The 57,671-nt window shown below is 36.1% G+C and carries 38 protein-coding genes; 37 read left to right on the top strand and 1 reads right to left on the bottom strand.

From position 1 onward, the window contains the following. Positions 1 to 27: 27 nt before the first annotated feature. From NK356_RS08715 to NK356_RS08640, 16 genes are all read left to right on the top strand, one after another. Positions 28 to 1,746, top strand: coding sequence for a phage tail sheath C-terminal domain-containing protein (locus NK356_RS08715; protein WP_253316742.1), 1,719 nt, complete (start codon positions 28 to 30; stop codon positions 1,744 to 1,746). A gap of 86 nt (positions 1,747 to 1,832) precedes the next feature. Further along, positions 1,833 to 3,554 (top strand): phage tail sheath C-terminal domain-containing protein, encoded by a 1,722-nt coding sequence (locus NK356_RS08710; protein ID WP_253316741.1) that lies wholly within the window; start codon positions 1,833 to 1,835, stop codon positions 3,552 to 3,554. 36 nt (positions 3,555 to 3,590) lie between these two features. After that, entirely contained in the window at positions 3,591 to 4,022 is a 432-nt protein-coding gene (locus tag NK356_RS08705; RefSeq protein ID WP_034699490.1) for a phage tail protein, read from the top strand. A gap of 23 nt (positions 4,023 to 4,045) precedes the next feature. Then, positions 4,046 to 5,419, top strand: a complete 1,374-nt coding sequence (locus NK356_RS08700) for a phage tail sheath C-terminal domain-containing protein (protein ID WP_253316740.1) — start codon at positions 4,046 to 4,048, stop codon at positions 5,417 to 5,419. A 34-nt stretch (positions 5,420 to 5,453) separates the two neighbouring features. After that, complete coding sequence (locus tag NK356_RS08695) at positions 5,454 to 5,885, top strand: phage tail protein (RefSeq protein ID WP_034699490.1); 432 nt, start codon at positions 5,454 to 5,456, stop codon at positions 5,883 to 5,885. 2 nt (positions 5,886 to 5,887) lie between these two features. Then, positions 5,888 to 6,355 (top strand): phage tail protein, encoded by a 468-nt coding sequence (locus NK356_RS08690; RefSeq protein WP_047388278.1) that lies wholly within the window; start codon positions 5,888 to 5,890, stop codon positions 6,353 to 6,355. Between the two features lie 203 nt (positions 6,356 to 6,558). Next, positions 6,559 to 6,720 (top strand): DUF5908 family protein, encoded by a 162-nt coding sequence (locus NK356_RS08685; protein ID WP_185103756.1) that lies wholly within the window; start codon positions 6,559 to 6,561, stop codon positions 6,718 to 6,720. Continuing rightward, the gene (locus NK356_RS08680; protein WP_034699495.1) at positions 6,720 to 7,454 is read left to right on the top strand and encodes a hypothetical protein; all 735 of its coding nucleotides are present in this window, start codon (positions 6,720 to 6,722) and stop codon (positions 7,452 to 7,454) included. The genes NK356_RS08685 and NK356_RS08680 overlap by 1 nt, the downstream gene beginning before the upstream one ends. 1 nt (position 7,455) lies before the next feature. Then, the gene (gene vgrG, locus NK356_RS08675; RefSeq protein ID WP_253316739.1) at positions 7,456 to 9,201 is read left to right on the top strand and encodes a type VI secretion system tip protein VgrG; all 1,746 of its coding nucleotides are present in this window, start codon (positions 7,456 to 7,458) and stop codon (positions 9,199 to 9,201) included. A gap of 5 nt (positions 9,202 to 9,206) precedes the next feature. Beyond that, the gene (locus NK356_RS08670; RefSeq protein WP_034699500.1) at positions 9,207 to 9,497 is read left to right on the top strand and encodes a PAAR domain-containing protein; all 291 of its coding nucleotides are present in this window, start codon (positions 9,207 to 9,209) and stop codon (positions 9,495 to 9,497) included. Between the two features lie 154 nt (positions 9,498 to 9,651). Then, positions 9,652 to 10,062, top strand: a complete 411-nt coding sequence (locus NK356_RS08665) for a GPW/gp25 family protein (RefSeq protein WP_047378134.1) — start codon at positions 9,652 to 9,654, stop codon at positions 10,060 to 10,062. A gap of 89 nt (positions 10,063 to 10,151) precedes the next feature. Continuing rightward, positions 10,152 to 13,202, top strand: coding sequence for a baseplate J/gp47 family protein (locus NK356_RS08660; protein ID WP_253316738.1), 3,051 nt, complete (start codon positions 10,152 to 10,154; stop codon positions 13,200 to 13,202). A 24-nt stretch (positions 13,203 to 13,226) separates the two neighbouring features. Next, complete coding sequence (locus NK356_RS08655) at positions 13,227 to 16,088, top strand: hypothetical protein (protein WP_253316737.1); 2,862 nt, start codon at positions 13,227 to 13,229, stop codon at positions 16,086 to 16,088. Beyond that, positions 16,078 to 19,080 (top strand): PKD domain-containing protein, encoded by a 3,003-nt coding sequence (locus tag NK356_RS08650; RefSeq protein ID WP_253316736.1) that lies wholly within the window; start codon positions 16,078 to 16,080, stop codon positions 19,078 to 19,080. The genes NK356_RS08655 and NK356_RS08650 overlap by 11 nt, the downstream gene beginning before the upstream one ends. A gap of 85 nt (positions 19,081 to 19,165) precedes the next feature. Continuing rightward, on the top strand, positions 19,166 to 22,693 hold the full coding sequence (locus tag NK356_RS08645) for a hypothetical protein (protein WP_253316735.1): 3,528 nt from the start codon (positions 19,166 to 19,168) through the stop codon (positions 22,691 to 22,693). 116 nt (positions 22,694 to 22,809) lie between these two features. Next, on the top strand, positions 22,810 to 23,715 hold the full coding sequence (locus NK356_RS08640) for a hypothetical protein (RefSeq protein ID WP_034699510.1): 906 nt from the start codon (positions 22,810 to 22,812) through the stop codon (positions 23,713 to 23,715). A gap of 76 nt (positions 23,716 to 23,791) precedes the next feature. Here NK356_RS08640 and NK356_RS08635 read toward each other — a convergent pair whose 3' ends face one another. Then, positions 23,792 to 24,451 carry a S24 family peptidase gene (locus tag NK356_RS08635; RefSeq protein ID WP_034699512.1) on the bottom strand — a complete coding sequence of 220 codons (660 nt, stop codon included), beginning with the start codon at positions 24,449 to 24,451 and terminating at the stop codon, positions 23,792 to 23,794. 767 nt (positions 24,452 to 25,218) lie between these two features. On the opposite strand from NK356_RS08635, the gene NK356_RS08630 reads away from it, so the two are divergent. From NK356_RS08630 to NK356_RS08530, 21 genes are all read left to right on the top strand, one after another. Further along, positions 25,219 to 25,377 carry a hypothetical protein gene (locus NK356_RS08630; protein ID WP_156106583.1) on the top strand — a complete coding sequence of 53 codons (159 nt, stop codon included), beginning with the start codon at positions 25,219 to 25,221 and terminating at the stop codon, positions 25,375 to 25,377. 379 nt (positions 25,378 to 25,756) lie between these two features. Beyond that, positions 25,757 to 25,924, top strand: coding sequence for a hypothetical protein (locus tag NK356_RS08625; RefSeq protein ID WP_156106585.1), 168 nt, complete (start codon positions 25,757 to 25,759; stop codon positions 25,922 to 25,924). Positions 25,925 to 25,991: 67 nt separating this feature from the next. Then, positions 25,992 to 26,363, top strand: coding sequence for a hypothetical protein (locus tag NK356_RS08620; protein WP_156106587.1), 372 nt, complete (start codon positions 25,992 to 25,994; stop codon positions 26,361 to 26,363). Between the two features lie 307 nt (positions 26,364 to 26,670). Beyond that, a complete protein-coding gene (locus NK356_RS08615) occupies positions 26,671 to 30,990 on the top strand; it encodes a hypothetical protein (RefSeq protein WP_253316734.1) in 4,320 nt (1,439 codons plus the stop codon). Positions 30,991 to 31,008: 18 nt separating this feature from the next. After that, positions 31,009 to 31,470, top strand: a complete 462-nt coding sequence (locus NK356_RS08610) for a hypothetical protein (protein WP_034699517.1) — start codon at positions 31,009 to 31,011, stop codon at positions 31,468 to 31,470. 202 nt (positions 31,471 to 31,672) lie between these two features. Beyond that, positions 31,673 to 32,080, top strand: a complete 408-nt coding sequence (locus NK356_RS08605; RefSeq protein ID WP_253316733.1) for a 5-fold beta-flower protein — start codon at positions 31,673 to 31,675, stop codon at positions 32,078 to 32,080. Between the two features lie 352 nt (positions 32,081 to 32,432). Beyond that, on the top strand, positions 32,433 to 33,290 hold the full coding sequence (locus tag NK356_RS08600) for a hypothetical protein (RefSeq protein ID WP_253316732.1): 858 nt from the start codon (positions 32,433 to 32,435) through the stop codon (positions 33,288 to 33,290). Positions 33,291 to 33,367: 77 nt separating this feature from the next. Then, the gene (locus tag NK356_RS08595; RefSeq protein ID WP_253316731.1) at positions 33,368 to 35,650 is read left to right on the top strand and encodes an SGNH/GDSL hydrolase family protein; all 2,283 of its coding nucleotides are present in this window, start codon (positions 33,368 to 33,370) and stop codon (positions 35,648 to 35,650) included. Between the two features lie 249 nt (positions 35,651 to 35,899). Continuing rightward, a complete protein-coding gene (locus tag NK356_RS08590) occupies positions 35,900 to 36,754 on the top strand; it encodes a hypothetical protein (RefSeq protein ID WP_253316730.1) in 855 nt (284 codons plus the stop codon). A gap of 551 nt (positions 36,755 to 37,305) precedes the next feature. Next, on the top strand, positions 37,306 to 38,622 hold the full coding sequence (locus NK356_RS08585) for an ATP-binding protein (RefSeq protein ID WP_034699528.1): 1,317 nt from the start codon (positions 37,306 to 37,308) through the stop codon (positions 38,620 to 38,622). Positions 38,623 to 38,698: 76 nt separating this feature from the next. Next, positions 38,699 to 39,268, top strand: a complete 570-nt coding sequence (locus tag NK356_RS08580; RefSeq protein ID WP_034699530.1) for a hypothetical protein — start codon at positions 38,699 to 38,701, stop codon at positions 39,266 to 39,268. Continuing rightward, positions 39,265 to 39,705, top strand: coding sequence for a lysozyme (locus tag NK356_RS08575; RefSeq protein WP_034699532.1), 441 nt, complete (start codon positions 39,265 to 39,267; stop codon positions 39,703 to 39,705). Before NK356_RS08580 ends, NK356_RS08575 begins: the two co-directional genes overlap by 4 nt. A 326-nt stretch (positions 39,706 to 40,031) precedes the next feature. Continuing rightward, on the top strand, positions 40,032 to 40,874 hold the full coding sequence (locus NK356_RS08570; RefSeq protein WP_034699535.1) for a hypothetical protein: 843 nt from the start codon (positions 40,032 to 40,034) through the stop codon (positions 40,872 to 40,874). A gap of 14 nt (positions 40,875 to 40,888) precedes the next feature. After that, the gene (locus NK356_RS08565; protein WP_034699536.1) at positions 40,889 to 41,908 is read left to right on the top strand and encodes a hypothetical protein; all 1,020 of its coding nucleotides are present in this window, start codon (positions 40,889 to 40,891) and stop codon (positions 41,906 to 41,908) included. After that, entirely contained in the window at positions 41,908 to 46,401 is a 4,494-nt protein-coding gene (locus tag NK356_RS08560; protein ID WP_253316729.1) for a hypothetical protein, read from the top strand. Before NK356_RS08565 ends, NK356_RS08560 begins: the two co-directional genes overlap by 1 nt. A 570-nt stretch (positions 46,402 to 46,971) precedes the next feature. Continuing rightward, a complete protein-coding gene (locus NK356_RS08555) occupies positions 46,972 to 48,573 on the top strand; it encodes a T9SS type A sorting domain-containing protein (protein WP_253316728.1) in 1,602 nt (533 codons plus the stop codon). Between the two features lie 15 nt (positions 48,574 to 48,588). Then, positions 48,589 to 52,056, top strand: a complete 3,468-nt coding sequence (locus NK356_RS08550) for a hypothetical protein (protein WP_253316727.1) — start codon at positions 48,589 to 48,591, stop codon at positions 52,054 to 52,056. Positions 52,057 to 52,061: 5 nt separating this feature from the next. Beyond that, positions 52,062 to 55,553 carry a DUF6443 domain-containing protein gene (locus NK356_RS08545; RefSeq protein ID WP_253316726.1) on the top strand — a complete coding sequence of 1,164 codons (3,492 nt, stop codon included), beginning with the start codon at positions 52,062 to 52,064 and terminating at the stop codon, positions 55,551 to 55,553. Further along, positions 55,550 to 55,972, top strand: a complete 423-nt coding sequence (locus NK356_RS08540; protein ID WP_034699544.1) for a hypothetical protein — start codon at positions 55,550 to 55,552, stop codon at positions 55,970 to 55,972. The genes NK356_RS08545 and NK356_RS08540 overlap by 4 nt, the downstream gene beginning before the upstream one ends. Positions 55,973 to 56,404: 432 nt before the next feature. Continuing rightward, complete coding sequence (locus tag NK356_RS08535; protein WP_034699547.1) at positions 56,405 to 56,815, top strand: hypothetical protein; 411 nt, start codon at positions 56,405 to 56,407, stop codon at positions 56,813 to 56,815. A gap of 166 nt (positions 56,816 to 56,981) precedes the next feature. Beyond that, the gene (locus NK356_RS08530; protein ID WP_253316725.1) at positions 56,982 to 57,524 is read left to right on the top strand and encodes a peptidoglycan-binding protein LysM; all 543 of its coding nucleotides are present in this window, start codon (positions 56,982 to 56,984) and stop codon (positions 57,522 to 57,524) included. Positions 57,525 to 57,671: the final 147 nt, after the last annotated feature.

The following is a 57,671-nucleotide window of genomic DNA, read 5'->3' as shown; positions in this document are numbered from 1 at the left end:
AACTAATAACCCTTTAAACTTTTGAACATGTTAAATCCAGCAACACCAGGTGTTTCTGTTGAAGAAATTACGAAACTTCCATACTCAGTTGCCTACATAGAAACGGCTATGCCAGCATTTATCGGGTATACCGAATTACTCCCTGTTGGGTATAATGAGCCCTTTATCATCCGTTCTCTTTTAGAATATGAGCAATATTTTGGAAAAGCAAAAGAAGAAAATATCCAATTACAGGATGTAGAAGGCAAAGGAGCAACTATTGTAGCACCTCAGGTACAATTTTTAATGTATTATTCACTGCAAATGTATTTTGCCAATGGTGGTGGACCGTGTTATATCATTTCTGTAGGGGATTATACATCAGCACAAGTACAATTATCCCCATTGGAAGCGGGGCTGGCTAAAATCGATCATAAAAAAATTAAAGAACCGATTCTTATTATTTTCCCTGATGCTATTTCGCTTACCAATGAATCTGAGTTTTATAGTATTTACAATCAGGCTATTGATAAAGCTAAAGATGAGACTAAAAACAGGTTTGTTATACTGGATACCTATTACGGAAATTCTGTTATCCAATCAAACAATTTTACCACGATTGAATCTTTTAGAAGTGAAGTAAAATCAACTAATCATGCGGCAGCTTACTTTCCTCATTTAAAAACCATTTTGAATTATACTTTTGATGAGACTAAAACACCTATAGTACATGCCGGTTTACAAAAAACAGGACAAGGAAGTGCTCTTTTTTATGCTGGAGAGACTGCTGCTTTAGATGAATTAAAAAGTTTGGCGAGTGCCGAAATCTCAACCGGATCTGCGGATGCTTACGTCCTTGCCGATTTATTAGGTCAGGCTATTGCGATAGCAGAAGAAGTGAATGAAAATGCTGATGCAGGTGATAAAAAAAATGCTTTAACCGTAGCAATTTCTGAGGCACAGATTGTATTAGAAGCCATTTATGACGGAACAATAGATGATTTTATGATCCCTGATGGCTCAGATGAAAATGCACCTGATTTCACTGGAGAGTTTACTGATTTAAAAACGGCAATTCTCGGGGTAAAAGACGAAAAAGGAGATGCAGACGGGATCACCCTTAAAAATCTGGAATCATCCAATTCTGCATTATACAACCAAGTGAAAAAAGAAATACAGTCGTTAAAAGTTGTTTTACCACCATCATCAGCTATAGCAGGTGCATACGGCAGAATAGACAGTACAAGAGGAGTATGGAAAGCTCCGGCAAATATCAATATCAGCCATGTCATTATCCCGACAGAAAAAATTTCAGATCAGGAACAGGCTGCTTTAAATATAGATGCTTTAGGGAAATCAATCAATGCGATCAGAACTTTTACAGGAAAAGGTACCTTAATCTGGGGAGCCAGAACCCTTGAAGGAAAAGATAAAAACGATGAAGGGAAAGATAACGAATGGAAGTATGTACATGTACGCCGCTATTATAATATGATCAGACAATCGGTCAACAATGCCCTCAACAAGTTTATGAATGAGCCTAATATCCCTCATACATGGTTACGGGCAAAAACAATGCTGGAAAATTTTCTTAACCAGCAATGGATGGAGGGTGCATTGGCAGGAAGTACTCCGAAAGAAGCTTATGAAGTAACCGTAAAAGGAGTAGAAGGAACTACTATAATGAATGTAGACCTTAAAATAGCATTAGTGCGCCCGGCAGAGTTTATTGTACTCAACTTCTCGCACAAATTGCAACAGTTCTAGAAAGATAAAATCAATAAATCAATCACGAATAAATACCCGAAGTTCTACTTCGAGGAATAATTAATATTAACGTAAAATTTTTTAAAATGAATTACAAAACCCCTGGAGTTTACGTGGAGGAACAAGGAAAATTCCCCCCTTCCGTAGCGCAAGTTGAAACGGCTATCCCTGCTTTTATTGGGTATACAGCGGATGGACCGAAAAATAAACCAACAAGAATTGCTTCGATGTTGGAGTATGAAGAAATTTTTGGAAAAGCAAACCCGGAAACTTTCGCTGTAGCTTTCAAAGATGGTGTTGCAACAGCAATACGAACTAAAGTAAACGATTTTAAGATGTACTATGCCATGCAGATGTATTTTGCCAATGGTGGTGGTCATTGTTATATTGTTTCTGTTGGAGATTATAAAAGTCCAGAGGCTGTAGGTGCTCCTACACCGGCAGAAGCTTTTTTATCCGGTCTTGAATTACTAAAAAAAGAAGATGAGCCTACTCTGATCGTTTTCCCGGATCTTCAAGATTTAGTTCCTTCCGCTGCTGATGTTGCTGCTGCTTCTGCCGCCGTTACGATGGCACTAAATAATAAAAATCCGCTTTTAGTGTCTAGAGATATTGCAAGGAATGTTTCAGAAGCTGCTACAGGTTCTACTGTAGAGGCTGTTGTTGCGGCTACAGTTGCTAAGGTTGCTGAGCTTACTATTCCTAATGCTACCGGTTTACAGCTTGTTGCTGTTCAGGCTGCCCAGGCTGTCTTGGCGGCTGTTCAGACTGCAGCGGCTGTTGTAGGTGCTACGGTTGCTACTGTTAAAGCTGCAGCCCAGAAGATTGCTACTGCTTATGAAACAGACGCTACCACGGCTATCACTATTGAGGAAAAAGCTCTTGAGGTCAGCAGGACAATTGGAACCAGAGCTGGAAATATGACAGCTATTGGGGAAATCTACTCTTTATATGGCAAAGCTTTAGATCAGGCAGAATCATTAAAAGACAGATTCGTCATTATGGATGTTCTTGGTAATGTTGATGCTTTTAGAGATAAAGTATCATCTAAAGGTCTGAAATATGGTGCGGCTTATTATCCAAAACTGAAGACTGTTTTAAGCTATGATTTCAAAGATGCTGATGTTTCAGTTACCGGAGCATCTGGTATCACAACTTTAGCGGAATTGAAGAGTGCTAATTCTGAAATGTATAATCAGGCTAAACAAGCAATTCAGTCTGCGTCAGTAGTATTGGCTCCATCATCTGCAATTGCCGGAGTTTATGCTAAAGTAGACAGTACTTCCGGAGTATGGAAATCACCAGCTAATTTAGGGCTTAGTCTGGTAGATGTACCGGTAGTAAAAATTTCCAACAAAGAACAGGAGCTGCTTAATGTAGATGCTACCTCAGGAAAATCAATCAACGTGATCAGAACTTTTGCAGGAAAAGGAACCTTAGTCTGGGGCGCAAGAACATTAGACGGAAACAGCAACGAATGGAGATATGTATCTGTACGTAGATTCTTCAACATGGTAGAAGAGTCTGTGAAGAAAGCGACAGAACGTTTCGTCTTTGAACCGAATACTGCCAATACTTGGACTCGTGTACAGGCTATGATCGAGAATTTCCTTGATCAGCAGTGGAGAGACGGTGCATTAGCCGGAAGCAAGCCTGAAGAAGCTTATTACGTAAGTGTTGGTCTGCACAAAACAATGTCTGCTCAGGATATTTTAGAAGGAAGAATGAACATCGAGATCGGTATGGCTGCAGTTCGTCCTGCTGAATTTATCGTACTAAATTTTTCACACAAATTACAGGAAGCATAAAATCAATTAAATAACAATTAAAATTAAAAATAAATTATGAGTACATATCCATTAGTAAAGTTTGCCTTTGAAGTAGATTGGGGCGGAACAAAAGTAGGTTTTCAGGAAGTCAGCGGTTTAAATGTTGAAGCAGCTTTAATTGAATACAGACATGGCGCAAGTCCTGATTTCAGTAAGATTAAAATGCCAGGAATGAAAACTTTCAGTAACATCACCTTAAAAAGAGGAACTTTCAAAACTGATAACGAATATTTCGATTGGTTCCAAAGCATTCAGCTAAGTACAGTAGAGCGCAGATCTATCACAATCTCCCTTTTAGATGAAACAGGAGCTCCTGCAGTAACCTGGAAAGTGAAAAATGCATTCCCGCTTAAATTACAATCAACAGACCTGAAAGCTGAAGGTAACGAGGTGGCTATTGAAACACTGGAAATTGCCCACGAAGGATTAACTATTGAAAATAACTAATATTAACTTTAAATTTTTAACAAATGAATTACAAAACACCTGGAGTTTACGTAGAAGAAATTGCGAAATTCCCACCCTCTGTAGCACAAGTAGAAACGGCTATCCCTGCTTTTATCGGACATACAGATAAAGGACCAAGAAATGAACCGACAAGAATCTCTTCTATGTTGGAATATGAAACCATTTTTGGAGGAGCAAAAAATGAAAAAACAGCAATCTCTATTTCGATTGAAGATACTGTGGTAACAGCAAAAGTAGACAACGCCAAACTAAGTCCTTATAAAATGCATTATGCGATGCAAATGTACTTTGCCAATGGTGGAGGTCCATGTTATGTTGTTTCAGTGGCAGATTATGATAAAACTCCTGCCTTAGGAACAGAAACTGTTGCTGGCGGTTTATGGTTTGGATTAAAATCCTTAGAAAAAGAAGACGAACCAACACTTATCGTTTTCCCGGATGCTGAAGGTCTAGGAGCAGACGCTTATAAGCTATACAATAAAGCTTTGGATCAGGCAGAAGACTTGAAAGACAGATTCGTTATTATGGATGTTTTTGAAGATGCTGCTGCTTTTAGAGCCGGAGTAAATGCTACGGGATTAAAATATGGAGCTGCATATTATCCAAAATTAGAAACAGTATTAAGCTATAGCTTTGATGATAAAGACGTTAAAATTGATAGCTATAAAGAAATCAATGCTGCAGGAGCACTTGTAGACGTTACAATGCCTCAGAATGAAAATAATTTAGCATGGTTGAAATCAAAAAGTTCAGCATTGTACAATCAGGCTCAGGTAGTCATTGCCTCTAAAAGAGTGGTATTGGCTCCATCTTCATCAATGGCTGGAATTTATGCTAAAGTAGACAGTACTTCCGGAGTATGGAAAGCGCCTGCCAACTTAGCAATCAGCAATGTACTGGCACCTGTAGCGAAAATTTCTCATGAAGAGCAAGAAGGATTGAACGTAGATGCAGTAGCAGGAAAATCAATCAACGCAATCAGAACTTTTACAGGAAAAGGAACATTAGTGTGGGGAGCAAGAACATTAGACGGAAACAGTAATGAGTGGAAATATGTGCCTGTACGTAGATTCTTCAACATGGTAGAAGAGTCTGTAAAGAAAGCTACAGAACGTTTCGTTTTTGAACCGAATACTGCCAATACATGGGTTCGTGTACAGGCTATGATTGAGAATTTCCTTGATCAGCAGTGGAGAGACGGTGCATTAGCAGGAAGCAAGCCGGAAGAAGCGTATTATGTAAGCGTTGGTCTGCACAAAACAATGTCTGCTCAGGATATTTTAGAAGGAAGAATGAACATCGAAATCGGTATGGCTGCAGTTCGTCCTGCTGAATTTATCGTGTTACGTTTTTCACACAAATTACAGGAAGCATAAAATCAATTAAATAACAATTAAATATAAAAATATTATGAGTACATATCCATTAGTAAAGTTTGCCTTTGAAGTAGATTGGGGAGGAACAAAAGTAGGATTTCAGGAAGTCAGCGGTTTAAATGTTGAAGCAGCTTTAATTGAATACAGACATGGCGCAAGTCCTGACTTTAGTAAGATTAAAATGCCTGGAATGAAAACTTTCAGTAACATTACCTTAAAAAGAGGAACTTTCAAAACTGATAATGAATATTTCGATTGGTTCCAAAGCATTCAGCTAAGTACAGTAGAACGCAGATCTATCACGATCTCCCTTCTGGATGAAACAGGAGCTCCTGCAGTAACGTGGAAAGTGAAAAATGCATTCCCGCTTAAATTGCAATCAACAGACCTGAAAGCTGAAGGTAATGAGGTGGCTATCGAAACCTTAGAAATTGCACACGAAGGATTAACTATTGAAAATAACTAATCATGGCAGTTTTATATCCTCCAACCAGTTTCTCTTTTATTGTTAATGGGATTTCAACAACAGAGGGTATTGACTCCAGATTTCAATCTATATCTGGTTTATCAACAGAAATTGGAACTGAAGAATATGCCGAAGGAGGCGAAAACAGGTTTACACACCAACTTCCTTTGAGACCCAAATATCCTAATTTAGTTCTTAAGCGTGGGTTAATCGTAAGTTCCGGATTGATAAGCTGGTGTAGAAATGCGATGGAAAACTTCCAGTTTGAACCCAGAGACCTGATCATTACTCTTTCAGGCGGGATTCAGTCTACAGCACCTCTAATGGTTTGGAATGTAGTGGGAGCATACCCCGTAAGATGGGAAGTATCCGAATTCAACGCAGAAGAAAGCAAACTTGCTATTGAAACAATAGAACTGAAATATAGATATTTCACAATACCCTCATCGTTAGCAAGCTTAGGCTTGTAATTTCTAAATCAAATCTAAGCACTTGAGCGTGTGTTAGTTTAAAGATAAATTTTACCCAAATCTTTTTTTCATAAAAAAACAACAGATTGGTCTATAACAGAGACTGAACACAGCCTTTATGTGCTTGGATTTTTTCAAATAAACATGTTAAATCATTGGTTATTAGTGTTTTGAATATTAATGATCATTAAAAAACAAACGAAATGCCAATAGAAATAAAAGAGCTTCACATTAAAATAAATGTGGACGAAAAAGCAGAAGCAACTACAACCGCAACATCGGTAGATGAAGCACAGCTCATGCGCGCCATCAACGAAAGTGTAGAACAGGCAGCAAAGATAGAACACCGTAAAAAAGAAAGATAATGAGAGGCGAAATAAAAAAAATAAAGATAGGAACGTACGAAGATTCTACATATGGGAGAATGATTAGTAGTACTGCTTTTGTGGCTCTTATTAATCCGACAGGTTTCTCTTTTACACGTAAAAATGAATATAATACGACACAGGAACCTGGAACCAGTGCTACAGATCCAAAATACATCAATGCAGCTCCTCAATCCTTACAACTGGAATTTTTATTTGACGGTACAGGCGTAACAGAAGCCAATTCTGGTAATAAGCTTATCAATAAAATAAAGGAAGGCTTAGGAAAAAGAAATCCTTTCAGTAAAAAAGCGGTAGAAGATCAATTAGCTGAGTTTTATGTAGCTACCGGAAATTATAATGGTTCGATTCATAAACCGTACAATGTTATAATTATCTGGGGAGAATTTGAATTTAAAGGGGTTTTGACTGAATTTACAATAGATTATAAATTATTTAATAATGATGGAACTCCTCTGAGAGCTGTAGGAAAAGCAACATTTGCAGGAGCAGTGAGTAAGGAACTTGCAGCAAGAACTGTAAAAACTTCTTCTCCGGATCTTACCCATAAAAGAACAGTACAAGCTGGCGATACATTGCCCTTAATGACCGAAAGAATTTACGGAGATTCCAAATACTATCTGGAGGTAGCTAAAGTAAATAATCTTGTCAATTTCAGACAGCTAAAACCAGGGCAGGAATTATTCTTTCCGCCATTAGAAAAAGTTTCATAACATGAATAATAGCGGATACATACAAACAGCAAAAAATCCAGATTTAGTTACCTATAAGGTGATGTCTGGAGGCACAGAGCTGCCGGGGAAGTACGGAGTGAAAAACATTATCGTGGAAAAAGAATTCAACAGAATTCCTTATGCCCGCATTGTTATTTTAGACGGAAGTGTACCGGAGCAGGATTTCAAGCTCAGTAATGAAGATCTGTTAATTCCCGGAAAAGAAATTGAGATCACCGCTGGATACCATTCTGAAGAGGAAACCATTTTTAAAGGAGTTGTTGTAAAGCACAATATCAAAATCAGAAATGGCTCTTCTTACCTGATTGTAGAATGCAGAGATAAGGCTGTAAAAATGACCTTAGGAAGAAAAAGCAAATATTTCTACGAAAGCACAGACAGTGATGTTATTGAAGAATTGGTTGGTAATAACGGACTTACTGCCGATGTTGAAACAACTTCAAATTCGCACAAGGAATTGGTTCAGTATCAGGCTTCTGATTGGGATTTTATGCTCACCAGAGCGCAGGCCAACGGTAAACTTTGTTCGGTGGAAGATGGAACCATCAAAATCGCTAAACCTGATTTTAGTGGTGAAGCCGTAGAAACAGTAGTTTACGGGTCATCTGTACATGAATTTGACGGAGAAATTGACGCCAGAGACCAGTTCAACAAAATTACAGCCAAAACATGGAGCTATACCGATCAGGAACTGACTGAAGTAGAAGCTCAGGATCCTGCCATCAACCTCAACGGAAATCTTTCATCAGGTGATTTAGCAGATGTTTTCGGAATCGAAGACCTGCAGCTTAAACATGGTGGAAACCTCACTCAGGGTGAGCTTCAGGAATGGGGCGATGCCAAAGCAACCTTCCAGCAATTAGCCAAAACAAGAGGAAGAGTAAAATTCCAGGGAATTCCATCTGTGAAACCGGGAGTTTCATTAACCCTTCAAGGCGTTGGAAACCGATTCAACGGGAAAATATACGTAACCGGTGTCCGCCATGAAATTGCTGAAGGAAATTGGCTGGTAGACGCTCAGTTCGGACTTTCTCCAACATGGTTCTCAGAAACCTATGATGTAAGTGAAATGCCAGGTTCAGGAATTATTCCTGCCATAAGCGGATTACATGTAGGAGTAGTGTCTCAGTTGGAATCAGATCCGGACGGAGAAGATAGAATTTTAGTGCAGATTCCTATCATCAATAACGAAGAAGAAGGGATTTGGGCAAGAATAGCCACCCTTGATGCCGGAGAAAACAGAGGATCATTCTTCAGGCCGGAAATCGGAGACGAAGTCATTATCGGATTTATTAATGACGATCCCAATGATGCCGTGGTACTTGGAATGCTGAACAGCAGTGCAAAACCGGCTCCCATTGTAGCTTCTGATGATAACCACGAAAAAGGATTTGTGACCCGAAGCGAAATGAAAATGATCTTTAATGATGATAAAATTTCCTATACGCTTGAAACCCCAAAAGGCAAAAAAGTGATCGTAGATGAAGATGCGGATGTTATTAAAATCGAAGATGAACATTCTAATATTCTTACCCTTAACAAAGATGGTATTAGTATGGAAAGCGGGAAAGACATCAAGATCAAAGCAAAGGGCGATATCAATATGGAAGGAAAGAATATCAATGTAAAAGCAAGCGCTCAGTTCAAAGCAGAAGGAAGTTCAGGTTCAGAGCTTAAATCTGGAGCAGTAACCGTAGTAAAAGGATCTCAAGTTAAAATTAATTAATAATTATGAAACCGGCAGCAAGAATTACAGATATGCATACCTGTCCTATGGTAACAGGAACAGTTCCCCATGTAGGAGGTCCTATCATACCCGCAGGAGAACCCACAGTACTTATTGGCGGAATGCCCGCAGCAAGACAAGGAGATAAAGCAGTATGTACAGGGCCACCGGACACCATTGCGTCAGGATCTTCAAGCGTTTTGATAGGCGGGAAACCCGCCGCAAGAATGGGAGATTCTACCGCTCATGGAGGGGTAATAACCGCAGGTGATGCTACTGTTTTAATAGGCGGATAATAGGGAAGGCAGCTTTGAATACCATCATAAGCTCCATATACATAGAATCTGACTCAGCATAAAAATGTAAAACATCAATAATAAAACGGTTAGAATAACCAAAAACTCTATGCTACAGATGCAAGATGTGAACATTCAATATAACAAATAACGTATGAAAATAAATACAGATTTTTTAGGAACAGGCTGGAGTTTTCCGCCTGAGTTTAATGAGACTGAAGGAAAACTGGCCATGACCACAGATGTGGAAGACATCAACAACAGCCTTAAGATTTTACTGTCAACACGCCCTGGCGAACGTGTCATGTTCCCAAACTACGGGTGTGACTTGCAGGAAATGCTCTTTAAACCTCTGGACTTAACGCTGATTACCCAAATGAAAGGAATCGTGGAGCGTGCTATTTTATATCATGAGCCCAGAATCAATATTCTAAGTATTGAAATTGATACCCAGGAAGAACTTCAGGGCGAAGTTTTAATACAAGTAGACTACGAAGTAAGAAATACTAATACAAGAAGCAATATGGTTTTCCCTTTTTACAAAGGAGAAGCTACCGAAATATAATGAATTACGGGATGTCTGTAGCCATTTTGAATACTACCAAACACTACAATAAGTATTGCATCTGACCATAGAAAGATAAATATAAACAAATGAAAAAAACAGATACATTTTCACATTATCGTGAAGGAAAATCACAAATGCAGCGCTTTTTAGCAGAACTAGATCCTGGGAATCTTGAGTTACACGATTTCGATTTGTTTGACTGGCTATTATTCGCAAACAATTTTGCTCAACGTGTAAACTATTTTGACAAAGATGATAATACAAAACCAAAAGGAAAGTGGGGAAACTTCTTCCTGGGTGATGATGCCGACGCTATCCCACGTAGAGAAAGCGTTGAGTATAAAAGTATGAAAAAACAGGTTACAGATCTTATGTCCCAGTTTGAACAGGATAGCAGCCTGACACCTCACCTGACATTATTTGTTTGCTTTTTAAAATTATTGGATTTCTCAAAAAAAGCCTTCAATAATCTGACGAAAAGGCACCTGGATTTCTATTATAACGAAATTCTTCAAATTGAGAAAAATGATGCCAAATCAGACAAAGTTTATGTGATTTTTGAACTCGCTAAAAAAGCGATTCAGGAAAGAATTCCAGCCGGAACATTGCTGGATGGGAATAAAGATGCTAATGGCAAAAAACGAATCTACAAAACAGGTGATGAACTTGTAGCCAATCAGGCAAAAGTAGTTGAGATTAAAAGTTTCTTAAATGACGTCGAAAACAGAGAACTGAAAATGGCTCCCGTAGCCAACTCTGCTGACGGATTGGGTGATAAATTGCCGGAAAACAACAACTATTGGTGGCCGTTTGGATATAATTCTGATGAAACCGTTTCCAATAAATCGATTTATAAGGAACTTCCAAAAGCCAAACTGGGCTTTTCCATAGCATCCTCATTACTTGATTTAAAAGAAGGTGAGCGTACCATTACTCTTAAGATCGATTTTAATAAGAACTCAACCCAGAAATTACAGAGCCTTTCAAAAACAGAGATTAAAAATAATATCAAAGTGCTTTGCAGCGGGGAGGAAGAATGGTTATCAGGTGCTGATTTAACATGTATTAAAAACGAAGAAGAAAGATTAGAACTTTCTATTACATTACAAAAAGAGTTCCCGGCTGTTGTAAAATACAATAAAGAAGTGTTGGCAGAAACATTTCAAACCAGCTTTCCTGTAGTAAGATTGATGATTGAAGGAGAAAAATACTATGATCTGTATGAAGCTCTTTCAGAAAAATCAATAAAGAATATAGAAATAGCGGTTGATGTAAAAGGAGTAAAATCTATTCAGCTGGAAAATGACAACGGGGCATTAAATTCAGAAAAGCCTTATTATCCTTTCACCGCACAACCTGTTAAAGGATCTAATTTCTATATCAAATGTCCTGAACTGTTTTCCAAAAAATGGCAGAATGCAGACATCACGATCAATTGGAAAAATGCTCCGGATTCTATAAAAGATTTATACAGCGGATATGTTATCCAACCAAATCAAAACATCAGTTTAACCGATTTTGAGGCCTTAAAAAGCTCATCAATCGTAGGTTCTGATGGTTATTTCAAAGCAGATGTTGCTTTGCTGGATAAGGAAATCTGGTATGAAAAGGCTAATGATATTGATGTATTCACGAAAGTAAAAGACGCTTATAAAATCCAGTTTTCCGTAAATAATGCAAGTAATAAAGCAGGAACAAGTGAGACGATCAGAGTAACACTGAACCAGTCGTCATTACAGGATGTATATCCTAAACTGTATACATTGGCATTATCAAGTAATCCGACCTTTAAAAAACTTATTCCCAACGAGCCATACATTCCTTTTGCGGAAGATATAGAGTTGAATTACAGTGCGAAAGAAAATGTGTATTCGTACCTGGAAAAAGAATCTGCCGGAGAAGCTTCAAAAAATAAAGAAGTACAGCTGTATCACGAAGACGTGTTCGGTCAATACGAAAAAGAAGTCGAAACCAACAGCATTGTACCGGTACACCAAAACGGAGGTGAATTGTACATCGGTCTGGAAGCAATGCCTCAGACTACCGTTTCACTATTAATTCAAATGCTGGAAGGAAGTGAAAATCCTTTAGTGGATACTTTTCTGGAAAAAGAATTTATAGAATGGAATATTCTTTCAAACAATACATGGACAAGTTTGTCGGATTATATGCTGCAAAACGAGACCAGAAAGTTTCTGGAATCAGGGATTGTAAAGTTTAAAGTACCTAAAGATATCGATAAAAGCCATACAAGATTTACCGACGGATTAGTCTGGATCAGAGCCAGATCACAAAGAAGTTATGATGCCGTATGCAAAATCCAGGGAATCTATACTCAGGCTGTTTTAGCAACATTCCAGAATCAGGATAATGACCTGTCTCACCTCAATAACGGACTGGAAGCGAAGACCATTACTAAGCTTATCACCAGAGTTCCTCAGGTAAAATCTGTCAGCCAGCCTTATAACTCGTTTGATGGTAAGTACAAAGAAACAGATACAGAGTTTTACAGACGGGTAAGTGAACGATTAAGACATAAGCACAGAGCTATTACCCAATGGGATTACGAACATTTGGTATTACAGGAATTCCCGGAAGTCTTTAAAGTAAAATGTTTAAATCATACTTCCGAAAATTCATATATGGCACCAGGCCATGTAACCCTGATGGTGGTTCCGAATATTAAAAATAAAAATGCTTTTGATGTCTATCAGCCGAGAGTAAGCCGTGCTTCATTGAATAAAATTCAAAATTATGTAAATGAATTAAATACAATGCACGTGAAAGCTCAGGTCATTAATCCCAATTATAAAGAAGCAAAAGTAGAAACAAAGGTCAGGTTCTTTGAGCAGTATGACGAAACATTTTACCTCAAGCAGCTGGACGAAGATATTAAAAAATATATATCGCCATGGGCTTTTACAGACTCTGAAAATATTGATTTTAATGTGGAACTGAATATTAATCAGTTGGTTAATTATCTGGAGCAGTTGTATTATGTGGATTACATTGATGAGATTAAAATATTTGTGAATAATGTCCTGCAAAGACAATCTTTAATTGAAGTAGATCCAAAATCAATTCTGGTATCTGCCAAGCAGCATAATGTCACTATTACAGAACAGGTATGTATTTAATAATAAACAAGAAGAAACATAATCATGTCAGAAAATAAACATATTAGTATATCAAAAAATATAGAAACCGGGGATCAGACAGATTTTCATTTTCTACGCAAAACAGGAATTGAATACATAGAAAAGTTAGGAGGAAAACTCTGGACCGATTATAACTCTCATGATCCTGGTATCACCACTCTGGAAGTTTTAAGCTATGCCATAACGGATCTTGGGATGAGGATGAACCTGAACATGGAAGATATCCTGGCATCCGATGATGCCAATAAAGACATTCATACCCAGTTTTTAAAGGCTGCAGAAATTTTACCTTCAAGACCTTTAAACGAACTGGACTACAGAAAGTTGTTTATCGATATCAACACGGCTGGAAGCTTTAAAAGACCTATCCGTAACTGTTGGCTGGTTCCAAAAAATGAAAAATTATATGTCGACTGTAAAACCGGGGATTTAGACTTTAAACCCATCGGAGAAAAGACAAAAAGTTTTAACGTAAAAGGATTGTACGACCTTTATGTAGATTATGCTGAAGATATTGATGCGGATGGTATCGGATGTGAAAAATCTAATGTCAATATCAAAATATTAGATAGTTATCATGCTAATAGAGGACTTTGTGAAGACCTGGCAGAAATTAAAGAAGTTGAAATCCAGAAAGTTGCAGTGTGTGCCCGTATCGGACTTGTCAGCAAAGCAGATGAAGAACTGGTGCATGCTAAAGTCATCAGAACAATCAATAATTATCTGTCTCCGGAGGTTCATTTTTATTCACTGAAACAAATGCTGGACAAAGGTCTGACTACAGATCAGATTTTTGAAGGTCCGCTTCTTGAGAATGGTTTTATCGATACGGAAGAACTTAAAAACAGCCAGTTAAGAACAGAAGTTCGTCTTTCCGATATCATCAGAGAAATCATGAAAATTGATGGGGTTAAAGAAATTCATGATGTGTCTATTGCAGGTTGCGACAGTGTGATCAAACAAAATAATGATTGGCTGATCTGTATTGAAAAAGGCAGAAAACCGGAACTGTGCGAGCTGAGTTCATTCAGTTACAGTAAAGGCTCTCTTCCATTAAATATCAATGATAAAAAAGTTCAGGATTACTTAGAAACTCTTAAAAGAGAAGAAGAAGTACTGAGAGAAGATGCAAGACAGAATAAAGAATTGGTATTGCCACAAGGAACTTCATATGATATCGCCAACTATGCTACTATTCTGAATGAATTTCCGGACACCTATGGAGTAGGAGAATCTGGAATTATTGGAAATCCATCCCCGGAGAGAGAAGCACTGGCCAAGCAAATGAAAGGGTATTTGTTATTTTTTGATCAGATCCTTGCCGGCTATTTCAAACATCTTGAAAAAGTAAAAGAAGTATTAAGCATTAATGGTAAGTTAAAAAGAACCTTTTTTACCCAGGCTCTTAAGAATATTAAAGGCTTTGATGAACTGGTTTCTGACTATGATACTGAAAGTGATGATCAACTTACAGATTCGTTATATGAAGAGCTTGATAACAGCGTGGAACGCCGAAACGAAGTTTTGGATCATCTGATCTCCCGTTTTGCTGAAACATTCAGCGACTATACCTTCTTAATGAAATCATTGTATGGGAAATCCACCGATGAAATTGTCTTAAAAAACAAAGAAAATTTCTTACAAGAATATTCATCATTAAGTAAAGACAGAGGGTTGGGGTATAATTATACCTTAATTGGAGATTCAGATCTTTGGACTACCAGTAATATTTCCGGTGTTCAGAAAAGAATCGCCCGCCTGCTGGGAATTAAGGATTATACCCAGAGAAACTTATCTCAAACGCCGGTATCCATTATTGAAACAACCGATAATACCGGTAAAAATACTTATACCTGGAAAATAAAAGATGCTGGTAGCAATATTATCTTATCGTCTGTAAACAGCTATACGACTGAGCATATTGCTATAAAAAACCTGAATGATGCCATTTATCAAACCATTCAGATTGATGAGGAAGATCTTCAGAATGCATTAGACACCTTAGATGAGAAAAACCCTGAAGTTACATTAGAAAAACTAAAAACATGTGAAAAGGGATATTGTTTCATTGGAAATATAAAAATCCGTGTTTCATCGGGAGGTAACTACTATTTTGAAATTGTAGATGATACGGATGAACAAAATGTAATTGCTGTTCACAAAAAAACCAATCCTTATTCAGGTTTGAAAGAATTGAAAGACGGAATTAAGGCAACGGTGAAGTATTTCAAATATGAATTTACAGAAGAAGGTATTTTCCTTGTTGAACATCTATTATTAAAGCCAACCACTAAGGATTATAAGCTCATGGGAGGTATTGGCTGTATGTCTATCGGAGGTTCTTTCAGAATCATGTATGACCTGGAGGATGAAAATCCTACAACAGATCCGATAGAATATTCGGAAGCCTTTATGTCTTCTTGTGAAGGTTGTGAAACAGATGTGGAGGTGTTTGATCCTTATTCTTACAGGGTAAGTGTTGTCCTTCCCGGGTTTGCTTACCGTTTCCAGGATCCGGATTTCAGACGTTATGCGGAAACCGTGATCAGACAGGAAATTCCTGCTCATGTTTTAGCAAAAATTTGTTGGGTGGGAGACCGTTTGAGTGAAAAACAAACCGCTCAGAACGATTTGGCTGAATTTGAAGTAGCATTTAAAAAATACCTCTCAGATAAATCGAGGAATAATATTTTGAATCTTGGAAACAGCATTACAGATTTACTGACTGCTCTCAGCCATTTAAATAATATCTATCGACCAGGAAGGCTTTTAGACTGCGATGCTAATGACAACGACACGCTGGACGGAAAAATCATATTAGGACAATCGAACTTATCAAAAAAAATGAAAAATAATGAACACTAAATTAGACAATGTAACAACCCAATATAGAAAGTTCAACGACAATCAGGCGTTAACAGAAGGGCAATTAAACGAATTTATAGACTATTTTGAAGATCAGGACAGATTATCAAGAACCCGTCTGAGTGGCGTAGGAGTGGTGTGCGGTTTTAAATCGGAATACGTAGAGCTTGAAATCTCACCTTCTCTGACAGAAAAAATGTCCAGACCCGGAGATATAGATATTGAGATTCCTCTTGATACTATTATGATTACACAGGGAGCCGGAGTTACTACTGATGGAGACTTGATAACGCTGCGTCAGGCAGCAGGCAAAAAATCAGAGGCTGTTATAGACTTCGATGCTAAAAATTACAGATACTATAGAAATTATGTTGATGTTCTGGGATATGAGCATTTTCGTATCGGAGGACAGCAAATTCCTCTTTTAGAATTGTTTACAACACAAGAGTATACACAGTTAGTGAACGAAGGAGCTAATGCTGCAGATTTTAAACAGGTAAGAGAGATTTATAATTCATTAAATGATAAAATTGTAATTCTGTATCTGGAAAGTTATTCTAATGATGAAACCCCATGTCAGGATGCAGATTGTGACAACAACGGAGCAGAGCAGGTTGCTAATCTTAAAGTGCTTCTGGCAGATTCTGCATCTGTTTCAGAGCTTATCACGAAAGGTGACGCAAAAGACGCAATCTATAAGCAGCACAATACTTATGAAAAGCTTTTTGACAGTTTACCTCATATAGAGGCGAAAAGAGTTATTCTGGATGCTCTTGTAAAAACAGCGCCGCAGTTAAAAACAAAATTTCACGGTGCTATCAGTACTGTTGCAGAATTAAGTGATGGCTTTACCTCTATTGCAGGAGCTTTTAATGTAAATATGAATCTGGGTGGGCAGACGCTTTTTGATAAACTGAACCCTTTGCTGACAAGCACTTCTCCAAACTTAGAAGATTATCAATACCGATATGATTTATTAAAGGATCTGATTGATACCTACAATGAAATAAAAGGGCTGATCCTGCATCTGAATGCTGAATGCTGTCCGGATATTGCTTCATTCCCTAAGCACCTTATGTTAGGCCCAGTTGGAGCAAAGCAGGAATTAGGAAAATATATCCCTTTACGTCACAGTTTTTATAATTCACCCATTACTACCAATGATGACGAGAATTATGAAAGAGTCGTAATGCTTGCCAATCGTTTTGTACAGAAAGTCAATGGATTTCAAACCTATATCGGGCGAATTAAAATTACACCTTCAAATATGAATGTAAGATTGGGTAATAAGGCCATACCGTATTACTATAATGTAGACAAATCCTTGTTAGCCCAATGGAACTTTGAAAAAACAAAAACCGATAGGGCAGCTTACAATTTAAGCTATCATACAGCCAATTTAGCAGGAGAAGATTTTATTCAGAATCCACTGAATTATAACATTGACAATAATGATTTTTATAGAATTGAAGGTCACCTGGGAATGCCTTATAAAACAGCATTGCAAAACATCAATGATCTTAAAACACAATACGGATTAGCTTTTGATGTCATTGCATTGGTTTTGGAAAAAGGAGGAAAGCCTGGCAGCGAGCCGCCAATCCGGGAAAAAACAGTCTCTATTGATGAACTCAGAAAGCAGCTGACATCCATTTCCAGCGATGTCAGCAACAGAACACTTAATTCACAGAATACTTTACTGAACATTTCTAAACTGGATGAACAGCTGAGATTGCTGAACCAGGCTGAATTCTCAAAAGAAGGATCTTCAGATGGCGTTACAGTAGTAAAACAGGATCCTAAAAAAGACGATGTTGTAAGTGAGCTTCTAAGCGAATTTTTAGAAAGGAAATCAGGTCTGGAACATAGGGCAGGAGTAGAGCCGGGCGGAACTTTCGCATTGATTTATTACTCAGAAGATGAAAATCAGGTTCTTGCGGATTTTTCACTGCCTTATCTGTGTTGTTCTAAAAAGGATCCTGCATTCCTGTCGTTACCTGCAAACAAACTATGTCAGAAAGATGCTCCGGTGTTGATGACCATTGTTCCGTTAGACGGACAAGTAAAAGCATTTGTGAATGGTGCTCCGATTCCTGCAGTTACACAATCCGGAGGTCAAAGTTTCTTCGATCCAAGTCTGGTTAACGCAGCTTATTTTGGACAAACGATTACGTTTACCGTTAATGATGATCCAGTAGAAGCACAGATGGTAGTGTATGCACAACCCAACGTATCTGTTACTACAGGTACTGTGAGTTATGATGCTCCTACAATGGACGAAAATGCAAACAATCCGGATGCTACGGTTGAATTTAATGTTACCGGAGATTTTACAGGGGTTACATTTACCTGGAATTTTGATGATGGTACTCCAATCGTGCATAATGAGGCTCCAACTAATAAAAAAGTTCATGTGTACAAGCTGGTTGCAGGACAGGAAAAAACTTTCAATCCAACACTTACAGTAACCAATGCTAACGGCTGTAGTACGGTCTATAAATTAGCTCCGCTAAAATTAAAAGGTCAATCCACTATTGCATGTTTAAGTGGGATGAGAGTGGTTATTCAGTATAGAGATGATGTAGACCAAGGTCACGTTTGTAATGATGCTACCTTCAACTTAAAAGGAAATGGTATTGTGATAGGTGGAAACAATCCTTACCCTGGTTTTGTTGGAAACGTCCATTTAAGTAATACAGGAGGCAACCAGGATAGAGGTAACCATAAACCTGGTACACCTGCATTGAGCAGATATAATGAAATTACGATCACTCAGGCTGAAGCTAAGCAAATGGCATCACAATCATCAGATGGTTTTGTAGAGTTTTCTCTTGAATGTGCATTACCTCCTAGTAACAGACCGCCAACTGGTTGTCACCAGGATGTTGCCTATACAGAAATCTTCTTAGCAAGCGCTACAGTTCCTATTTATAAAGGATATCCAAATGGTAATTTCCTAAGAATAAACCCTTGTACAGGAGTCACAAAATAATAGTCAGATAATAACTTCATAGGCAGTATCAATTGTCTATGAAGTTTATTAAAAGACCTTAATAAATCATTAAAAATGAACAATAATGAAGAATCAATTAAGTAATATAGCAGTCCAATACCGTAAATTCAGTAAAGGGCAGTATATAGAAGATCCTGATCAGTTCAATGAGTTCCTGGATTTTTTCGAAGATCAGGACCGTTTGTCCAGAGTATTGCTGCAGGGAGTAGGTATTGTATGCGGTCTCAAACCAAAACTTATTTATAAAAACAGGCTGCTCAGCAGTATACAGCTTTCTCAGGGAGCAGCACTTACCACCGACGGCGATTTATTAACCCTGAACAATACGAGTAAGAAGAGTGAAGATCTGTACATGGGTGATCTGAAGACGGTTGATCTTGAAAATAAAGACTTCATCCATTTTAAAGCATATGATAATTTTAAAATAAAATACCCGTCGTTTTACGAGGGAAGCGAGCAGATTGAACTATGGGAATTGGCAACGGCTCAGGAAGCAATATCAGATTTTCAACTTATTAATAATCTTACCAATTTAGAGGATAAATACCTGTTGCTGTATTTGGAAGATTATGAAAAAGAAATTAAACCTTGTAGAGGAGTTGACTGTGATAATCATGGAATACAACAAATCAGAAACCTTAAAGTATTAGTTACTACTGCAAGTGGGATCAATCATATTCTTGGAGAAGATGGTTTTACTCTGCCTGACCCTATAACAGGTGAGGTTCAATTGAAAAGAAAAGATCGTCTTCAGCCTCATCCTTTGTTTATCGAAGATATCATGGAGCCTGTGAAACAGAACAGGGTTATTTTAGAACAGTTTGTTTCAGAAAAAAAATTGAGTGCTTCTGATTTAAAGAATATATATATCAAAGCTCTGGATAAAACGAATTTTGGGAAGATTGTTTTTGAAAGAATGGAAGCAATCGGTAAAATAGTAGGGATTTCAACAGCCAACCATGATACATTTAAAGCGTCATTTACAAGAATTTTTAATCAGGAATCAGGTTTTCAGTATGCTTATGATGTGGTAAAGGATTTAATGGATACTTACTCGGAAATTATAGAATTGCTTCCTAGAGCATTCACCAAATGTCTTCCGGATTTTGTTTCTTTTCCTAAACACATCATGCTTGGGAAATTACAATCAGATATCCAATTGGATTTCTCAAGACATAGGTTTTATAATTCGCCTGCTTTGGATGATGATAAAGCAACCCAAAAAGTTAAAACCCTGATTAGTCGCTTTAATCAACAAGTAGGATATTTTAATCCTGATAATATTGTTAAAAATAAGGAAAGAGTTAAAATTACTCCGTCACAAAAATTAAATCCTCTGAGTAATAAAGCAATTCCTTTTTATTACACGGTTACAGAAGATTTCTTAAAGGCGTGGAATTTTGATAAAACAAGCAACAGGTCTTCTGACAACAATCTAACATTTGATACGGATTGGGTGTTAATAGGAAAATCCGAACAGGAAAGTCCTTTAAACCTCAATATAGATAACTATCCGTTTTATAATATAGAAGGTCATCAGGGAATGGATTACCAGGTTGCTTTTGAACAGATAAAAGAAATCAAGGATAAGCAGCAGCTGGGATTTGATATTATGCTCTTGTCTTTGGAAGAATTAAAAGGGAATAAAGACCTGACAAAAGCCTATTTCAATGAATATGTAGAAAAGAATTCGGGATTGGAACATAAGCGGGGAGTAAAACGTGGAGGTACTTTTATCCTGGTTTATGATTCTATAAAAAATCCAAAAGTTATTGCAGACTTTTCACTTCCATACATCTGCTGTACTCCAAAAGCGATTGTCAAATTAAGTTTGCCAACTTCTGTTATCTGTGCTGAATCTAATCCTATACCTTTTACAGTATCCCCAATGAATGGAGTTGTGAAAGCAAATATTGGTAATGGCGTGAAACTTATCAATGGACAATATGTCTTTGATCCGAAGGCTGTGGAAGAACAGTTCTATGGTCAGGAAATTACCTTTACTGTCAATGGGAAACCTACTGATTGCAGTATTAAAGTGATTTCGGAACCGGATATCAAAGTAGAAGTTGTTCCACCTGTTATTTATCCTGGAGGAGATTCAACAGCAACAATAGTAAACTTTAAAGTCTCCGGAGCAAACTTTGCAGACTATACGTACAGCTGGGATTTCCTGGGTACTGACGTTTGGGCCCCTTTCAATCCTGATGAAAATGGATTTGTAAGTTATAAGTATTACAATCTGGATCCATCAAGGATTCCAACTGTAAGAGTGAAGGTGATTGGTAATGGCTGTACTCAGACTGTAGCTGTAAATTTACCACTGACCAAAGAGTGTCCGGTGATTTCAAATATTAAATATTCCGTTGTTGATAATGGTGATGGTACCCAGACACTCACATTTGATTGGGATTTACCTAAAGACCTCACGGGAATAACAGGCTTGAATATTTATGATTCAAATGACCCTGGAAACGGATGGCATTATGAATCCGGATCATACAATCCGCGAAGATCTGTCAAATTGCCTTTAGGTAAATACGATATTAGATTCGGATTGGTGGGTTCATGTAGAGAAACAGCAAATACTGTGGATCTTCCGGGATTTGATGATATTGGAATTGAAAAAGACCAGAATAATCACCCACCTACTGCATTGATCAGATGGAAGGATAATTCAGGAGTTGAGGACAGGTTATGCAGACAGTCGGTTTGTAGTTTTACCATTGACGTTTATGCAACGGATCAGGATGAAGATATTGCAACTATTCAGATTTTTAAAAGTACTGATAATGGAGCTACATGGAGTTTGTTTATTGGTAATCTTACTGGGGCTTCATTTACCGATACTATAAACAGAGCTGGAACACAGCTATATAAAGCAATTGTTACAGATAGAAAAAACAATACAACAACTTCAAATATTCTGTCTTATAAAAAAGAAAATAACCCACCTGTTGTATCAATCAAATGGAATGATACATCCGGAATTGAGGATAGAGTGTGTACACAGTCTGCTTGTAGTTACACAGTTGGTGTCTATGCCAGCGATCCTGATGGTGATATTACCAACGTTCAGATTCATAAAAGTACCAATAACGGTGCTACATGGAATGTGTTTATTAGCAATCTTACGGGGACTACATTTACAGATTCTATAAACGGAGTGGGTACAAATCTATATAAAGCGGTTGTAGTAGATGGAGAAAATAATACCGTGACTTCAAACATTCTTTCCTATAAAAATGAATATCGTCCAACGGTTGTGATCAATAGCATTAGCTTTCCTAATAAAAATTGCTGTACTGTTGAACTGCGCACTATTTTAGCTGGTGCCGGTGGTAGTCAGAACATTCTTTTATCTAATTTACGTTTTAGGCAATTGGGATTAAAAGGATGGGGAAGTGGAGCAGATGTGCTTCTGTATTTCTGGAGCAAATTAGAAGGTCCGGATGTAATCCTTGAGAATGTTAACGAACCGACTCTTACCATCAAAGATTTACAGGTTGGAAAATACAAATTCCAGCTTTTAGTCAAGGATGCCAATAGTGATGCATTTGAAATTGATGTAGCAGAGATAAGAGTGGATTAAGGAACATATTCTTTGTGCTATATCTGATATAAAGGGGTGTTTTTTTATTTTTTTGGAATAATTACAACATCCCTTACATACTAGAAAAAATAAATAACAACAATAAACATAATACAATGGAAAAATGTGATGTTTCATTTAAAATACAATATCAATCTTCCGAGACAATAACAGATGCTACTGTGAAATACACTTATCCACCGGGATCCACAAATGTAGAAACCGTTGATATAAGGAATGCAGTGCTTCAGGATAGTAATTCAATAAAACTGCCTGGTATTCAGGAGATGGGTACTTACAATCTGGACGTTGAACTGGGAGTAAATGGGGTTGTGGCTACAAGCAATGCTACATTGAACGTTGGAGGGTGCGGCTCTTCCTGTGAAACTCCGAGAGTTCTTGATGTAAAAGTACTGGAGGATGGGCAGATCGTAATGAACTATGTGGTTTTTAATACCAGCAATCTTGCGGCATTGGAATACCAGATAGCGAAAGATCCTGCTTTTAAAGATGAAGATATTATTTACTCAAAGGTGGGCTTTAGTGATGTAAATTATACCCAATTTGAAAATATTGACATGAGAAATGGAAATATTCCGGATAAAACTCCTTTATACATAAGAATAAGAAAATATTGCAGACCCAATGGGATTTCGGAATGGTCGGATTTCGTGAAATTTGACTCAGGAATATGGGGAGTAGAAGCTTACTGCTTGTCCGGTGTAGATGATCGTAACAAGGATTCTCTTTGTTTCGGAACATCTCCTGCCTGGAAAATGAAAGTAACTTTAAGTCCCTTTAGGCCAGGTATAGGAAGCTTGATCTGCCTGACTAATGGTATGCCTGCAATACCGGATAATATAAGAGAGTTTGAGCAAAATGCGCCTGAGAATTTCAAAAAAAGCGGAATAAGATGGATACGATTCCTAAGGTCTGATTCAGAATTTAACCCAGGTTTAATTTATTGGGTAGATCCGCAATCAGCTGAAATACAGAGAATCGATGAAGAACAGTGTTATTAGAATATCTTACACTATAATGATCTGAGATGCCCCAATAAAATCCTCAAGAAATTGAGGATTTTATTCACTAAGGCAGTTATCTTCTGTTGTTTTTACGTCTTGTACTTATAATATTGAAAAGTTTCGCAACATCCTTCAAATGGATCTCGAAATCTTCATAATACTCATTCAGAGAATGAAGGGTAATAATCCCTCTCTCCACATCATGGTTAATGATTCGCTTTACCAAAATTCCTTTCTCTTTGTGAACGATTACAAAATCCCACTTATCATAATGGAGTTTACTCATCCAGTAATCCTGTCTGATGTTTCTGCATAAGATAATATCACCTTCCAGATAGCTTTCGTATGATCCGTTATCCATACTGTCTCCTTTTACTTCAAAACACATGTATTCACCTCTGTGCTCTACATCGTCCGTAAAAGGAATTGTGGGTAAGCTTTCTATATACTCTTCATCAGCAAAATTACTCAGATAGCCAGCTTGTGCGTATTGATTTGCTAATGGAACGTGCATGATCTTTAAATCTGAAAAAACAACCGGAGACGCACTGTCATCATTGAGTTCCTGTTGTTTTAACAGATTGGTGACAAAGTAAGCCGTCGTTTCAGGTATTTTTCGTTCGCCTTTTTCCCAATATTGCACGGCTCTGGTGCCTACTCCTATAGATTTTGCTATATCAGCCTGCTTCATGTTTAGTTTCTTTCTGATTTCTTTGAATTCTAAATAGTTCATTTTGATATGTTTATAGTTATTTGTAAAAAAAAACGAATAATTTGTTCGTTTTTATTTTGAAAAACGAACAATGTTCGTATATTTGTTTCGTCGTTAAGATGGAACAGTACAAATGTACAAAATTATATTTAAAATTTAATATTTTTTTAATATTTTAAAATGTTACTTTTTGTTTATAATTAAATGTAATTAAGCAAGTTGTGAGTTTATTTCGTGAGTAATCTATTTAAAATATAGAGAGTTTCTTTTTTTGTTTTATCCAGAGCTAGTAGGGATAGGGAAAATTTTAAATACTCTTTAAGATGTAAAAAGTGCGTTTTATTGTATTGTTTTATTTGTGTTTTGTTCGTTTTTTAATTGTTCCGCTAATGACAAAAATGCGTTTATTTTTGATAAATATCTGAATAAAGCAATCATTTTGCTCTTTGTTTTTTCCTGAAAATAAAAAAACAAGTCCAACATGTAGAATAACATTACTGCTCAACATATAAAATATCGATTAATTATAGTTGTCAGTAAAGTTGCTAATACATCCTGAGAGGGCAAATGAAATTTAAAATAAAGAAGTCAGGGTAAGATTTTTATTGATAAATACCTGGTACCGGCTTCTAAAAAAACAAAATTAATTGAATTAGACATCTTTTTAGAAGGCGGAATATTCGTCTTTAGGGATTCTTATGACTTTATCAAACAGTCAACAGGTAAGATGAGAAAACCTGTCTGATTCAAAAAAAAATTTTAACCAAAAAAACTTTTAACCATAGAATATGAAACGTAGTAAAGAATTAGTCGAAAAAAGAAAAGATTTTGTCATTGATTATGTAAAACGTAATCAGGATAAACAGATGAAAGTGATTGTCAACGAGCTGATGGAAATGTTGTTTTTGTCTGAAAGAACAATATATAACATCATTCTTCAGCCATAGTATAGGTCACGGAAGAAAGCTCAATCCTTACCATTTAATATTGTAATGTGAATATCAGTAAGATAATGTTTGTAGATAGTGTGTATTCATAATTCATTTCTTGAAATTATTCATTCTAAAAAGATAAAAAAGGATTCAAAGCTATTGCTAAATCCTCAACAGCCTCATACATAAGATTAAAAGGCTGCTCTGATATCTTTCTCAAATTTAAATTATAGGTAAAATATTAAGGTGAAAAACGGTTTTTGCTTTGTCGTTCTGTTTTTTTAATTGAAACATGAATTGTAAAAGTAAACCGTTTGGCCTTAGTGTATTGGAAGAGAAATCAATTTAAAAAAACTAAAAAAGCAATTATTCATTTAACAAAATTCTAGTAACCATGAAAAAAAAAGAAAAGAAAAAAAAGAAAAAAGATAAGGAAAAACTGAAGAAGCCAGGTAGAGATATCAGTGATATTATTGACGAGTTAGCGTATGCGGATGAGAGCGAAAATATCATGAAAATCAGAAAGTTTTTAGATGATATGTACATCCTGTCTCAGGAATAATCAAACATCTGAAAATGGTTTGAAAATTAAACATTTTAATAAATAATAGAGAAGAAAAAGAATGAATTTGGATAGTATAAAAGCCCTTTTGATCGGAACTGCAATAGCTTTTTCAGGAGGATTACTGAGGGTACTGGTCTCCATACAGAATAAAGAGAAAAAACAACCATGGGAGCATTTTATCACATTGGTAATCGTAGTCATCGTAGGCTTTACAATGAGCTATTTAATGAACAGAGCTGAGTTGCATGATAAATGGTATTCAACAGGGATATTATTTGTGCTTGGCTACGGCTATGATAAATTCCTGAAAATGATCACGACAAACCTCCCAAACTGGATTGATAAAGCAGTGAATCTTTTTATTGAAAACCGATATGGAGTGAAGACAGACAGAAAGTTTGATGAGGAAGAAGAAAAGAAAGATGATATGAAATAATAAAAAGATTCTGAAACAGTCTTTACCGTAATGACAGAATCACTCACTCTAAAGGAGATATTATCCTGAAAAAGGGTGGATTTAAAACTTAAAAAACCTGAAAATTCAAAAGCAAGAGAAGAAACCAGGAAATGGTTCAGTGTTGCCTGTTTCTCAAAGTCAAATACCATTTCTATTTACTTATGTTCTTAAAGAATCTACCTCCATGGTATGATTTTTTCCAACCCGGCAGGCACCCTATAAGGCACAATACTTTAGTTGTGCCTATAGGTCTTTTAAAACAATATGAAATTAAAAAACTAAGTCAATGAAAGCAGCAAAACCTGTAGAAAAAGACAATAAGGCCCATAAAAACCAGAGCAAAAAGCAAAAGCCGAAAAATCCGGTAGTCGTACCTCTGTCTGAGGTAGATGTGGCCAGTATACAAACACAAAAATCCGGAAATAGAGGCATTATTGCCGGATCAGGAAGTCCTAATGACAGCCTGCTCAACCTCAATGGTACTGTTGCGGGGGTTCATGATTCACGAGACATTTATGGCCAGGGATCAGAAAAAAAATATGGAAAACTCCAGGAGAGTCTGGCGAAAACCGGAGATATCAACCATCCTGACACCAGGAAAATTGAAAAAGGCTATATGTCTACTTTGAATGATAATCAAATACAAGATTATCATAAACTTAAATCGGGAACCTATCTGCCCAAAACAGTACAGGAACAAGCTGTAGTTTATCAGGAAAGCAAGAGCAATCAGGAAGAAAAAGCGGATACAAAGACGGCCGCGGCAGGAAAAGCCGTTTCCAGGAAATCAGAAGTTGCTGCTGTAGAAAAAACTCAATCAGTAACTGCAGATAAGGCGATAGAAGTTGATGTTGAAACTAAAACATCTGCAAATGCTACAGACAATCCCGGATTTATAGAATTGAGCGGCCGGATCAGCGCTACAGCTCAGGTGCAGAAACGCCACGAACCTGCAAAAAAATCATCTGAAGATGCACAAGCTGCAGCACCATCACCAGCCAACGAACGTCAGAGTATGGCACAAGCCAGCCAGGTGAATACCATGGATGAACAAAAAGCAGGACTGTTCAAGAAAGAAGATTTTAAAGCTTTGCTAAGTGAAAAAATACATAACATCAGGCTTCCGAAAAATGAAGAGCAGGCAGATGAGTTTGAGAAACACAACAATATACAGGAAGTCAATCAAAAAGCAGTAGGCGATGTTAAAAAAGAAAAGAATCTGGCATCTAATGATATTGCTTCTGCAACAGCTGCACAACCTAATACTGCCGCACAGCCTGTTCGTGCCGTTGCAAAAATGCCAACACAAAATGTAGGGATTGCTCCGGGAACACCCAATGTAGCGAAAGCGATGCCGGTGAAAAGAAATGCAGAAAGCGTAGAACAGCCTATTAAGGAGCAAACAGCAAGCATCGATAGTGAAATGAAAGCCAATGGGGTCACTGATACGATGTTGGCAAAATCTAATGAGCCTACGTTTACAGATGCTTTGGCACAAAAGAATAAAGCCAAAACCCAAAGCGCTGCAGCAACTCAACAGTTCAGAACCAACGAAAATAAAGAGCTGTCTAAAACCCGTAATGAAGCCCAAACCCAGGCGGCACATCACATTAGCGGTATGCATGGTGCAAGAAAAGGCGGACTAGGTAATGTACATGGTGAACAAAAGCAGACCTCAGGCAAAGACAGTCAAAAACGAAAAGAAATTGCCGATCATATTAATGGTATTTATCTTACTTCTAAAACTGATGTGGATGGTATTTTAAATAACCTGGACAAATCGGTGGCAGAAAAATTCGATAATGGCAGCAGAGAAGCTAAAAAAGCATTTGAAGCCTATGTCGATAAAGAAATGAAAGCTTATAAAAAGAAGCGTTATGGGGATGCCTATGCAAAATACGGAGCTTTAGTTGCAGCTGGGAAATGGTTATGGGACAAAGCTACAGGTCTACCTAAGGAGGTCAACAAATTTTTTGACAGTGGTAAGGACCTGTACATTAAAGTCATGGATAAATTTATTGACCAAATCGCAACCCATGTTACCACTCAGCTTAATGCAGCCAAAACCAGAATTGCTAAAGGTAAAAAAGAGGTACAGACTTATGTCAACAGTTTATCGCCAAGTTTAAGAAAAATTGGAAAAGATGCTATTGCAGAGATTCAAAGTAAATTCAATGCACTGGAAGACAGCGTAAACAGCAAAAAGGATGCATTAATTGATGTATTGGCTAAAAAATACGCAGACAATATAACCAGTATTGATGCCAGAATTTCAGACTTAAAAACACAAAATAGCGGATGGGTTAATCAAGCTCTTGAGGTACTTAAAACCAGCGTGTTTGCTATTATTATTGAAATTAAAAATACGCTTACCAATTTATTATCCGGTGTTATCAGTGCCATTCAGGCGATCATCATGGATCCGATAGGGTTTTTCAAAAATCTTATTGCAGGAGTTTCGCAAGGGTTTACCAATTTCGGAAACAACATCTGGACCCATCTTAAAACCGGCTTCTTTGGATGGTTAACCGGAGCGATGAAAGGTATTTCTATTACGATGCCGGAAGATGTATTCTCATTAAAAGGAATTTTCTCCATCACAACACAGGTGCTTGGTTTAACATGGAGCGGCATTAGAGCCATCGGTTCTAAAGTGATAGGAGAACCTGTAATGAAAGTTCTTGAAACAAGCTTTGAAATGGTACAGATTGTTCGTAAAGAAGGTGTTGCCGGACTTTGGGAGCATTTGAAAGATCAGTTTGCGGACCTTAAAGCTACGGTAATGGATGCTATTATGGACATTATCCAGACACAGGTAATTCAAGCGGGTATTAAATGGGTGATGGGATTATTGACTCCCGTAGGAGCATTTATAAAAGCGGCAATGGCGATTATAGATGTTGTGAAATTCTTCATCCAGCGTGCTGCACAAATCATGGAACTGGTAAAAGCCTTTACCGATAGTATAAAAGCAATTGCCAGCGGAAATGTAGGAGCAGTGGCCAAATCGATAGAAAATGCATTGGGAAGAGCTATTCCTGTACTGATAGGTTTCTTAGCTTCCTTATTGGGAATTGGCGGTTTAGCAGATAAAGTTGTTGGAGTAATACGTAAAATACGTGAGCGTATTGTGAAAGCGATTACTAAGTTCTGGACTTTTGTGAAAATAAAAGGTGGTAAACTACTAAACAAACTAGGCATTAGTAAGAAAGGAAAAGATGATGGAAAGGATAAGAAAGGGATGACCAAAAATGATAAAAAACTTGAAGATAGTGAAGTTGGAGAAACCATTTATTTTTCTGCTGAGGGAGAGAATCATAGACTCTGGATTAGTACAAAAGGTAATAATGTTGAAGTAATGGTAGCGAGTACGCCTTTGAGTGTACCCGAAAGGCTAGAAGAATGGAGTAAGCAATTGAAATCTTTACCAAAAGAAGAGCAGGCAAAAGCAGAATCCTTATTGATGAAGGCTAAGGGTCAGTATGTTGATCTTCATAGTGATGCAAAAGAAACAGATAAGGAGTTTAATAAACTTAAAAAGCAAAATTCTTCCAATGGAGATGCTGAAAAAGCTGAGAAATTAGATGATAATGTAGAAAATAAAGAAAAAAAACTCTCCAGTACTCTGCAGCAATTATTTAGTATATTTGGAGAAGGGAATGAGCTGAAATATAGTATCAAAAAACTAATGTTTGTACAAAATGGAAAAGTTGATATTAAAGATGGAAAATATTCTCATTATTTTAAAAAACAATTGTCTAGCATAGAAAATACAATTTTGAAAATAGATGGTAGTACTGAAGGTGGGAGAACAAATATAAGAGATGCTGTAAAAGATATAAGAGGGGGAGAAAAATGGAGAACTCAGCATGGTGTTATTTATTCGCCATTTGTAGGAGAATATCAAGGAGCTTTAAGTGAAATGAGAAAAAATGTGCAGGGAGAATATGTTATAACTACTGAAACCGGAGGTTCATTACTAGGAGATGCACTTACTAAAGGTAGGGATATTGAAAATAAGAAAATGCTTAAAACAGAACCTGAACCTCTTCTTGATGATAATGGTATTCAAAAAAAGACAAACAAAGGTCAATTAAGATTTAAAACTCATAAAACACAACAACCAGAAGATATAGTGAAATATATTCATCAGGTGATGAAGGATCAGAAAGAGAAAGCAGTAACTATAGACATTGTAGAAACAATGGTTTCTGGGAGTTCAGTAAACGGTATTATTAATAATGGTATTTCAAAATTATTGAATGACAATGAATACCCTAACCTTAAAATTAAATTCCATTTAATGCAGGAAATATTGGGGAAAGATGAGGATGAAGCAGTGAATAGTGTTGTAAACAATCGGGATAAAAAAATTGTAGAAGCGGATAAAGTAATATTGCATTTTAATAAAACCCGTTATATATTGGGAGAAGATGTCGATCCACAATCACAGTACAACCACAATGAGCCGGTAATTATTTTTAAAGGTTCAGATAAAACATTAACAGCTTACAGTATTATACCGCAAGATGGGACGTCTACAAGAAGTATTATTATAGCATTAGCTCAAGGTGAGTTTAATGGAAAGTTACCTAATGTATTATAAATTAAAAAATAAAAGACCATGAGAATAGGCCAGATAGAAATTGATTTGGATGATTTACAGTATCATTTAACTACAGATGAATTAGAAATAGTCCATTTATATTTAAATGGAAATAAAAATAAAGAAACGATAAGACAATTAATAGAAATTATATCAGAAAGTGAATTGACTCTTTTTACAGAAGAAGATTTTTCGGTATCTTATTTATATAATGGCTGCGAATATAACTCTGTATCAGAAATGCAGTTGCAGGAATTTATAAAGCATAAAGTAATAGATCCATCTAAGGAAGTATCACCAAGTTATTATTCGAACTTTCTTTATATGGATGGTAAATGTATAGATCCAATAACAAAAAAAGAATCTATTGATGCTGGATTCTATGCTTGTTTAATAGAATTCTCTCATCATAGCATGATGACTTATTATATTTTTAAATGGTCTCATCATGACAACTATGGCTTTGAAATAGAAGATTAGTCTTTAAAAACGAAACCCACAAGGTTTCGTTTTTGTTTATTCGATTAAAGTATTAATATATATTCCCCTGCTACCGCACGAATCCTTTCGTGCGGTTTTATTTTCAATCATTTATCTACAAGTTTTTATCTTTATAAAAGAATAATCAATACTTTTGAATACATCAAATAACCAAAGTTAACAACTCATTAAAATATTGAATATGAAAAAAACACTCTTCTTTTGTTCCCTTCTCTTCAGTCTTTCTTTAGGTGCTCAAACTATAGAATCCGGAAGCCACAGTACCACAGGGTATATCAAAAATGACGGAACCATAGAAAACAGCAGTCATTCCACCGTGGGATACATTAAAAATGATGGGACTATTGAAAATAAAAGCCGAAGTACTATTGGCTACATCAAAAGTGACGGAACTATTGAAAATAAGAGCCGTTCTACGGTAGGGTATGTAAAAAAAGATGGTACTGTAGAAAACAGCAGTCATTCCACTATTGGTTATATCAAAGATGATGGAACGGTAGAAAGCAGCAGCCATAGCACTATCGGGTATGCAAAAGGAATCAAAAAAGAGTGGGCGGCGGTAGTATATTTCTTCTTTAAGCTGGATTAATCATCAACTCTGCGAAAAGAAATTAACGTTAAGTATAGAAGCTAAAAAGGCTCGGATTATAAGATCCGGGCCTTTTTTATTCCTGAAAAGCAGAGGGTACTGCAACTACAGAATAGCGGGGCCAAAAAACTTTCACAGGAACAAAAAAAGTATGAATTTTGGGCAATGAAATGTAAGAAGTCATCATCCTGCTTCTTACAATTAAACGGTGCTGCAACTACAGCGTAACGAGACTAAAACCCCTTTTCCAGGGATAGAAAAAGGATGAGTTCAGAACTTTAAAACATAACATAAATTATCATTGAAACCAAAGTGTAATGATGCCCAGAAGCATAAATTATAAAGAAGTATTATGGAGGAAAATAAACTAACAACCAGAGACCAGTTAAAAAACTATTTTGAAACAGGAAAATATCCCACACAAAGCCAATTTGAAGATCTGATAGATTCCTTAAGGCTTAGAGAAGATGTCCTTACCAAAAGAGAACTGGCCATTTTTGCCAATAGTTTGGCAGCTATTGATAACTCATACGTTAATTTTTCAACAAATAATGTCGGAAATCTAAAATTTTCAATCGTGGTAAGCACAAATGATGAACCGGATCAGGTGATCTCATCTGTTGATTTCAAAAGCTTTTTAGATAAACGTTATTTTGTAGGGAGTGCACCTTATACGATAAAAGTGAAAGAAATCTTTGAAGGTGATTTGAAAGAAACGGAATATTATAGTTTGGCTTATCAATTAGATCAGACCTACACTGTTTATAGACTGTTCGGGAATAATCTGAAGACAATTCCCGTTGGATTTGACTTTGGAGAGCTGGAAGGTATTGGGTTACCTATACAACTTTCGAAAGGAGGTTTTGGAAGAAAAATAAACATTTTAAACACCAGTATTAAGTTCGTTAATAAAACTGAAGTGCCTATCCAGTATAGAATAGAAAGCGCGGGATGGAATGATCCATATAGATCTGAAGATACAGTTACGGATCATTATGACCTGGAAGATTCTTTGAGTTTCTATTATAGAGCAGACCTTACGAAAGCCAGTCAATCCATTAAATGTGAAATCTTTAATGCTGAAAATGACACCCTTTTGGCAACCGGTTATTTACCCGCAGGACAAAACCAGATTTCTTTGAATGGCGGCCAGGTTAATGGAGTTAGAAATATAAGAATCGAATGCAGCTATTCTGAAAATGTAAAATAGTGAAAGCTAAAAAAGATGAGTTTCGAACTCCAGACTGAGCATCCATAGAAATGAAAACCAAAGAACAATAAAATATAATGGAAGAAAATAAATTGACCCCAAGAGAAGAATTAAAAACCTATTTTAAAACCGGTGAATATCCCACCCAAAATCAATTTTCTGATTTGATAGATTCATACTGGCATAAAGATGAAGTGATGGATTTGAAAGCTATAAATGGCTTACAAGATTCTTTAGATAATAAATTGGATAAAGAAGTTGAAAAAACTCTTTTAAAAGCCGTAAATGATGCAGTAGCCAGTACAAAATCAATTGTCAAAGGAGAAGCATTTCCCAACAGTTCACCAACAATATGGATGCCTAGTGATGCGGACCTTTACGAAAAATGGGAAGCCAGGACAGTAGGTACTTATATCAATTTTAAAAATATTTCCGGTGTACCTATTGAAGTTACAACTGCAGATTTGGATGAACAATTAGTATTTCTGAATGTTAGTAATGGAGTAACGAAAAAAGACTTTGTGGCTGTTCCGGGAGTAAATGTAGCATTAGAATTTGACTCTGATAATAATATTGACGCTCAGGGAGGTAAACAAATCAATAGTTGGCTGGTTAATAAAGTAAAAGGAGGAGAATCTGATGAGGTAAGAAAATCAGTAGAAGAGGTAGGTGGCTTTTATAAAAACATTGGAGTTGAATTGGCAGGAACTTCTCCTGATGGAATACAAGCTGGCTTATACAATATTAAATCAAATACGACAGCAGTTTCAGATTCAAATAAATTTTTAACAAAAGCAAATATAAGACTTGCAGTAGCAGGTAATTTAAAGTTTTGTATCGGACGCTATGATGGTACAAAATTTATTATGCGTTGGGAAAGTGAAGAGAAATCAGGGGTTGCCGGTTGGAACAATTTTGATTTTACAAGCCAGAAAATTAAAATCAATACCGGAGAAATGGCTGCTGTTGTCTGTTTACCAACTACATCAGCTCAAATATTTTATGGAGATCCGGGTGCTGCAGGAAATAGATTTGTTCAATATAGCACTACTTCAGGAGGAGTACAGGCAGGTGTAGGAAGTTATTATGCTCTGTGGTTTGAGCTTTCGGATATTAATGAAACTACTCTGCAAAGTGAATCCGTTTTCAATCTTTCTAAATCAGTTAGTAAAATTGTAGAAGATTATTCTCAGAATGGCTATACAGGTGTTGAGGTTGGAAAAGGAGAATCTGGTGTTTCTGCAGATTCTGATGGTATAGAAGGATACGCAATTAATAAATTAGAGCTTGAAAATTCCCATATATTAGAAAAAATTGAAATCAGAACAGTTACTGCGGGGGATTATCAAATAGTAACCGGATTTTTGGACCAGGCCGGAAAGTTTATTGAAACAAATGTAATAAGGAAAACTTTAAATGCCGGGTTAAATGTTGTTACAATTGATCCGGTAATACTTGCGAAAGGAGAGTATGTGGGGTTAAAATTTCCTTCAAAATTTCCTGTGAATAATACACCTGCAATAGCAAATCTATGGGCTGCTGATAATTACACCGGAGTGCTGACGCAAGTATCAGGGAAATCACTTCCAATGAAGTTATACCTTAAAGAATATATTGAAAGCCCTATATCTACAAAATCAGATTTATCTTCTATCAATTCATCAATTGCAGGATTACAACAGAATTTTACTTTTAACGGGAAAAAAGTATCCTTATTATTTAATCCGGATGGCTCTGTGACATGGGATTATGTGGCGGGATATTCAAATATACTTCATTTAGGAAATTCAATCGCCAGGCATCCGGTTCTTTCTTATTGGTGGGGGAGCTGGGGAATGGCTGCATCTGAGAAGAGTAAAGATTATGTACATCGTTTTTTAGAAAAAATGAAGGTTTTTAAACCTGCTGCAACAACTGATGTGTTAAATATTGCCGGATGGGAAACTTCTCCTTCTACATGGGATAAATCTCAATTAGATACTTATTTGTCAGGAAAAGATTTGATTTGTGTAAGACTGGGTGAAAATGCAGTTTTTTCTGGAACATTTAAATCAGAGTATTCAGCATTGATTAATTATATAAAAATAAAAAATCCAACAGCTAAAATAATTATTGGAGGTGTATTCTGGGCAGATGTTAATAAAGACTCTGCAATGTCTCAGGTAGCCACAGAGAATAGCTTAACCTTTGTTAAAATATCTCATCTTGATATTCCTGCAAACAGATCCTATATGGGAGCACAGGTTAAAGGTGACGATGGTCAGTGGCATACTGTCAATAATTCAGGTGTAGCAATTCATCCCGGTGATTTGGGAATGGAGGCTATTGCATCCGAAATGTTCAATGCTCTGGGGCTTTAAAGAAATAACACTTACTGCAACTACAGAATAGAGCGTTCAAAAAACTTTCCCGAAAAGAGAAAAAAGATGAACTTCGGTTTTGAAATCAGGTAACCCATCATCCGATTATTAAAACCAAGCGGTACTGCAGAATAGAGAAACTTTAAAATTTTAAAGGAATTAAAGAGGATGAATCCCAATTTTTAAAAACATAACAAAAATAATCATTGAGCCCAAAGGCAATTCAATTGTAAAGAATAATAAAATATAATGGAAGAAAATAAATTAACCCCAAGAGAAGAATTAAAAACCTATTTTGAAACAGGTAAACATCCAACGCAAGGTCAGTTTTCGGAATTGATAGATTCTTTAAGGCATAAAGAAGATGTCCTAAACAAAAAAGAAATGCTAATCTTTGCTAATAATCTGGCAACTATTGATAGTGCATTTATTTACTATTTTGCAAATAGTGTTGGAGATTTAGAAATCCAGGTTGCTGTAACTTCACCGGATGAAGAAGATCAGCTGATCACCCTAAGAGATTCTACAAAAGTAGGTGTAGTGAGACAATACTTATTTGGAAGCGCACCTTATACGGTTAAAATAAAAAAAATATCAGAAGGGAATTTAGGAGAAACCGAATACTATAGTTTTGGGTATCAGTTAAGTGAAAGCTATTATGTTCGTAGGTTATTCGGAAACAATCTGAATACTATTCCTGATGGTTTTGATTTTGGAGAATTGAAGAATGGCAGACTGCCCATTGAAATTACTAAAATGGATAATAATGCAAGAATCAATATTGTAAATACAAGTATTAAGTTTATAAACAGAACTGAAGTGCCTATCCAATATAGAGCATACTCACAATATTGGGGTAATGAACATGGAGATAAAGATACTATTACCGATCATTATGATGCATGGGACTTTTTGTACATTGCTTATAATGCCGATCTTCAAGCAATCACTCAGAACATACAGTGCGATTTGTATGATGCGGATACTAACACTCTTGTAGCCTCAGGATATTTGTATGCCGGGCAAAGTCAGGAAAATTGGTGGGGTGGCCAGGTCGATAAAGTCAGAAATATTAGGATTGAGTGTAACTATGCTTTTAAATAATAATGAATGGTTTTAAAACAAAGTTACTGCAACTACAGTACAGATAGGGCAGAAAACTTTTACAAGAACAAAAAAGGGATTAATTTTGAACTGTACACAACAACATAGTAATTACTATTATGTAACACAACAAGCCGTATCCTATCCCTATAAAAGATACTAAGATCGCAAGGCGGCAGAGAAGTAATCCATTACATTCTCATTACTAAAAATACTACCTCAATCGGAGAAACTCTCATTAGCAGGACACCTTTTAACACCTGAAATCCCGGAATTTTCTGATATGTAAACATAAGAATCTCCTCCTGGAAGCAGAATGGCTGATCTTCGGATCTCTTGTTCTCTTTCAAACGCAGATTGATTCTTTAAAAAGAAGGACTCCAATGAAGGAGCTACTTTCCAAAAACAGCTGCTGTGTCGGCTGTGGAGAGATACTCGAATGTGAGCAACTTTCCGGTTGAGGTTTCTTGAAATAACGACAAGATAAGTGTGAATGTATCCTAAAAATGAAAAGGATGCAGTACACCGGATCTTAAAAAAGATAAAAACCAATGGAGTCAGAACAATTACAAAAATTATTTACTCATTTAGAAAAGGTTATTACATGGCGTATCAACAATCCTTCAGAGGATTTTAATGTAGGAGCCCCTGAATTTAATACTAATAACCATGAGAATTTTCAATTAGGAGATTATATTTCAGGGAAAGAGCTTGCCCATCAGGAAGTTGTGATTCTTTTAATGGCTTTATTGCCACGATTAGATCCATCATTACTGAAACGCATTTATCTGGAACATCCGGGGAGTGCGCTGTTTGACTTCTGTTCAACCAACGATAGCGGCAGGCTCTTTTACCCTACAATTCAGGCTGTTCAATACGTTTTGGGAGGGGATAGTATTTCAGAAAGATTAAAATCACTGGATTATTTCGGGCCGAATTCGGTTTTGAGTCAGGAAGAACTCATTGTTTTTTCAGGTTCAGCCCATGAACATGCATCAATGAACAGTCAGATCAATATTCATGAAGAAGCTTTTAATAAGATCATGTTTGGCCTGGAATTATTACCGAAAATGAGCAATGATTTTCCGGCAGAACAAATACTTACCCATCGATCATGGACGGATTTGATTCTTCCTCAAACGACGTTACAGGAGCTTAAAAGTATTGAAGCCTGGTACAATAGCAGCCAGATTCTGATGGAAGATTGGAATATGCAGACCAAACTTAAACCAGGGTTCAGAGTGTTGTTTCATGGAGAGCCGGGAACAGGAAAAACTCTTGCGGCCAGCCTTTTAGGGAAATACACCCAGCGTCCTGTTTTCAGAGTGGATGTTTCTATGCTGGTCTCAAAGTACATCGGAGAAACAGAAAAACAATTAGCTAAACTGTTCAACAAAGCAGAAAATAAAAACTGGATTTTATTCTTTGATGAAGCAGATGCTATTTTCGGAAAACGAACCTCTGTAAAAGATGCCCATGACAAATATGCCAATCAGGAAGTTTCTTATTTGTTGCAACGCATAGAGACATTTTCAGGGCTTATTATTCTGGCCTCCAACTTTAAAAATAATATGGATAAAGCCTTTACGCGACGCTTTCATAGCTGCATACAATTCAATAATCCAAAGCATGAAGAGCGTCTGCGTATCTGGCAGCAAAATTTACCCGAACAATTACAACTTGAAGATATTGATCTGGAACAAATTGCTCAACGATATGAATTAACAGGTTCCAATATTATGAATATCATACAGGATGTAAGTTTAAAAACAATTGCATTAAAGGAATCTGGTTTCAAAGTAAGCTTAGACATGTTGCTGGATAGCATCAAAAAAGAATACGTAAAAGAAGATAAAATCTTTATGTAAGAATTTGAATACCATTTGGATTTCCTGGAATTGAAGAATTCAAGATAAGCCTTTTCAATTTTTAAAACTAAAACTCATGAAAACAAAAATTCTGTTATTGCTCATCTTGAGCAGTCTCATGTTGGGCTGCCGGAGTAAACACAAAATTACAACCACATATAAAGAAAATACAACAAAGACAGAAGAAATAAAAGCTGATTCTTTAATCCTTCAAACCTCACAGTCCACTCAAAGTCTATCAGATGAGGTGTCAGTGAAGGAAGAGAAAAATGAAATATCCGGTGAGCTGTTGATTAAAGGAAAATCGGATGCATCTAATCCCTTTGTTTTCCATAATGTGGTGGGACGTGATACCCTTCAACGTATTTCCATCGTGGGAAATGCAGAATATTCTATCAGCAGCTATTATGCAAAGGCCAACCATGAAAAATCAGAGGTTAAAAAAGAAGAAACTAACCATGTTATCCAGGATTTAACCCAGAAAACAAGTTCAAAAGAAACGGTCAAAGAAGTAGCTTCAAAAGTCTCTGAAGAAACCAGGAAAATTCAAACAGATGGATTGGAGATCCTGGCCTGGATTTTCATTACGATTATTGGAATCACTTTAATACTCATCTTTTTCACCTACAAATATTTTAAGACATGAAAACATCACAAAAGGGAATCAATCTGATTGTATCATTTGAAGGTTTCAGTTCAAAGCCTTATCTGGATTCTGCAGGAATTCCGACAATAGGATATGGCAACACGTACTATCCGGGAGGAAAAAAAGTAACCATGAAAGATCCTGCCATCACTAAAGAAAAAGGAATAGAGCTATTTTCATCTGTTTTACCAACTTATGAAAAAATCGTCAACAGTAAAATTAAACTGAATCTTACTCAGAATCAATTTGATGCTCTTGTCTCACACACTTACAATACCGGAGGATCAGACGGACTATTTTCTTTGATTAATAAAAAAGCAGAAGAGCAGGCCATCAGAAATTGGTTTACCACGAAATATATTACGGCTGCCGGGAAAACATTAAACGGACTCATCCGCAGAAGAAAGGCTGAAGCTGATCTGTTCTTTTCTAAATAAACAATTTCTACCTAATACTGGGAACTTTAAACCATCTGTTATTCTTGGAAATATATCTCCAAAGTCAGGTGTAGACTACTTTGTTCCGGCTTCAAACTGCTCATACAGTTCAAATTTCAGAAAAAGATGTTATAGCATCATTGTAATATTTTGAGATCGCAAAAGTGGAATCAGCTTCATTGATTCTTTCTGAGTGAATGCCTAGTCGTATAGCTTCCTCTGCAAGTATATGGACTTTTTCGCTCCTTTAAAATGCCACGCCATAGAAATAATCTTCAAGCCTCTCCCAATTATCAATTTTATCAAAACTAATTATCAATTATCAAATGAGTACACCATTACATACAATTTTCAGTTGGTTTGAAACTGGAGATTTTCCAACAGAAACCCAGTTTAAAGACACGTTTTTATCTTTTTATCATAAAGATGACTTAATCCCTATGAAAGGTATTGAAGGATTTGAAGAAATCTTTCAATTATTTGCCAGTGCGGAAGCATTTCAACAACACTTACAAGACCCAAAGGCTCATTCGGAATATCTGGCTTTATTGAATGCCGGCAATCTGACCTCTGCTCATGTTGACAGCTGGAAAAGCAAACTTGGAATAAGCAATGTTGCTACAGTTGACAGTTCTGACCAATTGGGGAATGTGTACACTAAAATACAGGTAAATAGCTTTGTGGATGCATTGAAAGATGCTGATAAAGACTTAGCACTGAAGATAGAAAATATTAGAAAGATATTATTGTCTAATGATCTGTCTTTAGATGAACTTCAGGAAATAGTAAACTTCATTAAAAAAAACCGTGATGATATTGAAGCTTTAAAAGCTCTTCCCATAGGAGAATCAAGCGAAGATAAAGTAAAGCTGTTATTGAACTACGATTGGCTAAGCAGCCCGAAAAATCAACAGGAATTTAATAAGCAGATCTATGATAAGGTTTTGCTGATCTCACAGACAGCTGGAAGTGCAGTAGTGCAGATTACCGGAAGTGCAGTATTTCCCAATACCCTTGAAACGGAAAATGTGATCATTCAGGCCCGGGACAGTGTTACCGGAAAAAAAATAAATATTGACGATTATGCAACCAACCAAACCATCGAGATCAAGATGTTAGGTGACCTTGCTAATCCGATTAACATTCTCATTTTAAAAGTTAAACCATAAAAAAATAAAAAACTATGAATAACAACGCAGTAATCAGTAATAACGCAAATCAGGATAATTTTTTCGGGGAACTGCAACGTACCCGTTTTCAACAATTTACTTCATTTCCCAGTACGGATAATGTTCCTGCAGGTTGGGTAATTGATTATAATGGTCAGTTGCATCAATGGAACGGAACCGAATGGATTAATTTGGCCGAAAATTATGTACATCCAGATTATCCGCTGACTAATAATCCATTTCAGACCAATCAGACAAGCGGGCTTCTGTTGCTAAGTCAGATACTGACCAATAGTTCAGGGCATGTTATTAAAGTAGCAGGTCGAAATCTTACCAATGCAGATATTGTTTCTATTGTTGTGAATGATGCGATTCAGTCAGGAACCTTTACATGGTCATCCTATAAGATTAAAACTTATGTTGAAAACTTCATAGGGCAAAGCCTTACAGGAGCACTGATCTATCAGCCGGGAGGTTATATTCCTTCTACTGTTGAAGGTTCAATGACGATGCCATCACCTGCTACAGCAGCGGTAATTAAAACAGGAATGGTATGGGTAATTACAGCCAATGGATGGGTGGGCAATGAACCTGTCTCTGTGGGTGACCATCTTATTGCCAATACCGATGATGCTTACAATATCCCTAAAAATTATCAGATTATAGAAAAAGGTATTCCTGATATTGTAGATGCTACAGATACGGTAAAAGGATTGATCCAAATCGCTACAGATGTTGAAGCTATTGAAGGAGTCAATATTACTAAAGCAATGACTCCAAAATCTACGAAAGCTGTTTTGGATGCAAAAATTAAATCCCAAACATGGCACATCGGAGATGGATCGTCCGTTGCTTTCGCCATCACCCATGGCTGGAATACCCTGAATGTTGATTATATCTGTTATCGTAATACTGATAATAGAAAAATAAATGTAAGCTGTACGGTTATATCAGAAAATGACGTACAAATAGATGTTTTGGCACCGCTTACCCCGAATGAATATAGAATTACTTTAACTGCTAGATTAGACTAATGATTGCTCCTGAATATTTTAACAATCATATCGCTGTAGAAGGCGAGATAATTGTGAAAAGTGTTCCAAACGATGCAGGTTCTGTAATGGTTTGGAATTCTGTAACGAAAAAAATTAGCACACGAACCCATGCGGAAATAGTTTCTGATTTAAATTTAGTAACAACCAATACGTACCAGGATATACCGGTAAGAAAATCCTTCTCAGGAGCTACCGGTAATGCTTATAATGCAGTTGCTTTAGAAGTAAGAGGTAATGGGGTGTCTGATACAATTTACCCTGCAATTTCTTTTCATCAGCCTGGCCTTTATGCTGGTACACTGCAGTATAGGCCAAATGGGTATCACTTTATGAATATCAATGGCAATGCTTTTGATTACGTGAGAGCGGCCGGGTATTATAAAGACGGGTCAGATAATGAAAAATTCCTGACGGGAGGTGGTGGAGATTATGATTCCCGAAGAAAAGAAGACTCCTGGTATCATTCCGGAAGAAACTTCCCACAGGGTACATTAATTGAAACTGATGTAGATTATTCTGTAGACTATGGAGATCAGTTTCTCTTAGAGATTAAAGGTAATATGTATGGCACTGATCAGCCTTTAGACTGTAAGATCCAGGGATATATCTATAACGGTACTATTATTTCTCATAGCGGCTATTCTACATTATATTACTGGAATGGAATTACTGCCTTAAACTTAAATGGTAAACTTTGTTTTTGGTTTGCTCAATTATCTTACTGGCAGGGGTTTGATGTAAAAGTAACGGTTGGATATGGAGGTTTAGACCAGGGAAATAACAGAGTTACTTCAGTGTCGGATCATCCGGATCCGGGAGGCACAAAAAGGATTCAGATAAACCTTAAACATTTACTTACTAAAGAAGATTTAGTTGCTTCTAATACATTTTGGGAGAAGAAAAATACAGGTGGCTATTGGGCATTAGATTCAGATAGACCTATTGCCGGACTCAATGGAAATAGTGCACAGGTAATGTTATCAGGTGGTTTATTGGCTTCTTCTTCTTATACCGACTCTCAGTTTATTCCTCCTTACGGAATCCATTCAAGAGGTTTTGTACAAACAGATGAAGGTTTTCAAAACAGGTTTTACAAAGTAGATGAAAGAAATAGAATCTGGTCATTTGCTAATGCAGATACTTACGGACTTTCTTATTATCAGGGAAGTGCCAATAGCCTGAATGAAGGTATTGGTTTCCATTTTGGAGATCCGGATCATCCTACCCATTTTCTGGGAAGATCAGGTCAGATTTATTCTAGCGTAGGTATTTATTCTAATTCATTTACTACAGGTAATAAACAGGTTTTAAATTATAGTGGCCCGTCTACATTATATGTAGGAAACCCTACAATTAATACGATTATAGAATCTAATAACAATGATATAATACACTATAAAAATGGAGTAAATGGAGTGGTCTGGGATGCTCATAATTTAGATCCGTCAGCTTTTGTTAATACATCAACTTTAAATAATTATGTTCCCTATACTGGTGCAGCAAAGGATGTGAATCTTGGAACAAAGGATTTAGAATTTGAAGATGGAGGATCTATTAATAAAAGCCAAAATAAAGTAAGAATATTTAATAAAGTTTACCAGGGCTATTATGACGTGGGAGGACATACGGGTATTCTAGCGATTAAAATGCCACAAGCTTCACCAGAGCATGCAATGTTTAGTATTGATATCAATATTTATGGATATGAAAGTCAGTACTTGGGTAAAGTAAATGTCGCTTTCTATAAATATGTATCAGGAACTCTGGTTACTAATGGTTCAAAAGCGATATGGGAAGTAACGGATAATTTTCCTACCACTACCGCAAGGATTGGGATTGGAACTGATGGATATGTCAGTATTTTATTAGGAGAATCAGAGACTTTTTGGAATGGGTATTTCTCATTTGAAGTGGCTAGAGTGGAAGTTAAATACGGAAACTATTATCAGGATTGGAATCTGGGATGGTCTCATGCATTAGAACCTAACCTTGACGTATATCCTACCCATATCATTACTTTACCTTCTGATGTAGTCGCTACAAGAAGTTGGTTAACTAATTTTGCAGACAGCAGCTATATCCCAAAAGCAGTTCAGTTTAATGATAACTTCAATAGTCTTGGAGGGTATTCCAGTTCCGGAGTTTACAGAGCAAATAATAATGCAGGAGGAGTACAGCATTTATATAGTCCTATGTTGCACATGGGTGCTCAGGATACTACGGCACAGTTGCAGGTAAAATATAATGATACTAATGCAGACGCTGGAGAACTGGTCTATAGAAGTGGGCATAATGGCAATTGGACACTATGGAGAAAAGCCTGGGATAATGTAAATTTCAAACCAAGCGATTACCAGACGAGAAATACGGATGAAATTATATCGGCAGCAAAATCCTATTATAACAGAATACCTTTCAAACTAAAAAATAGTTCCTATAAATCCTGGTCAATTCAGAAACCTACCAATAACAATTTAATATTGGCACCTTCTGTTACCAATAATGCAGAAGATTGGGACTTAAATAATGGTATAACATTCACTGATGCCGGTCAGGTTTCATCAAAAGGTTTCAATAAAGTTGGGTATAATGATAACTATATCTTAACAGCAGGTGGTGGCCAGAGATTAGCCTCAGATTTTGTATCATCTTCAGACTTAGGGAACTATCTCAGAAAAGATGGCGGTACTATGACAGGTGCTTTTAATATAGAAACTCCGGCTATGTTAGGTAGATGGAAAAGTACTGCACAAACAGGAAATTATCTGACCTGGCAAAAGTACGATGGATCTAAAGATATAGCTTATATTGGAGCTGATGGAGATTCTGCCATAGGCGGTGGAGCAGGAGATAGTTTTGCAATGAGAGCTGTCAATGGTGGCGATTTATTATTAAGTTCAGATAGCGGTGTTGTTAAAATTCAAGGGGGCATTCCCTGGACTACTAATAACTTTAATCCCGGAGAATACCTGGCGAAAAGAGGGAACCATCAGGATGCAACTGCAGTAAAAACTGATTACCCTTTAAGCGTTACAGATTGGGCGACAGGTAACGGATTCCCGTCTACTTATGGTAACTCTTTACACATAGCAGGAAATAATACATGGTATCATAGAATAGATTTTCCTTTATTCAGCAATCATTTAGAATATTGGCAGGCTGTTAATACAACAACCATGACGAAAAAAGGGAATATTCCTTTATTGTCAGATGGAGAATCGCTTTGGACGAATAACAATTTTAATCCTGATGCTAAAGTTAATTCTGCGGAAAATGCTCAAACATTAGGATTCTCAAGTGGTTTGTCAGCAGGTGCACCTTACATCTATCATAGAACAGATGGTTATGTATTTCTGGCTACTCAATCTTGGGTGTCATCTAATTTTACGAGCCAGACTCTGTCAATTCAACCTGAAGAGGAAGGTGGTCAATGGATAAATCTTACTAATTCAAACGGAGTCTTTGCTACAAATTACTTTGTTACTTCAAGAGATGGTTCAAGAAACCCGGATACAGTTGTTGCACCTAATGGTAATAGTCGTAGAGTTAGATTTGATTTTATTCAGGCCGGACATGTTGGAGGAACTGGAAATTATGCAGGTGTAATGACTTATGCTCCTTGGGATGGTACCTCTGCATCCACTGGGGATTCTTCATACCAATTAGCTTTTGCCAACCAAACTGAGATCAATGGAGCAGGAATACCTATGCTTAAAATAAGAAAGGGAATTGATGATAAATGGTCCAGTAAGTGGTTTAAATTGTGGAGTGACGCAGATTTCTCCCAAGGTAATATCAATAGCTGGAATTATATGTCTAGTAACGGTGTTATTATAAACCAGCAATTTACCAGTCATACAGGTAATGGATTAATGGTTGCTGATGAATATAATGGCGGAGAATCTGGTATATATAATGAACAGGATGGGTTCTATTTAACTGTTTTGGAAGGTGAGTATTATAAATATTCAAGTAAATATAACAGTTGGGAAGGGATTAATTTCCATAGAAAGAGCCATAACATTGGTATAGGTACAGGTGCTAATGATGCCGATAAAGTAACTGTTTCAGGCTCAGTAAAGGCTACTGAAAACTTTAAATCAAAAGATGAAAAGCCTAATACTTTATTTATTCCGGACGGAAGTCTTTCCTATCTTGATGATGAGATTATCAATGAAGACTCTAGAATGAGATTGTCTCATGGCATGATTGAACAGCAGCCAGGAGTTCAATATTATGATTCTGATAATAGAATGCTGGTCATCAGATGTGTTCATGGTGAACAATTTACATTAGGAAAATGTTTCCGGGGTCAGAGAATACTCGTATTAAATGCCAGTGATAGCCATGCACAAGGATTTGACATAAAAAGTGCAGCTTATTCATACAAAATACCACCGTATAGCTCTATTCAATTATTTGCATGGGATGAAAAGACCGTATATAAATATGCAGAAAATAAGATGTATTAAAACTTAAAAATTCCAAAATAAGGAATATATAATTCATATAAAATGGCGTCACTTGTTGTAAAGTGGCGCCATTTGGCTTTTTGTGAAGGAAAAGCTACAATGAATACTGTTACTCGGTATATCCACCATTATCATAATGTATAGGAAATAAAAAGAATGACATCATAGAGTGAAATCTTCAAATGTCTGTATTGTGACGAAGACGAACATATCTTCAAACACTTCTATGGATGATCTGGTTCGGTTGGGGTAAATTAAGCAGGAATTAAGTAACTTATTTTGACCAAATAATTTACTTTAAATATGAATTTTATTATAATTTAAATCTAAAATTATATTGATTGTCTAAATCTTTATTGAAAAGACTAAGAATTGGTTATATATTTTCTTTCATCTTGTAATTATATGAAAAATGAGAGACTTTGTTGTTTCTGAAGTCTGTTTTTGTGAAATGAATTTGAAGCTTAGTTGTAATAAAAAAAATATTTTATTATTTGCTTCTTAAAAAATGTTAAATTAGTCGCGTTTTAATAAAAACTAATTAATAACTCAAAAAGCGACAATAAGGGAATGAAGAAACTCTCTCTCAGTGCATTTACTATATGCACTGTCCTGAGCATTTATGCCCAGGAAGTGGTATGGCAGAAAGACATCAAATCCTCTACTCAGGATTTTCTTAGCCAGGTTACTACAACAATCGATCAGCAATATCTTATCACGGGAAGCAGTATTCAGGCCAAAAGCCAATCGCTAGCAGCCGGTAGACAAAAGCAGAATAATGGTTATGATTTCCATCTGGTAAAATTGAACCAGTTAGGAGAAGAAGTCTGGGAGAAATACTTTTCAGGATCCAATCATGATTATTTATCAGCTACAGTCACAACACAGGATGGTGGATTTCTTTTGGCCGGAACGTCCTATTCAGGTAAAGGTTTGGATAAAAAAGATGATTCCAAAGGAGGTTCGGATATCTGGTTGATCAGAATCAACGAATTCGGAGATGAACTATGGCAAAAGACTTTGGGAAGTTCATCAGATGAAGAAGCAAGAGCAGTTATCCAGACTACTGATTTAGGGTTCTTTGTGGCCGGAAATGTACAAAACACTGCAAAAGGATATGGTTCTAAAGATGTTTGGATCACGATACTTGATAAAAACGGAAAAGAACTCTCCCAATTAATTTTAGGTGGAAAAAGCTTAGATGAAGTAGAGAAAATGATTCCAACGAGAGATGGAGGAGCATTGCTTGGAATTTATTCAAGGAGTCCCGAGTTCCGAGATGCGGGTTCTATACCAAACGTTCAAAACCCGATCCCCGTATCCCGAAACTCAAAACAAACTGAAAATTTTGGTGAGGGTGACTACTGGATTGTCAAGTTGGATAAGAACGGAAAAGTAGAATGGGAAAAGAGTTTTGGAGGAAAAGGAGATGATCATTTGAGAACCCTTGCTTTAACTTCCACAGGTTTTGTCATTGGCGGAGAATCCAGATCAGAAAGATCAGGAAATAAAACTGTTGGACTAGATGAAGGATCAGATCTTTGGCTGATTGCTTTAAATGAAAGAGGAGATGAGCAGTGGCAGAAATCCTATAATTTTGGGAATCGTGATATTCTGATGGGAATGAGTGTTCTGCATTCAGCAGATGATAAATCTTCCAAAGGAATCTTATTAGGAGGTTACACCCAGGCAGAAGGAAGAGCAGAAACGGATGACGAGACCTTCTGGATGCTGTATCTGGATCACAATGGAAATGAACAGTGGAGAAAACATATAACCGGAGAATCCAGACAAAAAGCGGAAAGACTTTCTGATCTGAAATTAAATAGAGACGGTTCCATTATTCTGGCAGGAACCAGTGCAGAAGAACTTGGAAAAGAGAACTGGAAGATTGTGAAGCTAGGCGATAAGCAGGTTGATCAGCTGATTGAAAAATACGATATCAAGATCTATCCGAATCCAGTCTCAGATTATGCTTATGTAGAAATCGGCTTTGATTTTAGAGAGGCTGATATTCTGTTGTATGACATGAGCGGAAGACAACTTCAAAACCTTAAGACGAAAAACAAAGTAACCAAGATCAATACTCAGGCACTGATTCAGGGAGCCTATCTGGTGACGATAAAAACTGATACCAATAAAACGGCGAATGCAAAGCTGATCAAAAAATAAAACCTAATTATTTTCATGAAGAAAACTACAATAGCTATAATTTTATTATTAGCTACATTAAATAATGCTTCAGGGCAAACTACAGTCAACCAGTATGACCCAAGTGTGAAAAATGTTCCTACATCTCCTGAAGTGGCATTATTAGGCAGGTTTGGAGATATTCCTGTAGGTCATTATACTGGAACAGCAGAAGTTTCAATACCTCTTTATACTCTTAAAATAGATAATATTGAAATTCCATTAGCTGTAAGTTATCATACCTCAGGTATTAAAGTTGCTGATGAAGCTACATGGGTAGGCCTGGGATGGAATTTTTTGCCTGAAGGAACTATTATACAGGAGATTAGAGGTAGCGAAGACTTTGTAACAGGAGGAGATGGTTTTGCCAGCACATTGGGCTATAGTATTTTTAAAAATAACTTTCCCACTGTTCAATCGGAAAGTCCAATGTATAGACTTCAATATGGTGCCAATGATTATAATGTAGGTCTTCTTTCTGGAGGAGCTCAGCCAGCAACAGATGATTCTTATGATATTATAACCAGTTTAAAGAGTAAAAAGGGACAGCCGGATATTTTTTCATACAATTTTTATGGATATTCCGGAAGGTTTTTTTACAACCCGGAGAACAACAATGAAATCTTATTTTTAGAAAATAATGATGATGTAAAATTCTCCAGGAATACTGAAGGTTGGATAGCGACTACCAACAAAGGAGACAAATTTTATTTTTATGCTGTTGAAACATCGAAAACTGATCAGACCAGTACCATTGATTTGTCATATACTTTTAAAGTTAGCAGAATTGAACTTGTAAGTGGTAAAGTTGTTACATTCAAATATCAGGATGAGAGTACCTATCAGCAGTATCCTACACAAGTTGTTCATCTAACAAATTTTACAATGAGTCCTGCTTTAAGCAGCAGCTCGAATGCTGTAATTAATGAAAAAAAAACATTGATAGGTATAGAAACAGAGGATACTAAAATACAATTTAATTTGGATAACAGGGAAGATATTCGACCCCATTTTACTGCGACCCCAATTAAGAAATTAAGTTCTGTTGATATTCTGTCAAAATACAGTAATAAGAAAATTAAAAGTTTTGTATTTAATCAAAATTATTTTCCAATTAATTCCATTAATAATACGTTGGAAGAAGGGTATAAGAATAAAAGGTTAAAATTAAATTCTATTCAAGAGGTGAACTATGATCAAATGGGTAATTCTGTCCCGACATCTATTCCTCCATATACTTTTGAATATGATACTACCAATATAATGCCTGATAAGATGAAAAGTTCAGATTTTTACGGATATAGTAATGGTGTGGGAAGTGATAATCTTCTTCCTGATTTATCGTATTTTGATTATTTCAAAACAGCTCCTTATAAAAACTATGGATTAACACCCAGTTCTTATTTGGGGAGCATGAGATATACAAATGTGAACTCTGTGGCAACAAATATACTTAAGAAAATATTTTACCCCACGGGTGGACGTACTGAGTTCGAGTATGAATCCAATACATTTACCAATCAGTTTATACCAACTGCTACTCAATTGCAAAATGGTAATAAAGGTCAAACTGTTAATCATCGAGGAGCAGAGCCAAATGGGGCTATTTTTGTTAAAGGTTCTTCCTTCAAACTTCCCAATAAAACAATAAAGTTTTATAATACCATATATGACGGCTATATGGGGCCAAATTATCCGGAAGTTCATTATGGTGACTGGAATGAGATGACAAAATGTAAAATACAATTTCGTAAGAAAAAGATGGTTAATGGACAACAGGTTGAGACAGTTATAAAAGAATGGAAGGTGGATGTTCCGGGAAGTGTTTTTGAACAAACACATCAGCTCACCTGGAGTGAGGAAATAACAGTACTTGATGATACAGATCCAACTACCGAATATTATGTATATGTTGAGAATGGTATCAATTACCGAAGTACAGATGGAACCCATAGAGCGATTGTATCAAGTAGTATCTCATATTTTGATAATACAGATATTGATACTTCTATATCTTATGGAAGCGGTTTAAGGATAAAATCATTAAAGAATTATGAAAATAGTAAATTATTATCCCATAAAGAATATACTTATAATGGTGGAAAATTAATTTATGCATTTAGTCCTATAAATCTTATAAGCGGTGCAACATCTAAATCTCTGCCTTCAGGAACTACTGGGGGATGTCCGAGTGAGTCTATTTCAATTTTTAATGATATTTCAATCAACTCCAGTGATTTTGGATTAGGTGGAAATAAATCTTTTGGTTATAGTGAGGTTATAGAGAAAGATATCAATGTTATTGACGGAACACCTAAAGGTTATACGAAATACTATTTTACCAACATACAAGGAACTTACTTAAAAGGTATGCCGAAAGTAGATGTTCCTTCCAATGGAGAGAACACATTGATTGAAGTTTTTGATCAGAATCTAAATAAACTCTCTTCAAAAATAAATAACTATGATAATTTACCCAATACCTATGGTGTATACCCGTCATTTGGGATTGTTAAAACATCGACAGGACTTTATGACCCAAGTAATAATTTTTATCCTTATCAGTTTAACTCAGGTTGTCCTGTAATTGGATTATCCTATACTGGCGACACTTATCAAAATCCTTTGCCAGTCACTAAATATAAGTTTTTAGTGAGCCCTCTTATTACAGGTAAAAGAAGACTTAAATCTACTATTGAAACTACATTTTTAGGAACCTCGGCTTTAGTAACAAAAACAGAATTAACGTACAATGCTTCTGGAAATCTGGATACAAGTAAGCTAACAACCTCTGACAGCCAAATTATCTATACAGATTATGATTATGCCAATGATTGGGGAAACAACCGTCTGATTAATAAGAACATGACTGGTATTCCATTATCTACAAAGGTTACTTCGGATAATAAAACTCTAAGCTTTACACAAACCAAATATGATAGTCAGGACAACTATCTTCCGACTTCTGCTCAGTCGTATGATATCAAAGCTGGCAGCTGGGATACTGAAGTTAAATACGATAAGTATGATGATAAAGGGAATCTCCTGCAGTATACTACAAAAAGTGGGATTCCGGTTTCTTTAGTTTGGGGATATAATAAGTTATATCCTATTGCTAAAGTAGAAGGTATTACCTATGAACAGCTTGAAGGAAGTGCTCCGGCTCAACTTGCAGATATTTTTACAGCTTCTGAAAAAGACGCTAATCCTACATTTTATAATCTGCAGCCAGAGGAGGCGGAAAATCAGCTCGTTACTAAATTAGATGTTTTCCGTACTTATTTCAGATTATTAAACTATAATATTACTACTTACACTTATGATCCACTGGTTGGGGTAAGAAGCATTACTCCGCCATCAGGTATCCGAGAACGCTATATTTATGATACAGCCGGCAGACTTGAAAAAGTCATTGATATGGATGGGAAAGTGTTAAAAGAAATGAAATACAACTATAAAAACTAATACCGTTGAAGAAACTCATAATTCCAATCGGTGCTTTGATGATATCAGGTTTTGTACAAGCCCAACTAAGCACAACAGAAAACTATACTTACAGTAAAACATATCTTGATTATGATGCCAATAACCAGCCTACCAAAACGTCGGAAACTGTTCAGTATTTTGATGGACTGGGCAGGCCTAAACAAATTGTCAATATAAAAGCAACTCCCACAGGAAAAGATCTGGTAACAACGATACCATATGATGGATTTGGAAGACAGGTTGATACCTGGCTTCCCGCGCCCATGAATACATTAAACGGCGGAATTCAATCAGGAGCAGAGGGAGCCGCTCAAACTTATTATGGAGATAATACTCCTTTTGCACACAAAAACTTAGAAAATTCACCTCTGGATAGGATTTTCGAACAAAAGCAAGTGGGAGCAGCATGGAGCACAAAGCCTGTGAAATTTGAATACAATGCAAATGAAGATGGCGAAGTGAAGAAATATAATGCGGTTTTCAATTACAGTACTTTTGAAACACTCATTACGGTTTCTACTCCTTATACAGCCAATCAATTGTATAAGAGTACAGTAACGGATGAAGATGGAAATAAAACCATCGAATTTAAAAATGGTAAGGGTCAGGTTGTGTTGGTAAGAAAGATGCTGAATGCAACTGACAGTACAGACACTTACTATGTTTATAATAACTATGATCAATTGGCATATGTTTTATCTCCTAAAGCAGCAGATCTTATTAAAAGCTTAAGCCCTGGAGTACCGGTTCCGGATACGGTTTTGAATACTCTTTGCTATCAGTATAAATATGATGGAAGAGGAAGGGTGGTAGAAAAAAAGCTTCCTGGTAAAGGCAAGGAATTGATAATATATGACAAGCAAGACAGAATTGTAGGAACTCAGGATGCCGAATTAAATAAAAAAGGACAATGGCTATATACCCAGTATGATAAGTTTGGAAGAGTTGTTATTACTGGAATTGCTACTGGAGGAGACCGGAACGCAGAGCAAATATTAGCTGATGGTTCTGGAAATATGTTGAGGAATAGCTCAGCTGTTTTTAACAGGCAGGGTATGGATGTTTTTTATGATCCTGATATTACCTATCCTCATGCGTCTAAATGGGTTACTTTATTATCTGTAAATTATTATGATTCATATCCCCAATACAGCTTCAATCCATCTGTTTTATCTGTTTTGGGAGAACCCGTACTTACCGAAACTCTTACTGCAGACGGAAGAAGTACCAAAGGGTTTCCTGTTATGAGCTTTGTAAAGAATATAGAAGATGATAACTGGACTAAGAATTACACGTATTATGATACTAAGGGACGAGTAATTGGAAAGCACTCTATTAACCATCTTGGAGGCTACACCAGAACAGAATCAAAACTTGATTTTGCAGGACTCCCCAAACAGACCATTACCAGACATAAGAGATTAGAAACAGATACCGAAAGAATTATCACAGAAAACTTTGAATATGATAATCAGAACAGGCTTGTGGTACACAAACATCAGGTTGACAGTAATCCCGTAGAATATCTGGCTCAAAATACCTATAACGAAATTTCCCAGTTGGAATCAAAAAAAGTGGGTGGAATTGCTGCTGGGGCTCCGCTTCAGCAAATTGATTATAAGTATAACATCAGAGGTTGGTTGACAAAAATCAATGATCCTGCGAATCTGAACGGAAAGTTGTTTGGATATGAAATAAAGTATCAAAATCCTGTAAATTCTCAGAGCATAGGAAAATTCAATGGTAATATTGCTGAAATTGATTGGAACAACGGATCGGAAAATCTTCTGAAACGTTATAATTATGAATATGATGCAGTGAACAGGTTAAGAAATGCTTTCTATAAAGAACCGTCTACAGGGAATACAGGTTATTTTGATGAGTATCTCAGCTATGATCTCAATGGTAATATAAACACCTTAAAAAGAAATGCAGCTCCCGTATCACAAGGGACTACTTTTGTACAGGTGGATGATCTTATCTATCAATATACAGGAAACCGTTTGGATAAAGTAATTGAATCAGCAATGAATGACACGGGCTATGAAGGAGGAAATAATATGATTGACTATGATTCGAACGGAAATATGAATACTATGCTTGATAAAGGGATCCATGGTATAACTTATAATTATCTTAACTTACCGGATAACTTTTCAATTACTCAGACCAATTCTATAGGAGAAATTAATAATTTTGGATTAGATTATCTTTATAAAGCCGATGGTACAAAAATCCGTAAAACCTATACAAGCGGAGGAGGAAGAGGAAGTACAACAATTACGACGAATATAACGGATTATTTAGATGGTTTTCAATATGGCTTTTCAGAAACTACAATTTGTCTTTGGTGCAGAACAAGTGTCGCATACGAAGAGGCAGCTTTTAAAAATGAAAATGAAGTGAATGCCATAAAGCCGATTAAACCTCTGTGGATACTAGACTTTGTTTCTACGGCGGAAGGTTTTTACAGTTTCACAGAAAACCGCTATATTTATCAGTATAAGGATCATCTTGGAAATAGCAGAGTAAGTTTTGCTAAAAGTAGCGCAGGGACTCTTGAAATAACCGATACCAATAATTATTATGCATTTGGAATGAATCATATTGGAACCAATAAAGGATTATTGGGAGGTTATAAAAATTATAAATATAACGGGAAGGAACTGCAGGAGACTGGAATGTACGATTATGGTGCTAGGTTTTATATGTCAGATCTTGGAAGATGGGGTGCTGTTGATCCTTTGTCGGAAAAGCATAGAAGACATAGCCCATATAACTATGCTGTCAATAATCCAGTTTTATTTATCGATCCTGATGGTAGAGATATTAGGTTTGGTAATAATATTTATTCCTATCAAAAGGATAGAGATTATGCTAAAATTGAAAATGAATTTGATCGAAATGTCTATAAGGCGTTAGATTACTTATATTCTCAGGAAGCTCTTAATATAACTATTGGAGAAGGAAAAGATGTTACAACAGTTAATGTTATGGATTTTATGATCAATGACAAGAAAAATACTTTTACAATTTCAGAACAGACAGAGAATGGAAAAAAAAATGAATATGATCCTAATAGTAAATCTGTGAAATTTAATCCATTAGAAGGTATCAGATTTAGGAAAGATGGCACCAAATCAACTTTGGAAGAAGGAAATGTAGGCTATAATAGTCCATCTTCAAGATTAGGACATGAAATACTGCATGGATTTAATCATTTTTCAAATCCAAGTAAATATAGAGAACGAAATCAAAATAAATATGAAGGAAAGGCTGAAAAATCAATATGGACACCAGATAAACGAAATATTGGGTTTATAGATGAAGAAGAAGAATACAATACCGTAAATTTGGGGAATCAAATGAATCAAAAATTAAACGAAGATAAACGAACAAACTATGGTATAATACCTTATCCAGTAGAAAGTGTAACTTCTACAAAAATTAAACCACCAACAGAACCAAAACCATGATCAAGATTAAATATTCCATAATACTGGCATTATTAGTAACAATTATTACATCTTGCAATAATCAAAAAATAGTATTAATATATTCTAAAAACACTGTTAATAATAGTAAATATGTGATAGCTTCCGATTTAAAATATTTTTTTTCGGATAGCAATGATATAAAACGGGTTTATCTTCGAAATGAAAAGCTAAGCCTTAAGCTAGAGGATATTAAGCAAAAGATTGTAACTAAACATCAAATTATTATTCCTGATGATAGTTATTATGTATTTGCATTTATTACTAAAAAAGATACCTTATTTGCAGATGATAGACTAGAATTTTGGAGATCTGGAAATAAAGGGGTTTATTTTAAACTCGTTGATTCTGAAAAGAATAAAATATTGAAGTATTATAAAATTTATCCTAGTCAATGGTAATTTATAACTAGGTTCTTTGTTTGATCTTATTATTTTTTATACAATCAGGCATTGTGGTAGGTATATAATAAATTAATTTCTTATCAAAGTAAAATAAAAAAATGGCGTCACTTGTTGTAAAGTGGCGCCATTTTTATGTTATTTCTTTGTTGGAATCTATTAATTTCTTGGATGAAAAAGTAGAAGTCTATAACTTTGAAGTGGAAGTCTGCTGCTAGGCATATTTCTGGAGGAAATACAAATGCAGTAGAAATGGAAGGTATAGAAGCCGCAGCTTCCCCCACCAAACGTTAGGTCTTTCATTAAATAAAAAAGGGAATTATGTGGGAGGAATGTTGAGAAGACAAGGAGACACAATAATTACAGATGAAAATTCTGAACATAGATGGAATAATCAAATCAGAAAACAGGTCTAAAAGTTAATCATGCAATATGGAGATAAGAATAATATATATATCAGAGATTAATTATGAATGTTATTTTTGCGGTAATTGTTGGAAAATAGTTTACGAAGGTAAAACCACACATATTGATATGAATAATTTCTATGGTTATCCTTTTTATATAATTTTTGAAAATATAGAAACGGCGAGTCAACAGTTAACAATGCTCATTAATAAAAATAATATATTACTTCCCGATATTTTTCCTATAGAACTCATCTTGAAAGATATTATTGATCACCACCAAGGTTACTGGTTAAATGTGTGTTTATATTTTATTATTAAAATGGAATGTTTGAACAGTAATATGATACAGCTTTTGAGTACAACTCAAAATAATAAAAAATTTAGTCAAGAATTAAGGCATAAAATAAGAAAAGCTATACTTATTAATAATTAACTAAGATTGGAATAAAAATTAACGCTATTAGATTGAATACCTGCGAACTATATGGTGGTAATATTCAATCAATGATGAAAAAACTTTGGTAATGTCATATAATGTTATTAAATTTATAATGAATTCCGAATAACAATATTATTACACCTCACTAAATTTATTAATCATGAAAAAGCAAATCTTTATCATTGCGCTGTCTCTGGGAGCAATCACCTTAGGAACCAACCAGGTTATGGCACAAAATTCAGAGCAGGTGAGTACATCAGTAAATATTATTTTATCGGATGTTATTGCAATGGACATTAGCTCTGTTGCTTCAGAAGGTGCCGTAGATTTTAATTATGGGAGCACAAAAGACTATAATTCATCAAAAAATGTAACCGTTCCCAACAGTTTAGTCATTATTTCCTCTAAAAACTTTGATGTAAAAGTAAAATCTGAGGGTACACACTTTGTAAGTGGTGCAAACCTAATTCCTGTAGATATATTGCAGGTAAAAGCAATACCGGGCGGAAGTTTGGTGGGAACCCTGAATGAGGTCACTTTATCTACAGCTGATCAGGTGCTGGTGAGCAATGCAAGTTTAGGTACGAAACAGTCTTTGAATATTGCCTATTCCATTTCTGCAGAAAATGCATCCAAGGTTCTTCTGGGAAAACCACAGGGAACTTACACACAAAAAATAACTTATACTGCCACTGCATTGTAAGTAAATAACAATTTTAAATAGAAAAGCCCTCAGTACTGTCGAAGTATTGAGGGCTTTTCTATTTAAGTCTGTGTAGTGATTTTACTACGTGAACTTCCTTTTTCCACTACAAAGAAACTTTTAGCACCACTATAAATTTGCAGTATA

This window comes from Chryseobacterium sp. S0630, assembly GCF_024158915.1.
Classification (GTDB): domain Bacteria; phylum Bacteroidota; class Bacteroidia; order Flavobacteriales; family Weeksellaceae; genus Chryseobacterium.
This window is presented reverse-complemented; position numbering and strand designations above follow the sequence as displayed.

What these genes read in the sequence shown, in the direction of transcription:
- NK356_RS08540 (WP_034699544.1), top strand. Translation starts at nt 55,550, where the DNA reads ATGATCAAGATTAAATATTCCATAATACTGGCATTATTAGTAACAATT.
- NK356_RS08630 (WP_156106583.1), top strand. Translation starts at nt 25,219, where the DNA reads ATGAAACGTAGTAAAGAATTAGTCGAAAAAAGAAAAGATTTTGTCATT.
- NK356_RS08590 (WP_253316730.1), top strand. Translation starts at nt 35,900, where the DNA reads ATGGAAGAAAATAAATTAACCCCAAGAGAAGAATTAAAAACCTATTTT.
- NK356_RS08530 (WP_253316725.1), top strand. Translation starts at nt 56,982, where the DNA reads ATGAAAAAGCAAATCTTTATCATTGCGCTGTCTCTGGGAGCAATCACC.
- NK356_RS08655 (WP_253316737.1), top strand. Translation starts at nt 13,227, where the DNA reads ATGTCAGAAAATAAACATATTAGTATATCAAAAAATATAGAAACCGGG.
- NK356_RS08715 (WP_253316742.1), top strand. Translation starts at nt 28, where the DNA reads ATGTTAAATCCAGCAACACCAGGTGTTTCTGTTGAAGAAATTACGAAA.
- NK356_RS08640 (WP_034699510.1), top strand. Translation starts at nt 22,810, where the DNA reads ATGGAAAAATGTGATGTTTCATTTAAAATACAATATCAATCTTCCGAG.
- vgrG (WP_253316739.1), top strand. Translation starts at nt 7,456, where the DNA reads ATGAATAATAGCGGATACATACAAACAGCAAAAAATCCAGATTTAGTT.
- NK356_RS08710 (WP_253316741.1), top strand. Translation starts at nt 1,833, where the DNA reads ATGAATTACAAAACCCCTGGAGTTTACGTGGAGGAACAAGGAAAATTC.
- NK356_RS08670 (WP_034699500.1), top strand. Translation starts at nt 9,207, where the DNA reads ATGAAACCGGCAGCAAGAATTACAGATATGCATACCTGTCCTATGGTA.
- NK356_RS08600 (WP_253316732.1), top strand. Translation starts at nt 32,433, where the DNA reads ATGGAGGAAAATAAACTAACAACCAGAGACCAGTTAAAAAACTATTTT.
- NK356_RS08555 (WP_253316728.1), top strand. Translation starts at nt 46,972, where the DNA reads ATGAAGAAACTCTCTCTCAGTGCATTTACTATATGCACTGTCCTGAGC.
- NK356_RS08685 (WP_185103756.1), top strand. Translation starts at nt 6,559, where the DNA reads ATGCCAATAGAAATAAAAGAGCTTCACATTAAAATAAATGTGGACGAA.
- NK356_RS08650 (WP_253316736.1), top strand. Translation starts at nt 16,078, where the DNA reads ATGAACACTAAATTAGACAATGTAACAACCCAATATAGAAAGTTCAAC.
- NK356_RS08635 (WP_034699512.1), bottom strand. Translation starts at nt 24,451, where the DNA reads ATGAACTATTTAGAATTCAAAGAAATCAGAAAGAAACTAAACATGAAG.
- NK356_RS08535 (WP_034699547.1), top strand. Translation starts at nt 56,405, where the DNA reads ATGGAGATAAGAATAATATATATATCAGAGATTAATTATGAATGTTAT.
- NK356_RS08610 (WP_034699517.1), top strand. Translation starts at nt 31,009, where the DNA reads ATGAGAATAGGCCAGATAGAAATTGATTTGGATGATTTACAGTATCAT.
- NK356_RS08565 (WP_034699536.1), top strand. Translation starts at nt 40,889, where the DNA reads ATGAATAACAACGCAGTAATCAGTAATAACGCAAATCAGGATAATTTT.
- NK356_RS08550 (WP_253316727.1), top strand. Translation starts at nt 48,589, where the DNA reads ATGAAGAAAACTACAATAGCTATAATTTTATTATTAGCTACATTAAAT.
- NK356_RS08660 (WP_253316738.1), top strand. Translation starts at nt 10,152, where the DNA reads ATGAAAAAAACAGATACATTTTCACATTATCGTGAAGGAAAATCACAA.
- NK356_RS08560 (WP_253316729.1), top strand. Translation starts at nt 41,908, where the DNA reads ATGATTGCTCCTGAATATTTTAACAATCATATCGCTGTAGAAGGCGAG.
- NK356_RS08665 (WP_047378134.1), top strand. Translation starts at nt 9,652, where the DNA reads ATGAAAATAAATACAGATTTTTTAGGAACAGGCTGGAGTTTTCCGCCT.
- NK356_RS08625 (WP_156106585.1), top strand. Translation starts at nt 25,757, where the DNA reads ATGAAAAAAAAAGAAAAGAAAAAAAAGAAAAAAGATAAGGAAAAACTG.
- NK356_RS08605 (WP_253316733.1), top strand. Translation starts at nt 31,673, where the DNA reads ATGAAAAAAACACTCTTCTTTTGTTCCCTTCTCTTCAGTCTTTCTTTA.
- NK356_RS08690 (WP_047388278.1), top strand. Translation starts at nt 5,888, where the DNA reads ATGGCAGTTTTATATCCTCCAACCAGTTTCTCTTTTATTGTTAATGGG.
- NK356_RS08570 (WP_034699535.1), top strand. Translation starts at nt 40,032, where the DNA reads ATGAGTACACCATTACATACAATTTTCAGTTGGTTTGAAACTGGAGAT.
- NK356_RS08700 (WP_253316740.1), top strand. Translation starts at nt 4,046, where the DNA reads ATGAATTACAAAACACCTGGAGTTTACGTAGAAGAAATTGCGAAATTC.
- NK356_RS08575 (WP_034699532.1), top strand. Translation starts at nt 39,265, where the DNA reads ATGAAAACATCACAAAAGGGAATCAATCTGATTGTATCATTTGAAGGT.
- NK356_RS08585 (WP_034699528.1), top strand. Translation starts at nt 37,306, where the DNA reads ATGGAGTCAGAACAATTACAAAAATTATTTACTCATTTAGAAAAGGTT.
- NK356_RS08645 (WP_253316735.1), top strand. Translation starts at nt 19,166, where the DNA reads ATGAAGAATCAATTAAGTAATATAGCAGTCCAATACCGTAAATTCAGT.
- NK356_RS08705 (WP_034699490.1), top strand. Translation starts at nt 3,591, where the DNA reads ATGAGTACATATCCATTAGTAAAGTTTGCCTTTGAAGTAGATTGGGGC.
- NK356_RS08615 (WP_253316734.1), top strand. Translation starts at nt 26,671, where the DNA reads ATGAAAGCAGCAAAACCTGTAGAAAAAGACAATAAGGCCCATAAAAAC.
- NK356_RS08580 (WP_034699530.1), top strand. Translation starts at nt 38,699, where the DNA reads ATGAAAACAAAAATTCTGTTATTGCTCATCTTGAGCAGTCTCATGTTG.
- NK356_RS08680 (WP_034699495.1), top strand. Translation starts at nt 6,720, where the DNA reads ATGAGAGGCGAAATAAAAAAAATAAAGATAGGAACGTACGAAGATTCT.
- NK356_RS08595 (WP_253316731.1), top strand. Translation starts at nt 33,368, where the DNA reads ATGGAAGAAAATAAATTGACCCCAAGAGAAGAATTAAAAACCTATTTT.
- NK356_RS08695 (WP_034699490.1), top strand. Translation starts at nt 5,454, where the DNA reads ATGAGTACATATCCATTAGTAAAGTTTGCCTTTGAAGTAGATTGGGGA.